Origin of the sequence: Camelimonas abortus (assembly GCF_042432745.1) — a bacterium.
Lineage (GTDB): Bacteria > Pseudomonadota > Alphaproteobacteria > Rhizobiales > Beijerinckiaceae > Camelimonas > Camelimonas abortus.
The window spans coordinates 2,282,776-2,339,268 of record NZ_JBHLWR010000006.1 but is presented as its reverse complement, the minus strand read 5'-3'; the positions used below and the strand labels follow the sequence as shown (position 1 = coordinate 2,339,268).

The following is a 56,493-nucleotide window of genomic DNA, read 5'->3' as shown; positions in this document are numbered from 1 at the left end:
CGAGCCCGAGATCGGCGAGGCGCACGATCTCGTTCTGGCTCATCGGGATGCCGCCGAAAATCTGCGCCGTGTACTCGCCCACGGCGATCAGCAGCAGCAGATGCTCGACCTCGCCGAACTTGCCCTCGTCCGCAAGGCGCTGCGCCCAGCCGGCGGCCTCGCGCACGCCGGTGACATAGGTGGCGAGCCACGACAGGCCGTGGGCGGCGTGCTGTTCGGCGTCAACAAGCGCGGCGGACGGCTTGCCGTTCTCCGAGACGCGCTCCCGCACGGCGGCGGTCGCTGCGGCGAGCAGCGTCTCCAGGTCGCCGGCGACGCGGCTGACGAGCGCGATCGTATCTGACGCGGCGGGAAGGGTGGCGGTCGCCACTTGGCTCATAACGCAGTATCCTCTTTGCGCGTCCGCCCTTGCGGCGGCGCGGACAGTCAGCTCGGGAAAGGCGCGCGCCTTCCGGGGCGACGACGCCCGCCAGCGGCGCGGGCGACGGACCGGGGGCGCAGGGAAGCGCCTGACGTGGAGGCGACAATTCGGCGACCGCCGCGTCGCCGCGGGCGGCGTGCGCGGCGCGGGCGCCGATTGTTGTTGGCACAATAACCAACGCGGGCACCCAGGCAATCTCGATATCAGTCGATATCGCGCGCTCATGGTCGCGTCCCGCGGGCCGGCGGTCCGGCGACCGGCCGCGCCTGCCCCAGGCTGGTCAGCCATACGCCCGCCACCGCGACCGCCATGCCAAGGATCTGCACTGGCGCCAGGCGCTCGTCAAAGGCCAGCCATGTCATGGCCGCGGCCACCACCGGGATGAGATAAAACAGCGATGACATGGCCGACACCGGCATGCGGCGCAGCAGCCACAGCATCAGCAGGATGCCGGCGGCGGATGTGCCCAGCACCGACCAGGACATCGCCAGCCAGAGTTCGCCCGAGCCGTCAAACGTCAGGTCCTCCAGCAGCAGCGCCAGCGGCGCGGTGAACAGGAAGGCGGCGAGGAACTGGACGGCGACGCTCACCCGCAGGTCGCCGGTCTGGCCGGTGCGCTTCTGCCACACGGTGCCGAGCGAAATGGCGACCAGCCCCAGAAAGGCGGCGGCGACCGGCGCGGGCGGCAGCGCGTCCTCGCCGGAGACACGCGGCGCCAGCACCAGCGCCGCCCCGGCGAGGCCGGCCAGCAGGCCAAGCCACATGCGCGCCGTCACCCGTTCGCCGAGCAACGGGCCCGCGAGCATGCCGGTCAGCAGCGGCTGCAGCGCCAGAACCAGCGAACATACCCCCGCCGGCAGGCCCTGGCGCACGCTCCAGAACACCGTCGCCAGCATCACCCCCTGCAGCAGCACGCCGGCGACGGCGATGTTGAGCCACTCGCGCAGGCTCGATGGCCACGGCGCCTGCGCCAGCCAGGCGATGGCCGCCATCACTCCGGCGGTGGCCGCGAAGCGCACGGTGAGAAAGGTGAGCGGTTCGGCGTGGGGCGCGACGTAACGGGCTACAAGATAGCCGCTCGCCAGGATAACGATGAGAGCGGCGGCGGCGACGCGGGTCGCCAGGGCGGCGTTGGGCATCAATGGGGTTTCCTGCCTTGACGTGTTATTGCCGGACCGGGCCGGGAGCGCCTATTGGTCTGACGTTTCGCCGGCGATTGCAATCGTGACGGCGGGCGTCGCCTTCCGGCGCGGCCGGCGCCATGATGGGGCGTCTCTGGCCGCCGCGCCGCGAGACGCGCATGCAGGAAAGGAGGAGCGCCATCGCTGCGATCATCCGCATATCCGCCGCCACTGTGAAACGCTTCCTGGACCACGACGGCTGGGCGCTGGCCAGCCATATCGCCATGTCCATCCTTATGGCGCTGTTTCCCTTCATCATCGTGGTGGCGTCGCTGGCCAGCATGATCGGCGCCGCGGATCTGGGAGACCGCGCCGCCGGGCTGCTGTTCGATGTGTGGCCGGCGGACATCGCCGCGCCGCTGGCGCGCGAGATCCGTACGGTGCTCTCGGGCGCGCGCAGCAGCACGCTGACGCTGGGCGCGCTGTTCGCGCTCTATTTCGCCTCCAACGGCATCGAGGCGCTGCGGGTCGGGCTGAACCGGGCCTATGGCGCCTATGAGTGGCGGGCGTGGTACTGGACGCGGCTGGAATCGATCATGTACGTGCTGCTCGGCGCCGCCGGCCTGATGATCTTCGCCGTGCTGGTGGTGCTCTGGCCCGCGCTGTGGAACGCCGTCATGGCCTGGTTCCCGGCGGTGAAGGAGCAGCTGCAGCCGCTGCGTTTCCTCGTCAGCGTCGTCCGTTACGGCGTCGCCGGCGTGGTGATCTTCGTGGTGCTGCTGGCGGCCCACCTGCTGGTCGCGGCCGGACGGCGCAGCTTCCGCCAGGTCCTGCCCGGCATCCTGCTCACCATCGTCGCCTGGTTCGTCGGCGGCGCGGTGTTCGGAGCCTATATCGCCGATTTTGGCCAGCGCGGTTACGTCACCACCTATGCGGGTCTCGCCTCGGTGGCCATCGCCCTGGTGTTTCTCTACGTGCTGGGCGCGATTTTCCTGATCGGCGGAGAGTTCAACGCCGTCCTGCTGGATGAAGCTGAAAAGGCGTAGCCGGAAACAGTGACGGCGGCGCGCCCTCTGCGCGCCGCCGTCCCGCGGAGCCAGGTTTCAGGCCCGTTTGGCGAGCCTCAGCCGCCGCGGCTCGCCTCAATGACGTCATGCAGGTTGCGCAGGCCCGGGCGCGGCGAATTCACCAGCACGGCCATGTTGCCCGGCTTGTGCCGGTTCTGCCACATCTTCATGTGGGCTTCCGGGATGTCGCTCCACGGGAATACCTCGGACATGCACGGATCAATGCGGCGGTCGAGCACGAACTGGTTGGCCGCCGACGCCTGCTTGAGGTGGGCGAAGTGCGAGCCCTGGATGCGCTTCTGCCGCATCCAGACGTAGCGGGCGTCGAAGGTGAGGTTGTAGCCCGAGGTGCCGGCGCAGAACACCACCATGCCGCCGCGCCTGGCCACCAGCGCCGAGACCGGGAAGGTGGCCTCGCCCGGATGCTCGAAGACAATGTCCACGTCCTTCTTGCCCGTGATGTCCCAGATCGCCTTGCCGAAGGCGCGGGCGTTCTTGAGCCACGCGTTGTACTCCGGCGTGTTGACCTTGGGCATCTGGCCCCAGCAGTCGAAATCCTTGCGGTTGATCACGCCCTTGGCGCCGAGCTGCATGACGTAGTCGCGCTTGGACTCGTCCGAGATGACGCCGATGGCGTTGGCGCCTGAGGCGGCGCACAGCTGCACGCCGAACACGCCGAGACCGCCGGACGCGCCCCACACCAGCACGTTGTCGCCCGGCTTCACCGTGTGCGGCGGATGGCCGAACAGCATGCGGTAGGCGGTGGCGAGCGTCAGGGTGTAGCAGGCCGACTCCTCCCAGGTGAGGTGGCGCGGCTTCTCCATCAGCTGGCGGGACTGGACGCGGCAGAACTGGGCGAAGGAGCCGTCCGGCGTCTCGTAGCCCCAGATGCGCTGGGAGGGCGAGAACATCGGGTCGCCGCCGTTGCACTCCTCGTCGTCGCCGTCGTCCTGGTTGCAGTGCACCACGACCTCGTCGCCGACCTTCCAGCGCTTCACCTTGCTGCCGACGGCCCAGACGACGCCGGCGGCGTCCGAGCCGGCGATGTGATAGGGGTGCTTGTGCGCGTCGAGCACCGAGATCGGCTCGCCCAGCGCCGCCCAGACGCCGTTGTAGTTCACGCCGGCGGCCATGACGTAGATCAGCACCTCGTCCTCGCCGATCGTCCAGGTGGGCACGGTCTCCAGCTGCATCGCCTTGTCAGGCGGGCCATGCCGGTCCTTGCGCACCACCCACGCCGGCATTTCCGCGGGAACGTGTCCGAGAGGCGGCACCTCGCCCATGCGGTACAGATTCTTCTGTTCTCCACTGGAGAGCTGCTGAACGGCGGTCATGATGAAGGTTCCACTCAAGGGCTTCCGGTCGCTCCCGGAAGCGTGACAAAGAAACGCGGCGCGCGGCGACCGGGCCGGCGGCGCCTGACAAGGGGTGCTGCAGACAGCAGGCGGCGCGTGCTCCTGGAGATATAGACGTGCGGCAGGGGGGCAGGAAGTTGGCCAAAAGTTTGATGACATCGCCTCCCGTCACGGAAGACGTTCCGGTCCGTTGCGAGTAAATTGGCGCCCGTCACATGTGCCCCGGTCATGCGCCGGGGCGTCGGTTATGTCCGCGGCGCGCCGGGCCGGCAGGCTCCCGCGCCGGGACTGGCAGAACGGGCGGCTTGATGAACGCACAGGACACGCACGCCACGACAGGCGAAGGGACAGGCGCGGACGCCGGCAGGACGGCGTCGCGGGACAAACCCTGGATTTTCCGCACCTACGCCGGCCATTCGACGGCGGCGGAATCGAACAGGCTTTACCGCAGCAATCTGGCCAGGGGACAGACCGGCCTTTCCGTTGCGTTCGACCTGCCGACCCAGACCGGTTATGACCCGGACCACGAGCTGGCGCGCGGCGAGGTCGGCAAGGTCGGCGTGACCATTTCGCACATCGGCGACATGCGCGCCCTGTTCGACGGCATTCCGCTGGCGACGATGAACACCTCGATGACCATCAACGCCACGGCCGCCTGGCTGCTGGCGCTGTATGTCGCCGTGGCGGAGGAGCAGGGCGCCTCCCGCGTGTCGCTGACGGGCACCACCCAGAACGACATCATCAAGGAATACCTGTCCCGCGGCACCTATATCTTCCCGCCGGCGCCCTCGATGCGGCTGATCAAGGACGTGGCGCTGTTCACCACGCGGGAGATGCCGAAGTGGAACCCGATGAACGTCTGCTCCTATCACCTGCAGGAGGCGGGAGCGACGCCGGTCCAGGAGCTCTCCTACGCGCTGGCCACCGCCATCGCCGTGCTGGACACGGTGAAAGCCTCGGGCGAGGTCGATGAGGAAGGCTTTGGCAAGGTGGTCGGCCGCATCTCGTTCTTCGTCAACGCGGGCCTGCGCTTCATCACCGAGATGTGCAAGATGCGGGCCTTCGTCGAGCTGTGGGACGAGATCTGCACCGGGCGTTACGGCATTACCGACCCGCGCCAGAAACTGTTCCGCTACGGCGTGCAGGTGAATTCGCTCGGGCTCACCGAGCCGCAGCCGGAGAACAACGTCTACCGCATTCTCATCGAGATGCTGGCGGTGGTGCTCTCCAAAAAGGCCCGCGCCCGCGCCGTGCAGCTGCCTGCCTGGAACGAGGCGCTCGGCCTGCCGCGCGCCTGGGACCAGCAGTGGTCGATCCGCATGCAGCAGATCATGGCCTATGAGACCGACCTGCTGGAGTATGGCGACATTTTCGACGGCTCCGTCGAGATCACCCGCAAGGTGGAGGAGCTGAAGGCCGCCGCCCGCGAGGAGCTGGCGCGCATCGACGCCATGGGCGGCGCCATCGCCGCCGTCGAGAACGGCTTCATGAAGCAGGCGCTGGTGGAGGCCAACGCCCGCCGTCTCGCCGCCATCGAGGACGGCTCGCTGGTGGTGGTGGGCGTCAACCGCTGGACGGAGAGCGAGCCCTCGCCGCTGCTCTCGGGCGAAGGCGCCATCCTCACCGTGCCGGAGACGGTGGAGATGGAGGCGGTGGCCAGCATCCGGACCTGGCGGGCGAAGCGCGACCAGGCGGCGGTGGACGCCGCGCTCGCCGCGCTGGCCAGCGCGGCGCGCGAAGGCCGCAACATCATGGAGCCCTCCATCGCCTGCGCCAGGGCGGGCGTCACTACCGGCGAATGGGGCCAGACGCTGCGCGAGATTTTCGGCGAGTACCGGGCGCCGACCGGCGTCTCGGTCGAAACGAAGTCGCCGCAGACCGGCCGCGAGGTGCGGCTGCTGGTGGCCGACCTGGCCGAAAAGCTTGGCGGTCCGCCCCGGCTGGTCGTCGGCAAGCCCGGCCTTGACGGTCACTCCAACGGCGCCGAGCAGGTGGCCCTGCGCGCCCGCGACGTCGGCATGGACGTCACTTACAACGGCATCCGCCAGACGCCGGCGGACATCGTGCGCCAGGCGCGGGAGAAGGACGCCCACGTCATCGGCCTGTCGATTCTCTCCGGCTCGCACGTGCCGCTGGTGCGGGAGGTGATGGCGCAGCTGCGGGCGGAGGGGCTCGATCACATTCCCGTGGTGGTCGGCGGCATCATTCCGCCGGAGGACGCGCTGGTGCTGAAGAACATCGGCGTGCGCGAGATCTATACGCCGAAAGACTACGCCCTTGACGAGGTGATGAAGGGCATCGTCCGCGTGGTGGAGCGCTCCCTGCAGGCGCGCGCCTCCGCGTGAACGGCGCGGCTTCGCCGGGCAGCGCGCGGTGAAAGAGAAAAGCGCCCGGGCGCGGGCGCTTTTCCTGTCTTGCGGGTCAGCCGCCGGCGCCGGCGTTCCGCTCAGCCCTGCTTTTCGCGGGCGGCGCGGGCGATGGCGTCGGCGATGTACTGGCGGGCCTCGTCGGCGTCGCCCCAGCCCTTCAGCTTCACCCACTTGCCGGCTTCGAGGTCCTTGTAGTGGAGGAAGAAGTGCTCGATCTGCCGCAGCGTGATCTCGGGCAGGTCGGTGTAGGTCTCGACCTTCTCGTAACGGCGGGTCAGCTTGGTGGAGGGCACCGCGATGATCTTCTCGTCGCCGCCGCCGTCATCCTCCATTTTCAGCACGCCGATCGGGCGGCAGTTCATCATGGCGCCGGGAACGATCGGGCGGGTGTTGGCGATGAGCACGTCGATCGGATCGCCGTCCTCCGAGAGCGTGTGAGGCACGAAGCCGTAGTTCCCCGGATAGCGCATCGGCGTGTAAAGGAAGCGGTCGACCTTCAGGATCTGCGCATCCTTGTCCATTTCGTACTTGATCGGCTCGCCGCCAAGCGGAACCTCGATGATCACATTGATGTCGTGAGGCGGGTTCTTGCCGATCGGGATCGCGTCAAGGCGCATGCTGTTTTCCGCTAAATGCCGTGGGAGAAAACCGGACCGCTCGGGTCCAGGACGCCGCCTGTTTAGGTCCGATCTGGTCTAACCACAAGTCGCGCGCACAAAATTCCTTGCCGGCGGCGCCGGCGCGTCCGCGCGTCGCCGCGGGCCGGGACCGGCGCTCAGCTGAACGCATAGGCGGTGCTGTCATAGGCGACGCCGCCGACATGCAGCGCCGAACGCGTCAGGGGCGTTCCGCCCATGCTGGCGTAAAAGGACCGTCCGCGTTCGTTGGCGTCGAGGCACCACACGACGGCGCCGCGCAGCTTGCGGCTGGCGAGGTCGTTGCGGGCGGCGCGAAACAGCTTGCGACCGAGGCCGAGCCCATGAAACACCGGCGCGAGATAGATGGCGTCGATCTCGCCCTGATACGGCAGCGAGGGATTGCGGTTCGCCCCGTAGATCACGTAGCCGCCCACCTCCTCGCCCACGTCGAGCACCAGCATGCGCCTGGCGCCTTCCCGCCGGCTGCGGATGGCGAATTCGCTCCACCACCGTGGTCCGCGGCGGCTGATGAGGCGCTCGAGGGTCACGCCCGGCAGAATGCCCTGGTAGGCTTCGCGCCATGAAGCGTCATGCACGCGCGTCAGGGCGACTGCGTCATCGGGGCGCGCGCGGCGAATGCTGACCACAAGTTCTCGCATGGCGACCATCCGGGGGCTGTCATATGGCTGCGCCAGCCACGATGATACGCGTCTCACCGTAAATGACCTATCGCACGCCCGCCTGGAAATATTGTCAATTGCGGGCGGCGATTGCGGCGCGGCGCGTCCCGCGGCCGGCCGCGCCGCCGGCAGGGGAGCGTCCTTGGGCGCGCCATTTGGGAATATGACGCCGGTCTGCTAGAGAGCACGCTCTGTGTTCGCCCTGCGGATCAATCAGGAAAACAGATGGGTTTCTGGCGTCGGCCGGATGAGGTCCGGTATGCGCGGCGTATGGCGCGGATTGCGCGGTGGGACCGGCCTCTGCAGGGGCGGGGCGACCGCCTGCGCGCCTGGGCCAACATGCTGCTGGCGGACCATGGCGTCTTCCGCGTCGCCTATCTCAACCTGTTTCAGGTGACGCCGCAGTTCTGGCGCTCCGCCCAGCCGACGCCCAACCAGATCGACCGGCTGGCGCGGCGCGGCCTGCGCACCGTCATCAACCTGCGCGGCGGGCGGGAGCATGGCGCCTGGCCGCTTGAGCGCGAAGCCTGCGAGCGCAATGGCGTGAAACTGGTGGAGTTCGTGGTGCGCTCCCGCGAGGCCCCTTCGCGCGAGACCATTCACGAGGCGCGGGAATTCTTCCGGCAGCTGGAATATCCGGCGCTCGCCCACTGCAAGTCCGGCGCCGACCGGGCGGGCATGATGTCCGCCCTCTATCTGATCCTGCACGAAAACCGCCCGGTGCGGGAGGCGATGCGCCAGCTGTCCTGGCGTTACGGCCACTTCCGCTTCGCCCGCACCGGCGTGCTCGACGCCTTCTTCGAGGCCTATCTGCGCGAGGGCGAGGCGAACGGGCTCGACTTCCTCACCTGGGTCGACACCGTCTATGATCCGGAGGCGGTGAAGCGCAATTTCCGGCCGGGCTTCCTGTCAGACCTGCTTGTCGACCGCATTATCCGCCGCGAGTAGCGCGCCGGCGTCCGGCCGCGCCGCCGGCGCGCCGTCGTCCGCCAGCTGCATGCGGCACAGCCGGGCGTAAAGGCCGCCGCGCTCCAGCAGCGCGGCGTGCACGCCGGTTTCGACGACACGCCCGCCGTCCATGACCACGATCTGGTCCGCGTCGCGGACGGTGGCGAGGCGGTGGGCGATCACCAGCGTGGTGCGCCCCTTCATCAGCCGGGCCAGGGCCGTCTGCACGATCTGTTCGCTTTCGGCGTCAAGCGCGCTGGTGGCTTCATCCAGCAGCAGGATCGGCGCGTCCTTGAGGATGGCGCGGGCCAGCGACACGCGCTGGCGTTCGCCGCCGGAAAGACGCGAGCCGCCATGGCCGACGCGGGTGTCGTAGCCCTCCGGCAGGCGCATGATGAAGTCATGGGCGGCTGCGGCCCTGGCCGCCTCGCGGATTTCCCCGTCCGTGGCGCCGGGGCGGCCAAAGGCGATATTGGCGCGCACGGTGTCGTCGAACAGCACCACCTCCTGGCTCACCACGGCGATCTGGCGGCGCAGTGAATCCAGCGTCGCCTCCCGCACGTCCATGCCGTCGACGCGCACCGCTCCGCTGGTGACGTCATAGAGACGCGGCGCCAGCGCCAGCAGCGTCGACTTGCCGGAGCCTGAGCGGCCCACCAAAGCCGTCACCGAGCCCGGCGCCGCGCGCAGGCTGACGTCGTCCAGCGCCGCCGTCTTGCCGTCATAGCTGAAGCTGACGTGGTCAAAGACGATCTCGCCTTTCGTCACCACCAGCGGCTTTGCGTCCGGCCGGTCGACGATGGTCGGGGCGCGGTCGAGAATGCGGTAATAGCGGGTGAGGGCGGCCATGGCCTCCTGGATGATGGCGTTCAGGTTGCCGAGCGAGCGCATGGGCTGGGCCGCCAGCAGCAGCGCGGTGACGAAGCCGGTGAACTCGCCGACCGAGCTCTCGCCGCTGGCGATGCGCAGGCCGATCAGCACCAGCACGCCCGCCACGGCGACGCCGCCGCCCACTTCCAGCAGCGGGTCAAGCCGGCCCCGGGCGTTGGCGGCCTTCATCTTCAGCCGGCGCACTTCGTCAAAGGCTTTCCACGCCCGCTCCTTCAGATAGCTCTCCAGACGGAAGGTCTTGGCGACCCGCGCGCCGCCAAGGCTTTCCGACACCAGCCCGGCCATGGCGCCGATCTGCTCCTGGGTGGAGTTGGCGACCCGGCGCAGCTTCTTGCCGATGCGCCCGATGGGGATGGCGGCGAACGGCGCCACCACGCCGGCGACGATGGTCAGCACCGGGTCGATCCACAGCATCGCCACCACCAGGGCGATGATCTGCGCGAGGTCGCGCAGGAACACCGTGGAGATGCGGGTGAGCGCCTCCTTGATGAAGGCGAAGTCGGTGGTGAATCGCTGGGTCAGGGCCGCGGGGCTTTCCTCGTCCAGCTGGGCGAGGTCGGCGTCGATGAGATGGGCGTAGAGCTCCGTCTGCATGTCCGCCTCGATCTGCGTCACCACCCGGTTGGTGAGAACGGTCTGGGCGAGCAGGGCGAAGCCGCGCGCCGAGGTGACGGCGATGACGAACAGCGGCGCATACAGGATGACCTGCGTGTCCCGGCTGGCGAAGGCGTCGAAGGCGTGCTTGATCAGCACCGGGTAGAGGCCTGTGGCGCCGGCCACCAGCGCGATGCAGGCCAGCACCACGGCGAGCGTGCGCCAGTGCTGGCGCATCTGCGTGCGCCACAGCCGTTTCAGCGCCGGCGCGGTGTCGCCGCCGACCGGCAGGCGCACGAGGTCTTTGAGGTTCTTGCTCATCGGCTGTGGTCGCTAGCACGGCGCGGGACGCCCGGCAAACCGTCGCCCGCGCCGCTGTTCAGGAGGCTTCGCCGCCCAGCGGCGTCGCGACCTGCTCCAGCGGCTTGCGCTCGGCGTCGAGCGCCATGGCCCAGGCGACGACGCCCGCGCCGATCATCAGGCCGGAGCCGAGCATGTAGCCCTGCAGCACGGCGAGGCGCGAGCCGGTCTCGATCAGCCAGCCGAACAGCCATGGCGCGGCGAGGCCGCCCAGCGCCGTTCCCAGCGCGTAGAAAATGGCGATGGCCAGCGCCCGCACTTCCAGCGGAAAGCTTTCGCTCACCGTCAGATAGGCGGAGCTTGCGGCGCAGGAGGCGAAGAAGAAGGTTACGGACCAGCAGACGGTCTGCGTCGTCGCCGTCAGCAGCCCGAGGTAGAACAGATATCCGGAGCCAAGCAGCAGCACGCCGGAGGCGACGTAAGTGGCGGTGATCATCACGCGCCGGCCAAGCGTGTCGAACAGCCGCCCCAGCAGCAGCGGCCCGGCGAAATTGCCGAGGGCGAACGGGAAAATGTACCAGCCGATGCTCCCGGACGGCGCGCCGTAGAATTTCATCAGCACCAGCGCGTAGGTGAAGAAAATGGCGTTGTAGAAAAACGCCTGCGCCGCCATGAGCGTGAGGCCGAGAACCGACTGGCGGCGGTGGCGGACGAACATCGCCCGGAAGGCGGCGCGCAGCGGCGTATGATCGCCCGTATGAAGGCGCAGCGGTTTTCCGGCGGGCGGAGGCAGGGGGGCGCCGTTGCTGCTGACCCGGTCCTCGATGGCGGCGACGATGCGCTCCGCTTCGTCAGAACGGCCGTGGGTTATGAGCCAGCGCGGGCTTTCCGGCAGCCACGCGCGCATGAACAGGACAAGAAGCCCGAGAGCCGCTCCCGAGAAAAACGCCAGCCGCCAGCCCAGCTCCGGATTGACGAACGCGGGATCCAGAAGCGCCAGCGACGCCGCCGCGCCAAGCGTGGCGCCGACCCAGAAACTGCCGTTGATCGCCAGGTCCACCCAGCCGCGCACCCGCGCCGGGACCAGCTCCTGGATGGTGGCGTTGATGGCGGCGTATTCTCCGCCGATGCCGGCTCCCGTCAGGAAGCGAAACAGCATGAAGCTCCACGCGTTCCACGAGAACGCCGTGGCGGCCGTGGCGAGGATGTAGACGGCGAGCGTGACGAAGAACAGCCGCCGCCGACCCAGCCGGTCCGTCAGCCAGCCGAAAAACAGGGCGCCGGCGATGGCGCCGGCCAGATAGAAACTGGCGGACAGCCCGATCAGGCTTTCCGTGAGGCCAAGGGCGGAGCTCTCGTGAATGGCGCCGGCGAGCGACCCCGCGAGCGTGACCTCAAGGCCGTCGAGTATCCAGGTGATCCCGAGCGCCGCGACGACATGCGTATGGAAGCGGGCCCATGGCAGCCGGTCCAGACGCTGCGGTATGTCCGTAACCACCTGGCCGGGGTTGCGCGACGTTTTTTCAGGAGACGCAACGGTCTGCTGCGAGGCGGCGCTCATGTCGTCCCTCCTTTCCGGTTGAGGGACAGTAGTGATGGCGTGGGTTCGCGTCACAATCGCCGTTTGGCGCCTGGGCCGGCGCGCATGACGGGGCGACCGGCGGCGTCCGTGCGCGGCGCGGTCCTGCGCGTCGCTACGGGAAAATGGCCTCCCGGAAGGGATTCGAACCCCTGACCTACGGTTTAGGAAACCGTTGCTCTATCCTGCTGAGCTACCGGGAGGCGCGGCGCCCGTATGTACGGTCCGCGTCTGCGCGACGCGACCGACAGCGCGCCCGCACATATAACCCGACTGGAGCGGCGCGTCACGTCTCAAGACGGCGTTTTCCAGTGACGGAGCCTTGCGCTATGACCGCAAGGCCGGCCGGCCCGGAATCGCCGCCGGCGGCCGGACGGAGCGACGCATGTTTGCCCGCGCCGCCAGCGACGGAAAACCCCTTCTCGCCGGCCGGGCCATTCTGGCGTAAATTCGGGGGGCCGGCCGTATTGGGGGGAACATGCGGCCGCCTGCGCCGGCGGGAGCGCCGGCGACGCAGCCTCGACAGGGAGCTGGCTGCGGCGGCGAAAATGTGGATTGGGAGCGCGAGCAGGATCTTGGCGTTGATTGCTCCAGCAACTGGGCGCCGTCCCCCCCTTGTCCGGTATCTGGCGCCGCTTGCGGCGACGCTGGCGCTGGCCGCCTGCGCGACGCAGGCCACTGACAGCATGCCGCCGTTGCGAGCGCCGGACGCTGCCCCGCAGCTGGTCGGGGTGGAGCAGCCGTCGGCGCGGGAGCGGCAGCGGCTGGCGGCGGCTTATGGCGGCGTGTACCGCTGGCCGCCGATGGAGGCGCTGCTGCGCCGCGTCGTCGGGCGCATCGCGCGCGTCACCGGCAAGCCGGCCGACGCCTATGAGGTCGCCATTCTCAATTCGCCGGCCATCAACGCCTTCGCCCTGCCGGATGGCCGCGTATACGTCACCCGCGGCCTGCTGGCCCTGGCGCGGGATGAGGCCGAGGTCGCGGCCGTTCTCGCCCACGAAATCGCGCATGTGACGCTGGATCACGCCCGGGCGCGGGCGGAGCTCGCGCGGCGCTCGGCGCTGGTGTCGCGCATCGCCGCGGACGTGCTGGACAATCCCGCCGCCAGTCGCGCCGTGCGGGCGGAAGGGCGCATGACGCTGGCGCGGTTTTCCCGCGACCAAGAGCTCGAGGCGGACCGGATCGGCGTGAACGTCATCTTCCGCGCCGGTTATGACCCGTTTGCGGCCGCCCGTTTCCTTGAGGCGCTGGACCGTCAGCGGCGCATGTACAGGGCGAGCGGCGAGGGCGGGGTCGACATGCTCTCCACCCATCCGTCCACGCCGCACCGCATCGCCGCCGTCATCGCCATCGCCCGGGAGAACGGGGCCCGCGCCCCGGCGACAGCGCCCGATGCGGCATACGCCGCCGCCATCAACGGCATGCTGTATGGCGAGGATCCCGCCCGCGGGATCATCCGCGGCGCCGTTTTCGCCAGTCCCCGGCTGGGGCTGACGTTCACCGCGCCCGCCGGTTTCACCCTGGAGAGCACCGCTGACGCGGTGATCGGTGTGGCGCGCGGCGGCGTGGCGGCGCTGCGGATCGACCATGCCAGCGGCGTGGGCGAGGCTTCGCTCGAGGCGTTCGTCGCCGGGGACTGGATCGAAGGCGTCCGGCCCGAGGGCGTCCGCGTCCTGGCGGACGCGCCGTTTCCCACCGTCATGGCCCAGGGGGCAGGACGCGGCCTCCATTTCCTGCTGGCGGCGGTGCGCCTCGACGACCGCATTTTCCGGGTGATTTACGCCCTTCGCGGCGATCCGGGGGCGCAACAGCAGGCGGCGTTTGAGGCGATGCTGCGCAGCTTCCGCAAGCTCGGTCCCGACGAGGCGCGGTCCATCGCGCCGCTCACGGTGCGGCTGGCGCAGGCTGGTCCGGATGATACGGTCCAGAGCCTCGCCGCGCGCATGCAGGGCGTGGACGATCCCGTCGGGCGCTTCGCCATCATGAACGGCCTGCGAGAGGGCGACCGGCTGACGCCCGGCGCCTGGTACAAGATCGTCGAATGAGCCCGGCGCGGACGCCGCACCGCAGCAGGCGGCGTCTCACGTCAGGGAAATGCGGCCGCCGCGGCGGGGCCGCCGCGGCCGTTGCGCGCCGCTTCCGCATCGCCCGGACAAAAAAAGCGACGCCTGCTGGCGTCGCTTTTCTAGGATATCGGTCAGGATATCGCGACTGTCGCGGAGCGGCGCGGTCAGGCAGCCTCTTCCTGGACGTTGTCCTCGCCGGCGGCGCCGGACTTGGCGGCCGGACGGGGGCTCTTGGCGAGGGCCTCCTCCACGAGCTTGCGGGCTTCGGTGTCGGTGATGCGGTTGACCGCCGCCAGCTCCGAAATCACGCGCTCGAGGGCCGCCTCGTACAGCTGGCGCTCGCTGTAGGACTGCTCCGGCTGGGCGTCAGAACGGTGCAGGTCGCGCACCACTTCGGCGATGCTGACCAGATCGCCGGAATTGATCTTCGCCTCATACTCCTGGGCGCGGCGCGACCACATGGTGCGCTTGACCCGGGCGCGGCCGGAAAGGGTGACCAGGGCCTTGGACACGATGTCCGTGTCCGCGAGCTTGCGCATGCCGACGCTCGCCGCCTTGGACGTCGGGACACGGAGGGTCATCTTGTCCTTTTCAAAGGTGATGACAAACAGCTCCAGCTTGAAACCGGCGACCTCCTGCTCCTCAATGGCCTGGATGTGACCAACCCCGTGGGAGGGGTAAACGATGGCCTCGCCGGTCTTGAAACCAAGCTTGCTAGCTGTTTTCTTTGCAGTCATGATTCGGAAAGCCTCCTGATCACGGTCCCGGGGACGTGGTCGTCGACGTCAGGGCGGACAATCGCCTTTGACACACAGGCGCATGTGGCTGCGTGCTTTACGTGGTCGCAAACTGGCCCTGTCCGCAAATTCAGCCGGACTGAACACGCAAACAGGGGAATGTGTCGGAAATCTTGACACCAGATCGCTATCCGTGTCCGGATAGCCGCCGCTCATACACGTTCCATATCACAAATTTGCAAAGAATCAAAGCGATCGACCGGCCGCTCCTGTCGCTGGCGCATGCATGACGCGCCGCCAGGGCAGGTCCCTGCGTCAGGCGCGAGGCCGCGCCAGGTCACCGAATCAGGGCGGCGGCGCTGTCCGGGCGCGCCGCAACGCGCCAGTCCCGGCGGCGGACAGCCACAAAAGCGGCGCCGGCGGGTCGTGCCGGCGTCGCGGCGCATCCGTCGGCAGGGAACGGGAGCGCGGCCTGCGTCGGAACGTCGCTGCCGGTCCGGATCAGTCGCCCTCGCCAGGCGCCGTGGAGAGATACTTCAGCTTGTCCGGCTTGCCGTCCCATTCTTTGGCGTCCGGCAGCGGGTCGCGTTTGCGGGTGATGTTGGGCCAGGTCGCAGCCAGATCGGCGTTCAGCTTGAGCCAGTCCTCAAGGCCCGGCTCGGTGTCGGGCTTGATGGCTTCCGCGGGGCATTCAGGCTCACATACGCCGCAGTCGATGCACTCGTCCGGATTGATGACCAGGAAGTTTTCGCCCTCGTAGAAGCAGTCCACGGGGCAGACCTCAACGCAGTCGGTGTATTTGCACTTGATGCAGTTTTCCGTGACGACGTATGTCATCGTGACCTCGCATGCCCCTGGACGCGCGACCGGCTGCGCGCCGGTCATTCAGGGCGATTCATGAAAATTGCGGCCCCCGGCGCGACGGCCGCAGCGCTCCGCCTTGCGTCTGTTGAGGAAAACCGCCCGCTGGTCGCCGCGGGGGCTCGCGGCGGCCATTCCCAGATAGTCCGGCGCGGCGGCATTCTCAACCGGGAATCTGGCTGAGGGTTTTCACGGCGTCCGCAGGTCGTCGCCCGGGCGCGGCGCTGACAGGTCCTCCCAGAACAGCGCCGCCTCGGCCACCGGGCGGCGTCGCGCCGGCAGGCCCAGCACCCGGGCCACCCGCACGCCCTGCGGCAGGTTCAGCGTCAGCACGTCGCCCACCTTCACCGCCTTGCCCGGCGCGTCGATGCGCGCGCCGTTGAGCCGCACCATGCCGCCGGTCACCAGCGCCGCGGCCAGCGGGCGCGTTCTGACCATGCGGGTGAACCAGAGCCACTTGTCGATGCGGAGGCGTTCAGGCGCTTCGTTCATCGGTCAGGTCGCCGGGCGCGGGGCGTGGCGGGCGGACGGCTCCGCCCGCGCCGCCGGCGCCGCAGGGCGGCCGGCGCGGAACCGTGCGGACCCTCTCCTGAAAGACGGCGCGCCGACGTCCGTCGCGCGGGCCGCCGCCGGTCAGGAGGTCTTGTCGCCGTTCTGCAGCCGCTCTTTCAGCTGCAGCAGCTTGGCGAACGGTGAATCAGGATCCGGCAGTTTTTCGGCGCGCTGCGGCCTGCGGTCGCCGCGCTGCTCCGGACGCGCGCCGCGCTCCGGGCGGGGGCGCTGCTGGTTGCGCTGCTCGCCGCCGCGGCCCGCGTCAGGGCCGGGCGTCCAGCCGCCGCGGGCCTTGCGCCGGTTTTCGCCGGCCTGGGCGTCCTGCCCGCTTTCGGCGGCGCGCCGTCCTTCCGGCCGGCGACCCTCCGGCCGCGGCCCGCGCCCGCGGCCCTGGCCGTCGCGACGGCCATGACGCTGGTGCCCATGGCGCTGCGGACGCCAGATCTCGAGCAGCGCCGGCCCTTCCGGAGCGGCGTCGTCGCCAGCGTTCTCGCCGGCGGTTTCGGCAGCGGTCTCGCCCGCGTCGCCGGTCTGCTCCGCCGCCGTTTCGTCCGCGGCCGCCCCGGCGGCGACCGAACCGGCCGCAGGCTCCCCAGCCTCCGCGCCGGCGGCCGGGACCTCGCCGTCATCCGGCGCGGCCGCGGTTTCGCCGTCCGTCGCAGGCGTCTCCCCGCCGGCGGCCGGAGCCGCTTCGCCGGTGTCCGCGGGCGCGGCGGCCTGATCCGGACGCGGCGCCAGCGGAACGGTGATGGCCGGACCCTCCCGCTGCTCGCTGACATAGTTCAGCGACCGCAGGATGGAGGCGAAGTCGTCGCCGGCGCAACCGACCAGCGAGGTCATGGCCACGGTGACGACGAAGCCGTCGCCGTCGGCGGCTCCGGGCGGCGGATCGCCCGGGGTGACGCCCGGCCTGTAGGTCACGGCCGGCCGGATGAGGTCGGCGAGACGCTCCAGAATGTCCACGCGCACGGCGCGCGAGCCGCAGACGCGGTAGCCGGCGGCGCGGTAAAGATCACGGCTGATCGCAGGATCGTGCACGATCGAGGTGCGGCCCGAGGCGGCCAGATGCGGCAGCTCCTCAAGCGCCCTGGCCACGACCTCCGGATCGCCGCCATGTTTCAGCGCCCACAGCTGCACCGCCAGGGTGCGCGGGGCGGGCTTCAGCAGGGCCGGGACGTAGATGTGGTAGGCGCCGAAGCGCAGGCCATACTTGCGCAGCTGGGCGCGCCCGGTCTGGTCCAGCGCCTTCACGTCCTGCGCGACGCGGGAGCGCTCCAGCACGCCCAGCGACTCCGCCACCTGGAAGGCGATCCCGCGGGCGAGGCCCTCGATGTCCGGGGCTTCCTCAAGGGTTTTCAGCGGACCAAGCAGTCTGGCGATGTGGGAGCTGACCCACTGCTCGACGCGGGCCTGGGCCTTGTCGCGCGCTTCGCCGGCAAGGATGTCGTCGGCGAGCAGGATCACCCGCGGCGCCATGAGCAGGTCGCCCGGCGCCAGCTTCGCCACCGGCTCGCCAAGCCAGCGCAGCGTGCCGTCGTTGGAGAGGACGAAGGCCTCGTCCACGGCCATGGAGATTCGCTCGGCGCGCGCCGCCAGCTCCGGGCCAAGCGATTTCTGCGCGGCCGCGCGCAGCGCGCGGGCCTCCGAACCATCCGCCTGCGGGTCGGGGACGAAGACCAGGCCGTGGAGGGCGCCCACGTGCTGCCCTTCGACGCTGACTTCGCCCGTGGGCGTGACTGTAGCTTCCATATGCGCGTTCTCTCTGAGGCGCCGCATGAGCACGCTGGTGCGCCGGTCCACGAAACGGCTTGCCAGCCGCTCGTGCAATGCATCCGAAAGCCTGTCCTCTACCTGACGGGCGCGTTCCTGCCAATGCTCAGGATCAGCCAGCCAGTCAGGACGGTTGGCCACGTATGTCCAGGTGCGGACCTGGGCGATGCGCGCGGAAAGGACGTCAATGTCCCCGTCCGTGCGGTCGACCATCGTTATTTGCCGGGCGAACCACGTTTCATCAAGCTTTCCTTCGTGCATGAGAGCACGAAATATCGTCCTGACAAGCTCGGCGTGGGCATGCGGGGAAATCTTGCGATAGTCAGGCGTCTGGCACACGTCCCACAGCAGGGCGATGTCGTGCGGACGCCGGGCGAGACGGGTCACGGATTCGTCGCCGGCCAGGGCCTCGAGGGCGAGCACGTCGTCGGCCGGCTGGGCGCGGGTGAGGCCGGTCTCCTTCGGCGTGGCGTACAGCGAGGCGAGCAGGCCGCGGATGGAGCGGAAATTGAGGTCGGCGTTGCGCCACTGCAGCACGCGTGCCGGCTCGAACGCATGCTCCTCGATCGCCCGCACCAGCTCGGGCTCGAAAGCCGGGCAGCGGCCTGTGACGCCAAAGGTGCCGTCGCGCAGGTAGCGGCCGGCGCGGCCGGCGATCTGGCCGAACTCGGCCGGATTCAGCCGGCGGAAGCCGAAGCCGTCGAACTTGCGGTCGCTGGCGAAGGCCACATGGTTCAGGTCAAGGTTCAGCCCCATGCCGATGGCGTCGGTGGCCACGAGATAGTCCACCTCGCCGGACTGGAACATCTCCACCTGGGCGTTGCGGGTGCGGGGCGACAGCGCCCCCAGCACCACCGCCGCGCCGCCCTTCTGGCGACGGATCAGCTCGGCGACGGCGTAAACTTCCTCCACCGAGAAGGCGACGATGGCCGAACGCGGCGGCAGGCGGGTGATTTTCTTTCCGCCGGCGAAGGAGAGGGTGGAGAGGCGCGGCCGGGTCACCACCTGTACGCCCGGCAGCAGCTTCTCGATCAGCGGACGCATGGTGAGCGCGCCGATGACCAGCGTCTCCTCGCGGCCGCGCATGTTGAGCAGCCGGTCGGTGAACACGTGGCCGCGGCCGAAGTCCGCCGCCAGCTGGATCTCGTCGATGGCGCAGAAGGCGACGCTGACGTCGCGCGGCATGGCCTCGATGGTGCAGATCCAGTAGCGCGGCCGCGCCGGCTTGATCTTTTCCTCGCCAGTGATCAGGGCCACGTGCCGCGGCCCCACCTTTTCGACGACGCGCTGGTACACCTCGCGCGCCAGCAGGCGCAGCGGCAGGCCGATCATGCCCTCGCCGTGCGCCACGAGGCGCTCGATGGCGAGGTGCGTCTTGCCGGTGTTGGTGGGGCCCAGGATCGCCGTGACGCCGCGGGAGCGTTCGGCGACCGGCAGGGTTCTCTTGCTCATTGGCGCGGCGGGCGCCGGATGTTCCGGCGCCGTCCTGTAGGTCCGGGCCCCGGGGCGCTCCGGAGGCTGGCGCCGGAGGCGGCTTCAGGGCGCCGGGATCATGCGCTGCCCCGGACGGCGCCGCGCGCCGTCCGGGACGGGGCGCGGGGGATCAGGCCTGACGGGCGGCGATGGCGTCGGCGACGGCCACCACGCGCCTGCCGATTTCCGCGTGCAGGATCTCGACCATCTTGCCGTCCACCGAGATAACGCCCTTGCCGGCGTTTTCGGGCAGTTCGAAGGCGGCGATGATCTTGCGGGCCCATTCGACCTCGGCCGCCGGCGGGGCGAAGATCTCGTTGGCCGGCTCGATCTGGGTCGGATGGATCAGCGTCTTGCCGTCAAAGCCCATGTCGCGGCCCTGCTCGCACTCGGCGCGGAAGCCATCCATGTCCTGGATGTTGTTGTAGACGCCGTCCAGGATGTCGAGGCCTTCGGCGCGGGCGGCGGTGAGCGCCAGCGACAGCCACGGCAGCATGGGCTGGCGGCCCGGCACGAAGCGGGCGCGGGTTTCCTTCGCCAGGTCGTTGGTGCCCATCACGAAGCAGGCGAGGCGCGTGCTGCGCTCGCGCGCCGCGGCGGCGATGCGGGCGATGTCCAGAATGGCGGCGGGCGTCTCCACCATGGCCCAGACGCGGATCTTCGCGGGCGCGTCGGCCAGCAGGCGGCCCACCTCGAGCAGGGTCTCCGGGCTGGAGACCTTGGGAATGAGGATGCCGTCCGGCCCCGCCGCGGCGGCGGCGCGGATGTCGTCGCGGCCCCAGGGCGTGTCGAGGCCGTTGGCGCGGATGATCACTTCACGCGGGCCGTAGCCGCCCGCCTTCACCGCGGCGCAGACCTGTTCGCGCGCGGCGGGTTTGGCGTCAGGGGCGACGGCGTCCTCAAGGTCAAGAATCAGGGCGTCGGCGGGAAGGGTCTTCGCCTTCTCCAGGGCGCGGGCGTTGGAGCCCGGCATGTAAAGGACGCTGCGGCGCGGCCGGATGGCGGTCATCAGGAGCTCCTGGAATCTCGTGAAAAGTCTCTCGACGTGCGGAACATGTCCTGTCCGGAACGGTTGTGCCGGTTTTGCGCAATTTCGCAAGACCGTCGCGCGTCGCCGCGTGGCGCGCGGGACGGCGCGCAGGGCGGAAATCTACATCCGGCCCCGGTGCATAAAATGATTGCGCGCCGCCTGATCCGGCGGCAAACGGGGCGCGGATCCATATTCCGGGCGCGTCCAGCGCCAGTTGGTCCCCCGCGGCGCCTGCCTCCGCTCCTCCGGCGCGGACGACGGCGCCGCCGCACGCCGCAAGGAACGCGCATGGCCAGAGATGCTGTCTCCCAGGAATTTCCGCTGCGTCTGCGGGAAGGATACCGGTCGTTTCTCAGCGACCGCTTCCCCAGCGAGCGCAGCCGTTATGAAACGCTGGCGCGCCGCGGCCAGAGCCCCGAGGTGCTGATCATCAGCTGCTGCGACAGCCGCGTGTCGCCGGAGGTGATCTTCGACGCCAACCCCGGCGAGCTGTTCGTCGTGCGCAACGTCGCCAATCTGGTGCCGCCCTATGAAACCGGCGGCGACTATCACGGCACCTCCGCGGCGCTGGAGTTTGCGGTGCAGGCGCTGAAGGTGAAGCACATCGTGGTGCTGGGCCACCAGATGTGCGGCGGCATCAAGGCGTTCGCCAACGAGGCCGAGCCGTTGTCGCCCGGCGATTTTATCGGCAAGTGGATGTCGCAGATCCGGCCCGCCGCCGAGGCGCTGGGGCCGGAGGCGCGCAAGGCGCCGGATTACGTCTCCCGCCTTGAGCTCGCCGCCATTGAGCTCTCGCTGCAGAACCTGATGACCTTCCCCTGCGTACGCATTCTCGCCGAACGCGGCCAGATCGCCCTGCACGGCGCCTATTTCGGCGTGGCCGACGGCGTGCTGCGGGTGCGGGATCCGGAAACCGGCGCCTTCGTGCCGGCGGTGGACGGCCTCGACGTTCCTGCGCGCCTGTCGCCGCGCTGCGACTGAACCGGGCCGCGCCGCCATGCGGCGGGCGCCTGCGCGCGGCTTCCGGCGCACACAGAAAGACGCCGCCCCGGCGGGGGCGGCGTCGCCGTTTCAGGCCCCGGCCCGCGCGGGGCCGCGGAGGCGCGCGCCTCAGGCGGCCGTCTTCTTCGGCGTCAGCAGCTTGCGGTTGATGAGCGCCTCGGCGATCTGCACCGCGTTGAGCGCCGCGCCCTTGCGCAGGTTGTCGGAGACCACCCACATGGCGAGGCCGTTCTCGACCGTGGGGTCCTCGCGGATGCGCGAGATATAGGTGGCGTCCTCGCCCGCCGCCTCATGGGGCGTGATGTAGCCGCCGGGCTCGCGCCTGTCGACGACGAGGCAGCCGGGGGCGTTGCGCAGGATCTCGCGCGCCTCGTCGGCGGTGACCGGCTTCTCGAACTCGATGTTCACCGACTCCGAGTGGGAGATGAACACCGGCACGCGCACCGCCGTGGCGGTCAGCCGGATCTTCGGGTCGAGGATCTTCTTGGTCTCGACCACCATCTTCCATTCCTCCTTGGTGTAGCCGTCCTCCATGAAGACGTCGATGTGAGGAATGAGGTTGAAGGCGATGCGCTTGGGGAACTTGCCGGGCTTCAGCTCGCCGGCGGTGAAGATGGAGCGGGTCTGGTCGAACAGCTCGTCCATGCCCGCCTTGCCCGCGCCGGAGACCGACTGGTAGGTGGAGACGACGACGCGCCGGATGACGGCGTGGTCATGCAGCGGCTTGAGCGCCACCACGAGCTGGGCGGTGGAGCAGTTCGGGTTGGCGATGATGTTCTTCTTGCGGAAATCGCGGACGGCGTCGCCGTTCACCTCCGGCACCACCAGCGGCACGTCCGGATCCATGCGGAAGGCGGAGGAGTTGTCGATCACCACCACGCCCTGCGCGCCAAGCCTGGGGGACCATTCCTTCGACACGTCGCCGCCGGCGGACATCAGGCAGATGTCCACGTCCGAGAAGTCATAGGTCGCCAGATCTTTCACGCGGAGCGTGCGGTCACCGAAGGAGACTTCCTGGCCAATGCTCCGGCGCGAGGCGAGCGCGACGACCTCATCGGCCGGGAACGCCCGCTCCGCCAGGATCTGCAGCATTTCGCGGCCCACATTGCCCGTGGCGCCTGCGACAGCGACCTTGTAACCCATGCCAAGTTCCTTTCCGCATTGAGCGCCTTTCCCTCGCCGGCGATCCGGGAGCGGAAAACGCTCCATTGCGACACAGTGTTCCTGCGCCGGCGCGCTCCGGTCACGGCGGGTGCGCGCAAACGCCTGCAAGAGACCGGATGCGCGCCGCGTTCGCGGCCGGGCCCCGGCGGCCGACGCCTTCTGCATGCATATGGTGTCTGGATCCGGCTGCAGACAGAACCGCGTCATTTCCTCCGCATGGCGACAGCGGCGCCGCGCGCCGCCCGTCCTCCCCCGGCGGAGGACGCGGGGAGGGCGCGATTCAGGATTTCGCCGGTTTTATGCGGACCACGGCCACCGGCGCGGCGGCGCGCCGCGCGCTTCTCGCAAATGTCTGCGTGATGCTGGCCGGATGCATGGTCATCAGGTCCTGATAGTCGCGCCTGTCGCAACGGCGATCCACAAGCACCGGTTCATCGCCAATGTCAATATCCGCGCGCGCGGGGCGCGGATATCCGGCGCGGGCGCGCCGTTCCGCCGCGGCCGCGGGCGGCGGAAGGCGCCGTTAACCAGCCGTGGAAAAATGTGTTCCCGCTAACGGTCTGCTCACCATCGCCCGCCAGGATGCCGCCTCGCCAGACGTAACGGGAGGCGCGGGCCGAACCGCGCTCCAGGGGTTTCTTGTCAATGAAGGGTATCGGGAAGCCGTCGCGCAGGCGCGTCCGCGACTGCGCCGATCTTCCGTCGCGCCGGCGGAGCCAGTCGTCCCGCGCGGCGCATGTCGCCGCCGCCGCTCTCGCCGCGCTGCTGACGGGCGGCCTTTACGCGGTGTTCGCGACCGCGCCGCAGCAGCAGGCCCAGGACGCCGCGCGCACGGCGGAGCGCGCCGGCGCCGCCGCGGCCGGAGCGCCGGAAACGCCGGGCGCCGTCGCCGCCGCGGCGGAGACGGCCGGCGAAGCGGAGCAGGCGTCCGCCGGAGGCTGGGTCGCCGTGCAGGAAGATGATCCCGCCTTCACCCTCGCGCCGCTGCCGCAGCTGCCGGAGACCCTGGCGCTGCGCGGGCTGCTGGCCAAACCGGCCGTCATGGAGGCGGTGCGCCACGTCAGCGGCGGCGGCCGCGACGACGCGCTGACTGTTGGCGAGCCGGACGAGGCCGGCCCGCTGTTGCGCCTGTCGCTGTACCGTCCGGGTTCGGAGCCGCAGCCGGGCGGCAGCTTTTTCGTCGAGGTCGCCCGCCGCGCCGGCGAGCGCGGCATGTCGGTGGAGCGCTTCGTGCCGCTGCCGCCGGTGGCGACGCGCATGGGGCCGCTGGAGACCGCGCTGGCGCGCATGGACAGCCCCGGCGGCGCGCGCAACTGCGTGACGTTCCGTCAGGGTGAGACCGCGCCGGACCTGCGCGTCAGCGGCTGGATTTGTCTGCCCGACGGCGAGGCGCCCTCGCCGGAGGCGGCCGCCTGCGTCGTCGACGCCATTCGCTGGCGGCGGGTGGAGGACGAGCCCGCCGTCGCGCGGCGCATCGCCGCCGTCCGGGGTGAAAGCGCCTGCGCCGCGCCCGCCGCGGCCGATCTCACCAGCTCCATCCGGCGGTGACGGAGCCGCGCCGGCCCGCCATTCTGGCGGCCTGATCGCCGGGGGCGGTGCTTTCGCCGGCGGTTTCCGGTAAAATGGCGAAGAATCCCCGGGCGGTGACGCGCGCGACGGGCCCGCCGCCGGTTGCTGGCCCCGCGCTCCCTCCCGGACGCATGGGAGAGGTGATGGACCGGCGCACGCTTCTGCTCGCATCCCTTGGGACGGTGATCGCCGGCTCCGCGCTGGCCGAGCCGGCGTCAGCGCGCCGTCGCCAGACGGCGCGGCGGACGCCGGCGCGCCCGCCAGCGGCGCCTGAAGGCGTGGCCGCGCTGGCGGAGACATTCCCGGGCGTCGATCTGGGTCCCGACGGCGCCGCCAGCGCCGTGATCATCGCCGAGGATCCCCGTCCCGAGGCGGCGCAGCCCGGCGCCCAGGCGGTCCTGTGGCGGGCGGCGCGCCGGCCAGATGCGCCGATGTTCGCTGGCGGCGCGCTCAACGGCGTGATCCTCGCCGGGTTTCTGCGCCAGGTGGAGCAGGGCGGGGCGGCGCTCGCCGACGAGGCGGTGATCGACGACAGCGTGCGCTCGTTGCCGAGCCCGGTGTTCGGGCGGCTGACCGGGCGCGCGCCCTGTTTCAGCGTGCTCGAGGCCATGATCGCCCACGGCGACAACACCGCCGCCGACGTGGCGCTGGCCGTGGCCGGCCCCGCGGCGATCAGGAAGTTTCTGCAGTCCGCAGGCTTCCGGCAAACGCACGTTCCCGCCTCGACACGCGAAATGCTCAGCTGGATGGCGGGGGGCGCCGCGGGCGTCAATCCGGGCTGGGAAGGGCTGCAGGCGGCGTGCGCCGCGCCCGTGTCGCCGGTGCGTTCGCCTCTGGGCGAGGGGCCGGCCGCGCGCTCCACGGCGGCGGAGCTGGCGGAGTGGAGCCGCAACGCCTTCGCCGGACGTTATTTCGGCGCTTCCGCCAGCCTTGCGGAATTTGCGCGCATCATGGCCATGGGCGCGCCGGCGCGGCGCATCGCGCCGGCCGATGTTCCCGCCTGGGGGACAGGCGGCGGTTTCAGCCTCGGCGATTTCCACGGTTACGCCGTCGCCGGCCGCATGCTCGCCGGGGGCGTTCCGGTGACGTTCAGCCTGCTGGCCAGCTGGCGCGGCGGGCCGGAGGAAGGCAGGCGCGTCGCCGCCGCCTGCGAAACGGCGGCGCGCGACCTGCTGGCGGAGACACGGCGCGCGCTGGCGCGCGCCTGAACCGGACGCGTCAGGGGGGCGATGTTGTAACGGTCACTCTGGCGCGTTATTCAACCAAGATGGACCAGGGTGGGCAGGGCGCGGCTCCACCGCGACGTCCCTTGCATGGGCGCGACGCGAGGACGCTTGCGCCGGCGTAACAAGATCAGGCCGGACAGGTCATCAGGCCAGGGGCCGGCGACAGGGAGATGGTCATGCGCGAGTACACGAAATTCTACATTGACGGGAAATGGGTTGAGCCCTCCGCGGGCGCGAAGACCCTCGACGTCATCAACCCGGCCGACGAGTCGGTGGCTGGCCGGATTTCGCTCGGCACGGCCGCTGACGTCGACGCCGCCGCGAAGGCCGCGGCGCGCGCGTTCACGACCTTCTCGCGCACCACGCGCGAGGAGCGCATCGCCCTGCTCGAGCGCATCATCGAAGAGTACAAGAAGCGCTTCGATGACATGGCGAAGGCGATCACCGAGGAGATGGGCGCGCCCGTGTGGCTGGCGCAGCGCGCCCAGGCGCCGATGGGCACGGCCCACCTGCAGACCGCGCTGAACGTCCTCAAGAACTACAAGTTTGAGGAAGACCGCGGCAGCACCGTCATCGTCCGCGAGCCGATCGGCGTGTGCGGCTTCATCACGCCCTGGAACTGGCCGGTCAACCAGATCGCCTGCAAGGTGGCGCCGGCGATCGCCACCGGCTGCACCATGGTGCTGAAGCCGTCGGAAATCGCCCCGTTCTCGGGCCACATCTTCGCCGAGATCATGGACGCCGCGGGCGTACCGCCGGGCGTGTTCAACCTGGTGCATGGCGACGGCCCCACCGTCGGCGCGGCCATCAGCTCGCATCCGCTGATCGACATGGTGTCGTTCACCGGCTCCACCCGCGCCGGCATTGAGGTGGCGCGCAACGCCGCGCCCACCGTCAAGCGCGTCCATCAGGAGCTGGGCGGCAAGAGCCCGAACATCATCCTCGACGACGCCGACTTCGAGCGCGCCGTCTCCGGCGGCGTGCGCGCCGTGATGAACAACTCCGGCCAGTCCTGCAACGCCCCCACCCGCATGCTGGTGCCGGCGAACCGCATGGACGAGGCCATCGCCATCGCCAGGGCGGCGGCCGAGGCCACCGTCGTGGGCCGGCCCGAGGACAAGGTGACCATCGGCCCGGTGGTCTCCGAAGCCCAGTTCAACAAGATCCAGAGCCTGATCCAGAAGGGCATCGAGGAGGGCGCCACCCTCGTCGCTGGCGGTCCTGGCCGTCCGGAGGGGCTCGGGAAGGGCTATTACGTCAGGCCGACGGTGTTCGCCAACGTCACCAACGACATGACCATCGCCCGCGAGGAGATCTTCGGTCCGGTGCTGTGCATCCTCGGCTACCGCGACCTGGACGAGGCGGTGGAGATCGCCAACGACACTCCGTACGGCCTCGCCGCCTACATCTCCGGCTCCGATCCGGTGAAGCTCCGCGAGGTCGCCGCGCGCCTGCGCGCCGGCCAGGTGAACCTGAACGGCGCCGCTCCGGACCTGATGGCGCCGTTCGGCGGTTACAAGATGTCCGGCAACGGCCGCGAGTGGGGCGATCACGCCTTCGCCGAGTTCCTCGAGACCAAGGCCGTGCTGGGCGTGCCGAAGCAGGCCGAGCAGAAGCAGGCCGCGGAGTAAGGCGGGCTTCGTCACGAAATGCGAAAGGCCGGGCGCGCGCCCGGCCTTTTTCGTTCCGGCCCCGCGGCCGCGTGGTCCGGCGGCGGAGCGGGCCGCCAGCGCGGGCCTGACGCAGGCCCGCCGCCGGCTCACACGGCCGCGCCGGCCTCCGGAGCGTCCTTCGGCTGCTCGCGGATAAACTGCGGCCGCCAGCGCCGGTGCATCCACAGCCACTGTTCGGGATGCTCCAGCACCCAGCCGGCCACCACGTCGGTCATCGCCTGCATGGCGCCGGCCACGTCGATCTCGCCGTTTTCGTCGCGCGGCATCTCGACGGGCGGCGTCAGTTCGATGAGGAAGCGCGCGCCGTTGAGGCGGATGACGCGCGCGCCATGCACCGGGCAGTCAAAGCGCCGGGCGAACTTGCCCATGACCGGATTGGTGAGGGCGGGCCGGCCAAGAAATTGCGTGACCACCCCGCGGGTGAAGTGCTGGTCGATGAGCATGCCGAGATGGCCGCCCCGTTCCAGCGCCTCCATCATGGCGAAGGCGGCGCCGGGGCGGGCGGCTTCCAGGCCGCCCATGGTCTGGCTGCGAATTTCCTGCACCGCCCGCGCCACGGCCGGGTCATTGGGCGCGCGGAACACCGCCGTCAGGTCCAGTCCGTACCGGGCGGCGCAGATCGCCGGCAGCTCCCAGTTGGCGCAGTGGGCCGAGAACAGGATGGCCGGCTTGCCGTCGTCCCGCAGGGCGATGAAGTGCTCGATGCCCCGCACCTGGATGCGGCCGTGCGGATCGGGATTGTCGTAATTGTAGTCGAAGATCTCCGCGAGGTGCGGATATTCGGCGGCGGTGCGCCCGAGGTTTTCCCACGCCTTGCGGGCGATGGCCTTCAGCTCCGCTTCCGGCCTGTCCGGGAAGGTCTCGCGCAGGTTGCGCATGGCCACCTTGTGGACGCCGAGCAGCGGGCCGACAGTGCGCGCGACGGCGCCGCCGAGGGCGCTGGCGCGGTCTGGCCCGAGCAGACGCAGGAAACCGAAGACCGCCCGGACAAGGCCGAGCATGACGACGCCAGAAACCCTGCTGGCGAGACGGCGGATAAACGACTGGCGACGCAACAGTTTTCACCCGGTGCAGAATTCTCCGGCGGGCAGATAGCCCGCCGGCCGCGCCGGGGGCAAGGGCGTTTCGGCCAGCCGGGTGAAAAGCGCGGGCCTTTGTGGCCCCGGCGCGCCGGTCTGCGGCGCTCCGCATGTTCCGTCCCGCTTCCCTCGGAGCGTCGCCGGGCCTAGTGTCGCCGGTGACAGTTCGCCGATGAGACAGGGGATTCCGGTTTTGCAGTCTGACAGGCGCCCTCCGTCCGCTCCCCATGCCGATCCGGCCGAGGTGGCGCATTTCGACGCCCTCGCGCGCCGCTGGTGGGATCCTGACGGTCCGATGAAGCCGCTGCACCGGCTCAACCCGGTGCGGCTGTCCTATATTCGCGACGTGGTCTGCGGCCACTTCGGCCGGGATCCGCGCGCGCCGGCGCCGTTCGCCGGGCTGTCCGCGCTGGATGTCGGCTGCGGCGCCGGCATGCTGTGCGAGCCGCTGGCGCGCCTCGGCGCGCAGGTCACCGGCCTCGATCCGGCGCCGGAGAATATCGCCGTGGCGCGGGCCCATGCGGCGGCGGGCGGCCTGGAGATCGCCTATCGCGGCGAGCTGGTGGAGAACGTGGCCGCGGCCGGCGAACGCTTCGACATCGTCACCGCCATGGAGGTGATCGAGCACGTGCCGGACCCGCCCGGCTTCGTCGCCGCCTGCTGCGCCGCGGTGAAGCCGGACGGCGTGCTGGTGATGGCCACGCTGAACCGCACGCGCAAGGCGTGGGCGCTGGCGATCATCGGCGCCGAATATGTGCTGGGCTGGCTGCCGCGCGGCACCCACGACTGGAACAGGTTCGTGACCCCGGAGGAGCTCGCCGCCTACGTCGCCAGCGGCGGCATGACGGTGCGCGGAACCGAGGGCGTGGTTTACGAACCGTGGCGGAACGCCTGGATCCGGTCGTCCGACACGGACGTGAACTACATGCTTTACGCCACCCGGTCCGGGCGCTGAGAAAAGCTCCGGCGCGGCGGCGCCGGAGCCTGCGGGCCCTTCCGGGATCTCGCTTGCGGTCCCTTCCCCAGCGTCAGCCCATGTGGAACACGGCGACCTTGTTGCCGTCGGGATCGCGGAAATAGGCGCCGTAGAAGGTCGGCATGCGCTCGCCAGGCGCGCCCTCGTCTTTGGCGCCGTTGGCCAGCGCCACCTTGTAGGCCTTGTCCACCGCCTCACGGCTGGGCGCGACGAGAGCCGGCATGACGCCGTTGCCCACGGTTGCGGGCTGGCCGTCATAGGGCTTGCACACCATCAGGCTGGCGGCGCCTTTCCTGCCCCAGCCGATCATGCGGTCGTTCTGCATGATGCGGCTGGCGCCGAGCTCGGCGGCGATGGCGTCATAGAACTTGCCGGCGGCCTCAAGATTGTTGGTGCCGAGGGTCATGTAACCCAGCATGTTTTCCTCCCGGGTAGCCGCGCCAGGGCGCGGTCATCTCTTGCGCTGTCAGGGATTGCGGCGCGGATCCGGACGACGCGACAGCATGGGCGACGTCGCGTTCTGGCTGCGCCCCGCGCCTTGACCGCCATGGGGCGCCAGAGCCGCTGCGCCGTCAAGAGGCCGGGCCGGGGCCTGCTCCCGCATGGAGGAAATTTTTTCACACCTTCCTGACCGGCGGCGGCGACGGGCCGGCGGGCAGCGGCGCGGACGGCCGCCGGACTTCCGTGGCGCCGGGGCCCCGCCGCCCCGGCCGTGGGAAGTGGCGGGCGCCGGCGGCTGCGGTCCGCAGGCGGTTACGCGCGAGGCAACGGGGCGGGCGGCGCGACCATTACCTCGCGCGTAATCGCCCGCGACGCCTCCGCCTGGCAGCATGGGTCCGTCACGCAGCGATGGCTCCGGCGAACGGAGTCGAAAGGAGGACGCCATGCACGATCCCACGACCGCCCGCGCCGATCCGGCCGTCGCGCTCGTCGAGCGCTACATCGACATGTGGAACGAGACTGACGCCGGCCGGCGGGGCGCCATCGCCGCGGCGATCCTGACCCCGGACGCCCTCTATCTCGATCCGGTGATGTCCGGCGAGGGGCCGGAAGGCGTCAGCGCCATGGTCGGCGCGGCGCAGCAGCAGTTCGCCGGTCTGGTCTTCGCCCTGCGGGGCGCGCCCCAGGCCACCGGAGACTTCTTGCGCTTTTCGTGGACGCTTGGTCCCGCCGGCGGCCCCCCGGTCGTCGCCGGCGCCGATTTCGCCGAACTGCGCGACGGCCGTTTCGCCCGCATAACCGGCTTCATCGACCAGGCGCCCGGCGAGCCGCCGGTGAGCTGAGCCCCGCCGCCATTTTCGCCAGCGCGTGTTCCGGAGGGCCGCCCGCAGGGCCTCTCCCCGGATCTCCCCTACAGCCAGTCCACCGCAAGGGAGCAACGTCATGACCCGTTTTCATCCCGGCCCCATGCTTCGCAACATCCTGATGCTCGACGGCGTGTCGTGCCTCGCCGCCGGCGCGCTGATGGCGCTGGGCGGCGGCTATCTCGCCGGTCTCCTCGAACTGCCGGAGGCGCTGCTGCGCGGCGCCGGCGCCTTCCTGCTGATATTTGGCGGCGCGGTGCTTCTGGCCGTGCGTCCGGCCGTCGTCGCCCGGGCGGCGGTGATCGCCGTCATCGCCTGCAATGTGGTGTGGGCGGTGGAATCGGTGGCGCTGCTGCTGGCCGGCTGGCTGGCGCCGAACGCTGCCGGCGTGGCCTTCGTGCTGGCGCAGGCGGCGTGGGTGGCGGCGCTCGCCGTGGTCCAGACCGTGCTGCTGAAGCGCGCCGCCGCCAGCCGCGCCGCCGCCTGAGCCGGCGCCGCGCACGAAAGGGCCCGTCCGGCCGTCGCCGGGCGGGCCCTCCGTCATCTTGCTGAAAAAGCGGACGCCGCGCCGGCGCGGGACGCCGGGAAGGCCAGCGCGCGCAGGGCGTCAGTTCAGGTCGTCCGGCAGCGACGGCACCGGCATGATGCTGACGCCTTCCTCAACCAGCGCCTTCACTTCCTCAGGGTCGGCCTCGCCGCGGATGGCGCGCGGCTCCACCTCGCCGGCGTGGATGCGCCGCGCCTCCGCCGGGAAATCGCGTCCGACGTCGTCGGTATTTTCGATGACGTACTGGCGCAGCGCCCGCATCAGGGCGCGGATGCGCCGCGCCGCTTCGTCATCCACCAGCGGACCGCCTTCCCGGCGGCCGGCGTCGGCGCGGTCATGCGAGGCCGAGCGGGCGAGCGCCGGCGCCATGACGGTCTTGCCGACCTTGGTCGATCCGCACGTCGGACACGAGACGAAGCCGGCGGCGGCCTGCCTGTCGTAGGCCTCGCTGTCAGCAAACCAGCTTTCGAACTCATGGCCCTGGTCACAGGCCAGCGTGTAGCGGATCATCTGGGCGGCGACCCCCTCACCGGGAACAGTCTTACCGAATCACGTCACAGATAAGGCGTTCCTTGCGCCATTACCACAGGACGGGCAAGTCCGGGCGGCGGCGCCGGCTTCCCGCGCCAGCCGCTCAGTCGCCGGCGCGGCCCGCCCTGCGCACGGTGAATGGCCGCGTGTGGGTCAGCGAAGGGATGCGCTGGCGCGCCTGCGCCACGGCGGCGAGGTCGATCTGCGCCAGAAGCACGCCGGGCTCCTCGCCTGCTTCCGCCAGCACCTGTCCCCACGGATCGACGATGATGGAATGGCCGTAGGTGACGCGCCCGTCCTCATGTTCGCCGCCCTGCGCGGCGGAGATGACGAAGGCGCCGTTTTCGATGGCGCGCGCCCGCTGCAGCACGCTCCAGTGCGCCGCGCCGGTCTGGCGGGTGAAACAGGCCGGCGCGGTGAGGATGGTGGCCCCGGCCCCGGCCAGCGCCCGGTACAGATAGGGGAAGCGCAGGTCGTAACAGATGGTGACGCCGATAGCGCCCACCGGCGTGGCGACCACCGGAGCCACGTCTCCGCCGGAATAGGTGCGCGATTCCCGCCAGCTCTCGCCGTTTGGCAGGTCCACGTCGAACAGGTGGATCTTGTCGTAGGTGGCGAGGATCTCGCCGTCGTCGCCGATCACCACCGCCCGGTTGGCGACCCGCTCGCCGTTACGGACGGCGAGCGATCCAAGATGTACGGTCACCCTGCGCCGGCGCGCCAGCTCCTGGGCGGCGGCGATCAGCGGATCCTCATCCTGGGTGAAGATCTTTTCCATCAGGCTGTCGCGCCGGCGCTCCACCAGCCCGGTCATTTCCGGGGTCTGGATGTAGGTCGCGCCGGCGTCGGCCGCCTCGGCGATCATGCGCAGGGCGGCGTCGCGGTTGGCGGCCGGGTCGCGGCCCGAGCGCATCTGCACGCAGGCGACGGTCACCGTTCCCGCCCTGGCGCCGCCGGCGACGCCAGCCTCCGCATCAGTCATGGCCTGTCTCCCGAACGCCGCCGGCTCCGCCGGCGGCCCCTCGACCCTTCCGGACGGTCACCCCGCCAGCAGCGGATCAAGCTTGCCCGTCGCGTCCAGCGCATACAGGTCGTCACAGCCGCCGACATGGCGGTCGCCGATGAAGACCTGCGGCACGGTGGTGCGTCCGCCGGCGCGTTCGATCATCGTGGCGCGCTCTTCCGGCCGCTGGATGATCTCGATTTCCTCGTATGTCACCCCTTTTGAATCCAGCAGCTGCTTCGCGCGCTGGCAGTAGGGGCAGGTTGATTTGGTATAGATGGTGACGTGCGGCAACGGAAAGCTCCCTTGTTGCCCGCCAGTATAGGCGTTTCCGCCGCTGCGGGCGACAGCCGGCCGCGCCTCAGTCGCGCACGACCATGGCGAAGGCGAGCACGTCGACCCGGGCCGCGCCGGCGCGCAGCAGCGCCCGGGTCGCGGCGGCGGCGGTGGAGCCGGTGGTGAGCACGTCGTCAACCAGCAGCAGCCTTTTTCCGGCGACGCGGGCTTTTGCGTCCGGCGCCACGGCGAACGCTCCGCGCAGGTTGCGCGTGCGCGCAAGGCGCGACAGCCCGGTCTGTGGCCGCGTGAGGCGCGTGCGGCGCAGCGCCAGCGGATCGCACGGCCTGCCGCTGACGCCGGCAAGGGCTGCCGCCAGCGCGGCGGCCTGGTTATGGCGGCGCCGCCACAGCCTGAGCCGGTGCAGGGGAACGGGAACGATCAGGTCCGCCTCCGCCAGCAGCGGCGCGCCGGCGATGGCCATGAGCCGGGCCATGACGAGGGCGAGGTCCGGACGGTCGCCGAACTTGAGCGCGTGCGCCAGCGTCCTGGCGGTGTGTTCGAAGCGCGTCGCCGCCCGGGCGCGCTCCCACGGCGGCGGCCGCGCGATCGCCGCGGGCGAAACCGCCCCGGGGCCGGGATCGACGCTGAACGGCGCGCCCAGACGCTCGCAGCAGGGGCTGGTGATGAAGCGAAGCCCCCGCCAGCAGGCGGCGCACAGCCCGTGATGCGCCGCCACCGGCTGGCGGCAGCAGGGGCAGGCTGGCGGAAACAGCAGGTCGATGAGCTGGCGGCGCAGGCTGTCCCACGCCCGCCGCGTCAGCTCGCGGGCGGCGTCATCCGCTTCGGCCGCCGGGTCGAACACGCCGCGGCGGCTCGGGCCATGAAGGACGCCAGTGTTTCCGGGCACGCGCATCTCCCGCCGGCCGGGATCCGGCCGGCGCCATTGTAGCGCGCGGCGCGGCCGACGTGAAAAAGTCATGCGTCAGGAGTATATGGCGGCCTGAAGGCGGGACGCTCCCCGGGGAGGCTTCCCGGGGCGCTTTCCGGAGGGACGCCTGGGGCGCCGCGCTCGCGGCGTCGCGCTCTTGGCGTCAGGAGGCCCCGCGCGTGTATCCGGACGTTTCCGGACATGCGGATTGCGTCAGGAGACATGCATGGCCCACCTGGTTTTTGACCGTCCGCTGCTGCGCCGGCGCATCACCCGCGCCGCCAGGGCGGGACTCGCCGATTTTCTGGTCGACCAGGCGGCGGAGGAGCTGGCGCTGCGCCTGTCGGCCGTCAACCGGCGCTTCGACTGCGCCCTTGACCTTGGCGGCCCCGGGGAGCAGGTCCGCCGGACCCTGTTCGACCATGGCGTCGGGCGGGTCGTGCGCGCCCCGGTCGCCTGTGGCCTTGGCGGCGACGTGGTGGTGGACGAGGAGGCGCTGCCGTTCGCCCCTGAATCATTTGATCTTGTCGTCGGCGTGATGTCGCTGCAGGGCGTGAACGACCTTCCCGGCGCCCTTGCGCAGATCCGCCGCATCCTGAAGCCGGACGGGCTGTTCATCGGCTGTCTGCCCGGCGGCGCGACGCTGTCCGAACTGCGCCAGGCGTTCACCAGGGCCGAGGCGGAGACCACCGGCGGCGTCAGCCCGCGGGTGGCCCCGTTCGCCGACGTGCGCGACATGGGCGCGCTGCTGCAGCGGGCGGGTTTCGCCCTTCCGGTGGCCGATCTCGAAACGCTGACGGTGCGTTACGCCCATCCGCTGCGCCTGCTGGCGGACCTGCGCGCCATGGGCGTGGCCAACGCCCTCGCCGACCGGCGCCGCGCCCCCCTGCGCCGCGACACCCTGCTGCGCATGTGCGAGGCCTATGTGGAGCGGTTTTCTGATCCGGACGGCCGCGTCCGCGCCACCTTCGACATGGTGTGGCTGTCCGGCTGGGCTCCGCACGCCAGCCAGCAGCAGCCGTTGCGGCCGGGGTCGGCGAAGATGCGTATGATTGACGCGCTGCGCGTTGACGCGGCGATCATGGCGAAAGCGGACGGCGGGGGGCGTTAGGGCGCCGTCCGGGCGCAGGCGCGCAGGCGTTTTCGCCCTGTTCCGCGGGGGCGGAGGGATCGCGCCGCCCTTTCGTCAGGCGACGCCTGTTCGACGATGGCGCCATGACCGGACCCGCCTCGCGCGTGGTCAGCGTGCTTGCGATTAAGGCTGCCTCTCCCTTATAGAACACTGGTAGAACGGGCGGCGGGGGGCGCCGCTTCCGATCCACTCCGCGGCGCGGAAAACGCCGGCACGCCGGCTGATCGAGGTGATGGCTGATGCGAGGCGCTCTAGGCGGCCCACGCGTGCTCCTGCGTCGTCTCCGGGAGGTGATGGCGGAGCCCGTCAGCGCTCAGGAGAAGCTGGATCGCATCGTCGTCCTCATCGCCAACAACATGGTGGCCGAGGTCTGCTCGGTCTACGTGCTGCGCGCCGACGGCAATCTTGAGCTTTACGCCACAGAGGGCCTGAAGCCGGAGGCGGTGCACCGCACCGTCATCGGCTCCAACGAGGGCCTCGTCGGCCTCATCGCCTCCAGCGCCGAGCCGCTGGCGCTCTCCGACGCCCAGAGTCACGAGGCCTTCTCCTACAAGCCCGAGACGGGCGAGGAAATCTACCACTCCTTCCTCGGCGTGCCGATTCTGCGCGCCGGCCAGACGCTGGGCGTTCTGGTGGTGCAGAACCGCGCCTACCGCGTCTATACCGAGGAGGAAATCGAGGCGCTGCAGACCACCACCATGGTCATCGCCGAGATGGTGGCTTCCGGCGACCTGCAGACCCTCGCCCCGCCCGGCCAGGACATCGCCATCCGCCGGCCCATGGCGCAGCGCGGCGTCGCCCTCTCCGAGGGCATCGGCCTCGGCTATGTGGTGCTGCACGAGCCCCGCGTGGTGGTGCAGAAGCTGATCGCCGACGACGTCTCGGTCGAGCTGAAGCGCATCGACGACGCCATCGCCGCCCTGCGCGCCCGCATTGACAGCCTGCTGGCGCGCGGCGACGTCTCGCACAGCGGCGAGCACCGCGACGTGCTGGAGACGGTGCGGATGTTCGCCCACGACCAGGGCTGGCTGCGCCGTATCCGCGAGGCCATCATGACCGGCCTGACGGCGGAAGGCGCGGTGGAGCGCGTGCAGTCCGACACCCGCGCCCGCATCCTGCGCCAGACCGATCCCTATCTGCGCGAGCGGCTGCACGACCTCGACGAGCTGGCCAACCGGCTGCTGCACGAGCTCTCCGGCGCGGCCTTCGCCGCGCCGCGCGAGGAGTTGCCGGACAACGCCATTCTGGTGGCGCGCACCATGGGTCCGGCGGCGCTGCTCGACTATGACCGCTCGAAGCTGCGCGGCCTTGTGCTGGAGGAGGGCGGCAAGACCAGCCACATCGCCATCGTGGCGCGCGCGCTCGGCATTCCCGCCGTCGGCGAGATCGAGGGCGTGGTGTCGCTGGTGGAGCCTGGCGACGCCATCATCGTCGACGGCCTCGCCGGCGAGGTGCAGATCCGTCCGCAGCCGGACGTCGAGGCGGCCTACGCCGAAAAGGCCCGTCTGCGCGCCCGCGCCCAGGCCAAGTACAAGCGCCTGCGCAAGACGCCCTCCGTCACGAAGGACGGGGTGGAGGTGACGCTGAACATGAACGCCGGCCTGCTGGTGGACATTCCGCACCTGGCGGAGTCCGGCGCCAGCGGCATCGGCCTGTTCCGCACCGAGCTGCAGTTCATGGTGGCGGACAAGCTGCCTTCCGCCAGCGAGCAGCAGGCGCTTTATGAGGAAGTGCTGCGCGGCGCCGGCGGCGCGCCGGTCACCTTCCGCACCCTCGACATCGGCGGCGACAAGGTGCTCCCCTACATGGAGCAGATGGAGGAGGAGAATCCGGCGCTGGGCTGGCGGGCCATCCGCATCGCCCTCGACCGGCCGGCGCTGCTGCGTTCGCAGGTCCGGGCGCTGCTCAAGGCGGCGGCGGGCGCCTCGCTGCGCATGATGTTTCCCATGGTCGCCACGGTGGACGAGTTCCTGCGCGCCCGCGCGCTCGTCGAGCGCGAACGCTCCTATCTGCGCCGGCACGGCTATCGCGAGCCGGAGAAGGTGGAGCTGGGGGTGATGGTGGAGGTGCCGTCGCTGCTGTTCCAGCTCGACGAGATCTGCGCGAAGGCGGACTTCATCTCCGTCGGCTCCAACGACCTGATGCAGTTCCTGTTCGCGGCGGACCGCGAGAACCGCCGCGTCTCCGGGCGCTTCGACACGCTCAGCCCCGGTTCGCTGCGCGCCCTGCGCCACATCGTCCGCACCGCTGGCCGGCACGGATGTCCGGCCACGGTGTGCGGAGAGATGTCCGGACGGCCGCTCGACGCCATGGCGCTCATCGGGCTCGGTTTCCGCGCCCTGTCGATGCCGCCGGCGGCGGTCGGGCCGGTGAAGCAGATGCTGCTGGGCCTGGAGGCGGCGCCGCTCGCCGGCGCGCTGGAGGAGATGCTTGCGGACGCTTCCGCCGCCACCCTGCGGCCGAAGCTGGAGGAATGGGCCGCCGCCCGTTCGGTTCCGCTGGAATAGCCGGCCGGCGGCCCGCCCTGTCCGGAAGCCGGCGCCTTTTCTTGCGCCGACATTTCTGCCATTGCGGAGCCCATGAACGGATTTACGCCTCCTGAAGCGCGGCTGGACGCCATTCTTGCGCGACATGCGGAGCTCAACGCGCAGCTGGCCGGCGGTCTCGACGGCGCCGCCTTCGCGCGCGCGTCGCGGGAGCTGGCCTCGCTCGCCCCCGTGGTCGACGCCATCGTCGCGTACCGCAAGGCGAAGGATGATCTGGACGGCCTCGTCGCCGTGCTGGAGGACGGCCAGTCCGATTCCGAGCTGCGGGCGCTGGCCGGCGAGGAGCTTCCGCTGGCGCGCGAGCGCCTCGCCGCCACCACCCAGGCCATGCGCCTGATGCTGGCGCCGCGCGACGCCGCGGACGACGGCTCCGCCATCCTCGAGATCCGCGCCGGAACCGGCGGCGACGAAGCCGCGCTGTTCGCCGGCGACCTGTTCGCCATGTACAGCCGCTACGCCGCCCTGAAAGGCTGGGCGGTGGAGCCGCTGTCGGTCAGCGAAGGCACGGTGGGCGGCTATAAGGAAATCATCGCCGAGGTGCGCGGGGCCGGCGTGTTCGCCCGCCTGAAGTTTGAATCGGGGGTGCACAGGGTGCAGCGCGTGCCGGCCACGGAGGCCTCCGGCCGCATCCACACCTCGGCCGCCACCGTGGCGGTGTTGCCGGAGGCGGGCGAGGTCGACGTCGAAATCGCCGAGAGCGACCTTCGCATTGAAACCATGCGCGCCGGCGGCGCCGGCGGCCAGCACGTCAACAAGACCGAATCGGCCATCCGCATCACCCACATTCCCACCGGCATGGTGGTGCACGTGCAGGACGAGCGCTCGCAGCACCGCAACCGCGCCCGGGCCATGAGCCTGCTGCGGGCGCGCCTGCTGGACGCCGAGCGCACCCGCAAGGAGGCCGAGCGCGCCGCCGACCGGCGCTCCCAGGTCGGCTCCGGCGACCGCTCGGAGCGCATCCGCACCTACAACTTCCCCCAAGGGCGGGTGACCGACCACCGCATCGGTCTCACCCTCTACAAGCTGGACGACGTGCTGGCCGGCGAAGCGCTGGACGAGCTGGTGGACGCGCTCGCCGCCGCCCGCCAGGCCGAGCTGCTGGCGGCGGAAAGCGGGGAGGCATGAGCCTCGCCGGGGCGGGCGGGCGCTGGCTGGCGCCGGGAACCGGCCGGGCGGCGGCGCTGGCCGCGCTGGCGGCGCGGCTTGCGGCGCGTGATCCCGCCGAAGCCCGCAGCGCCGCGCGCATCCTGTTCGCCGGCGTGCTCGGCGTGTCCCTGGTCGAGGTGATCGCCCGGCCTGACGCGCCGCTGGACGCCGCCGCCGTCCTGCGGCTGGAGGAAGCCGCCCGCCGTTATCTCGCCGGGGAGACGCCGGGGCGCATTCTCGGCGCGCGCGAGTTCTGGGGCATGCCCTTCCGCCTCGGGCCGGATACGCTGGAGCCGCGGCCGGAAACCGAGACCCTGGTCGAGACCGTGCTCGCCCGGCTTGACCGCGCCGGCTGGCGTGACGGACGTCCGCTGAACGTCGTCGACTTCGGCGCGGGAACCGGCTGCGTGCTTGTGGCGTTGCTCGGCGAACTGCCGTCCGCATTCGGCGTCGGCGTCGATCTTGCGCCGGGCGCGGCGGCGGTCGCCGCCGCGAACGCCAGGCTGAACGGCGTCGCCGGCCGCTGCGTTTTCGTCGCCGGGGACTGGGACGCGGCGCTGGGGCCTGCGGCCGCCGGCGCCTTCGATGTGGTGGCGTCCAACCCGCCCTACATAGAGAGCTGGACGCTCCACGGCCTGCCGCCGGCGGTGCGCCTGAACGATCCGGGGCTCGCCCTCGACGGCGGTCCGGACGGACTTGCGCCATACCGGATCCTCGTTCCGGCGGCGGCGCGGCTGCTGAAGCCGGGCGGCGTCGCCGCCTTCGAGGTCGGCGCGGGACAGGCCGCGACGGTGGCGGCGATGCTGCGTGGCGCGGGTTTCGCCGACGTTGGCGTGCGGGAAGATTTCGCCGGCGTCATGCGGGTGGCTTCAGGCCTGCGACAGATGGCGTCAGGACAGGGATTTTGAATTTCTGCTTGGCGTTGGGCGTTGAAGGCGATAAGGTGCGCCCATACGACGTGATTTGCGCCTGCGCATTAGGGCTTTGCAGCAGAAGCCGCCAGGGGCGATATGTCGGTGGGCCGCTGGTATCGGCAAAACCCGTTGGCCGGGCGTGTGGAACCGGCCGGGCTGTTCCGGTTCAGGCGGCCATGAGCCATCCCTTGAACAGGTCACAGACGGTCACTTGCACGACCCCTTGGCCATGCTTGCAGCGATACGTTCTGCGCCCTGCGCCGCCAGCGGCGCAGCGTGGCGGAACGTTTCCGGGCCCGTGCAGTCTGACATCTGGATGCGTTGTGGACCGGCCCCTGTTCGCTAGGGAACAGCGTCGCTCCCAAGCCTGCGCCGGTCCGCGTCGGACCTGGGTCAGGGCCTGGGCGGGCGGCCATAAAAAACCGGATGCAAGTGAACCGGATGTAGATCGCCGTCACCAATACCGGGCAGTCAGGAACGGGACGTGTCTTTCGCCCGCAGGGCGAAGACCTGCGCCCGACCCGGGATCCATGTCCCGGCCGTTCAGCGCACGAAGCCGGCGCGGTGCGGGAGCAAATACCAAACCATGGCTTCACATGAGAGACAGATGAGACCAGGCCAGAACAGGCGCGTGCGGGGACGGATGAACCGCAAGGGCCCGAATCCCCTTACGCGCAGCTATGAGTCCAATGGACCGGATGTGAAGATCAGGGGTACGGCCCAGCATATCGCTGAGAAGTACACGCAGCTGGCCCGTGACGCGCAGGTCGCCGGCGATCCCGTGGCCTGTGAAAACTACCTCCAGCATGCCGAACACTATTTCCGCATCATCGCCGCCGCCCAGGCGCAGATGCAGCAGGCCTACGGCCACCAGTCGCGCGGCTATGACGAGTTCGACGATATCGATCCGGAAGACGATTTCGCCGATCCGCTGCCGACGCCGCGCCTGGCCCAGGCGGTCGCCGGCGACGAGGCCTATCCCGCCGGCGCGCCGCAGCCGCACGCCGTCCAGCGCGAGCGGGCGGAGCGTCAGGACCGCGCCCAGCGTTATCCCGCCTCAGGCGAGCGTCAGGCGCGCCAGGGTGACAATGGCGAGGCCCGGCCGGACGCCCAGCGGCATGAGAACGGCCGCGCCGATGGCGAGCCGCGCGGCCGCCGCGAGCGTTTCCGCCGCCAGCGCGACGTCCGCATGGTGGTGCGTGAGGGCGCCGAGGCCGGCCCCGCCGGGGAAGCTGACGTCAGCGCCCTGCCGGCCTTCCTGACCACGCCGGCGCGTCCGGCCGCTCCCGCTGACGCCGGCCAGTCCCCGCCGGTCGCTGGCGGGGAGGGCGACGCCGGCGACGCGCCGGCCGCCGCTCCGGTCGAGACGGCTGGTGAGGAGAACGGCGAGCGGTTTCCGACCCGCACCCGTCGCCGTGGCCGTGGTCGCGGCCGCGTCGAGACGGCCCCGGAGAATCCTCCGGCCGAGCAGGGGATCGCCAGCTGACGCGGCGCTCCGTTCGTCACGCCGGAACAGGGGGAAGGGCCGGGCGGCGCGCCGCCCGGCCCTTTCTCGTGGGCGTTGAGGCCGTTCAGATGGCGCCTTTTTCGCGCAGGCGGCTGATGTCCTCGCCGGAAAAGCCGGCTTCGCGCAGCACTTCCTCCGTATGTTCGCCGGTGAGCGGCGCGCGGTGGCGAATGGCGCCGGGCGTGCGGGATAGCGTCATCGGCGGCTGGGCCAGCATCGCCGGCTTCTCCATGCCGGGGTAGGCGACGGGCTGGAGATAGCCGGTGGCCTGCACGTGCGGATCGTCCAGCACCTCCTGCGGGGTCAGCACCGGCGCCGCCGGAATCCGGGCCGCCTCCAGCTCGGCGATGGCCTCGGCGGTGGTGCGCCGCGCCAGCCATTCGGCGAGGCGGGCGCTGATCAGCTCCGAGTTTTCGCCGCGCAGCAGGTCGTTGGCGAACTTGGGATCGTTGATCCAGTAGTCCTCATTCCCCATCAGCCGCGCCCAGCGCTCGTAGATCGGCTGGCCGACCACGGCCACGAGCACGTGCCCGTCTTTTGTCGGCAGGATGTCGGAGGGAGCGGAGGTCTGGCTGCGGTTGCCGGTCGGCTTGCGGTTGATCTGCAGCGCCGCCTGTTCAATCAGCGTCGAGGCCATCATGTTGATGGCGGTGCGCAGCAGCGCCCCTTCCACCACCTGGCCCTTGCCGGATTTTTCCCGCTCCATCAGCGCGACCAGCGCGCCAAAGGCCATGCCGAGGGCGGTGCCGAAGTCCACATAGGGCGCGATGGCGCGCACCGGATTGCCGGGCGTGCCGGTCATGTAGGCGGCGCCGGACATGGCCTGGCCGATGGCGTCGAAGCCCACCCGGTTGCGGTAGGGGCCGCTGGAGCCGAACGCCGAGGCGGTCACCAGAATGATGTCAGGCTTCACCGCCGTCAGGCTCTCGTAATCCAGCTTCATGGCGCGCAGGGTGTCGGGCGGCAGGTTGGCCACCACGATGTCCGCCGTCTCCACCAGCTTGCGCACGATGAGCGCGCCGTCCTCGCTCATCGGATCAAGGGTGACGCCCCGCTTGTTCCGGTTGACGTGCATGAACAGCGCGCCGGCGCCGGTGTCGGAGACGGGCGCAATGAAACGGTCCTCGCCGCCGCCGCGTTTCTCGATGCGGATCACGTCCGCGCCGAAGTCGGCGAGGAGCGCCGCGCAATACGGACCGGCGATGAAACGGCCGAAATCAAGCACGCGCACGCCGGACAGCACCTGCGACATCTGTACCTCCCTGCAACAGCATGTGGGCTTTCTCGCCGCCCTGCGGGCGGGACCCTTTGCCGGCGAGTGTAGGGATGCCGCCAGTGCTGTGAAGACGGTTTTTGATTTTTTATAACATTCAGGATGCAATGCTGGAGCCGCGGCAATGACGTCCGCGCATGGCCCGCCCGGGCGCGGGGCTTCCTGGCGGCGCCTGCGGCGAGGCGACGGCCCGCAGGGAATGAATGTCGCAGGCGAAAAAATTCGGCCGGTCCCTCTGGTGTGGCGCATGAGCAACACCCAGATTATCGCCAGGCTGGCGCTCCGGGTTACGCTGGCCACAGTTTCCGGCGGTTGCCTCCACGGGACCGTCACAGCGGGCGCGCCAGTCGGGCGGCCCCGAAGGAGATGCGCATGAATATTGACAAGTACACCGACCGTTCGAAGGGCTTCCTGCAGTCGGCCCAGAGCCTCGCCCTGCGGGAAAATCACCAGCAGTTCATGCCCGAACACCTGCTGAAGGTGCTCCTCGACGACCCGGAGGGCCTTGCTTCCGGCCTGATCGGGCGCGCTGGCGGCGACTCGCGCGTCGCCCTGCAGAAGACCGAACAGGCGCTGGCGAAGCTGCCGAAGGTGCAGGGCGGCGGCGGCCAGGTTTACCTGTCGCCCGCCCTGGCGCGCGTGTTTGAGACCGCCGAGAAGGCAGCTGAGAAGGCGGGCGACAGCTTCGTCACCGTTGAGCGGCTGCTGCTGGCGCTGGCCGTCGAGAAGGAGAGCGAGGCCGGCAGGGCGCTGGCCGCCGCCGGCGTCACCGCCCAGAACCTCAACGCCGCCATCGAGTCGCTGCGCAAGGGGCGCACCGCCGATTCCGCCTCGGCCGAACAGGCCTATGACGCGCTGAAGAAGTACGCCCGCAACCTCACCCAGGCGGCCCGCGAAGGCAAGATCGACCCGGTGATCGGCCGCGACGAGGAGATCCGTCGCGCCATCCAGGTGCTGTCGCGGCGCACCAAGAACAATCCGGTGCTGATCGGCGAGCCGGGCGTCGGCAAGACCGCCATCGTGGAGGGTCTGGCCCGCCGCATTGTCGACGGCGACGTGCCGGAGAGCCTGCGCGACAAGCAGCTGCTGGCCCTTGACATGGGCGCGCTCATCGCAGGCGCGAAGTATCGCGGCGAGTTTGAGGAGCGCCTGAAGAGCGTTCTGCAGGAAGTGCAGGCGGCGGAAGGCGACATCATCCTGTTCATCGACGAGATGCACACCCTCGTCGGCGCCGGCAAGACCGACGGCGCCATGGACGCCTCCAACCTGCTGAAGCCGGCCCTGGCCCGCGGCGAGCTGCACTGCGTCGGCGCCACCACGCTCGACGAGTACCGCAAGCACGTGGAGAAGGACCCCGCCTTGGCGCGGCGCTTCCAGCCGGTTTTCGTCTCCGAGCCGACGGTGGAGGACACCATCTCGATCCTGCGCGGCCTGAAGGAGCGCTACGAGCAGCACCATGGGGTGCGCATCCAGGACGCGGCGCTGGTGGCGGCGGCGACGCTCTCCAACCGCTACATCACCGACCGCTTCCTGCCCGACAAGGCCATCGACCTGATCGACGAGGCGGCCGCGCGGCTGCGCATGCAGGTGGACAGCAAGCCCGAGGAGCTGGACAGCGTCGATCGCGAGATCGTGCGCCTGAAGATCGAGGCCGAGGCGCTGAAGAAGGAGTCTGACGCCGGTTCGAAGGACCGTCTGGCGCGTCTGGAGAAGGAGCTGGCCGGCCTGGAGGAGAAGTCCGCCGCCCTCACCAGCAAGTGGGAGGCGGAGAAGGCCAAGCTCGGCAAGGCCGCGGACCTGAAGCGCCGGCTGGACGAGGCCCGCAACGAGCTCGCCATCGCCCAGCGGCGCGGCGAGTACCAGCGCGCCGGCGAGCTGACCTATGGCGTCATCCCGGCGCTGGAGAAGGAGCTCGCCGAGACCGAGGCCAGCGGCAAGGACATGGTCCAGGAGGCGGTGACGCCCGACAACGTCGCCCAGGTGGTGTCGCGCTGGACCGGCGTGCCCATGGAGCGCATGCTCGAAGGCGAGCGCGACAAGCTGCTGCGCATGGAGCATGAGCTCGCCCGTCGCGTCGTCGGCCAGCATGAGGCCGTGGTCGCCGTCTCCACGGCGGTGCGGCGCGCCCGCGCCGGCCTGCAGGACCCGAACCGGCCGATCGGCTCGTTCATGTTCCTTGGCCCCACGGGCGTCGGCAAGACCGAGCTCACCAAGGCGCTGGCGGCCTTCCTGTTCGACGACGAGAACGCCATGGTCCGCCTCGACATGTCGGAGTACATGGAGAAGCACTCGGTGTCGCGGCTGATCGGCGCGCCTCCCGGCTATGTCGGCTATGAGGAAGGCGGCGCGCTCACCGAGGCCGTGCGGCGCCGGCCCTACCAGGTCGTGCTGTTCGACGAGATCGAGAAGGCGCACCCGGACGTGTTCAACGTGCTGCTGCAGGTGCTCGATGACGGCCGCCTGACCGATGGCCAGGGCCGCACCGTGGACTTCCGCAACACGCTGATCATCATGACCTCGAACCTGGGCGCCGAGTATCTCGTCAACCAGAAGGAGGGCGAGGACACCGAAGCGGTGCGCGACGAGGTGATGAGCGTCGTGCGCAGCCACTTCCGGCCCGAGTTTCTCAACCGCGTCGACGAGATCATCCTGTTCCACAGGCTGCAGCGCGACCAGATGGGCCAGATCGTCGACATCCAGCTGCGCCGTCTGGCCCGGCTGCTGGAGGATCGCAAGATCACGCTCGACGTCTCGGAGGAGGCGCGCGAGTGGCTCGCCGCCCGCGGTTACGATCCGGCCTATGGCGCGCGTCCGCTGAAGCGCGTCATCCAGAAGAACGTCCAGGACCCGCTGGCCGGGCTCATTCTCGCCGGCAAGGTCAGGGACGGCGACACGGTGCCGGTCACGGTCGGCCCGCTGGGGCTGATGGTGGGCGACGTGCCGGTGGAGGCCGGCGTGGCCCGTCCCGCCGACGCTCCGCTGAACTGAACTGGCGGCGACATCGTCATCACCTGGAGACGCCGGCCCGCGGGCCGGCGTTTTTATTGCAATTACTGAATATTGTTCAGATCATTTTATGATTTCTCATTATGTCGCGCATCGCTCCAAAGTATTTTCCTTGTATTTGTACAAATTCACGCGAATATGTTTCCCGGCTGGGGAGCGACGCCTTGCGACGGAGACGGAACGGCGACGCGTCGTCGGCCGTGCCGTGGCTGCCGCGGGCGCGATGACATGGGCATTTCATGGCCAGCCAGAACAGGAACCCTGCCGCCGCCTCCGCCGGCGCGCCGCCGTCCGCAACCGGCGCCACGCGGCGCGAGCACGACCTCCTGGGCGAGGTCGACATCCCCGCCGACGCCTATTGGGGCGTGCACAGCTTGCGGGCCCGCGACAACTTTCCCATCACCGGCGTCGCCGTCGGCTCCTGTCCGGAGCTGGTGCGGGCGCTTGCGCTGGTGAAGCACGCCGCGGCCCTGGCCAACCGGCGCCTTGGCGCGCTTCCGCCGGAAAAGGCGGAGGCGATCGCCCGCGCCTGCGCCGAGATCCATGAGGAAGGAAAGCTGCACGACCAGTTCGTGGTCGACGTCATTCAGGGCGGCGCCGGCACCTCCACCAACATGAACGCCAATGAGGTGATCGCCAACCGCGCGCTGGAGCTGATGGGCCGGCGCAAGGGCGATTACGCCGCCCTGCATCCCAATGACGACGTCAACATGGCGCAGTCCACCAACGACGCCTATCCGACGGCGGTGCGCCTTGCGCTGATCCTCGCGGCGCGGCCGCTGCTGCGGGCGCTGGACGACCTGTGCTACGCGCTGAAAGGCAAGGCGGCCGAGTTCGCCGGCGCGCTGAAAATCGGCCGCACCCAGCTGCAGGACGCGGTGCCCATGACCTTCGGCCAGGAATTCGGCGGCTGGTGTGTCACCCTGCGCGAGGACATCAGCCGGCTGAACGAGGCGCTGGCCCTGTTCCGCGAGGTCAATCTCGGCGCGACGGCGATCGGCACCGGCGTCACCGCCGACGCCAGCTATGCGACGCTGGCGGTGGAGGAGCTGTCGCGGCTGTCGGGCGTTCCGCTGGTTCCGGCGGCGCATCTGGTCGAGGCCACCTCGGACATGGGCGCCTTCGTGCTGTTTTCCGGCGTGCTGAAGCGGCTGGCGGTGAAGCTGTCCAAGATCTGCAACGACCTGCGCCTGCTGTCGAGCGGGCCGCGCGCCGGCCTTGGCGAGATCAGCCTGCCGGCCGTGCAGGCGGGGTCGTCGATCATGCCCGGCAAGGTCAATCCGGTCATTCCGGAGGTGGTCAACCAGGTCGCGTTTCTGGTGATCGGCGCCGATCTCACCGTCACCATGTGCGCCGAGGGCGGCCAGCTGCAGCTCAACGCCTTCGAGCCCGCCATCGCCAGCTGTCTGCTGGATTCCCTGCGCCGGCTGGCGGCGGCTGTCGACGTGCTGCGCGCGCGCTGCATAGAGGGCATGACCGTCAATCGCGAGCGCTGCCGCGACATGGTGGAGAGCTCCATTGGCCTGGTGACGGCGCTGGGCCCGGCGCTCGGCTATGAGGCGGCCTCGCGCATCGCGCGCCGGGCGCTGCAGGAGAACCGCCGCGTCGCCGATCTCGTGCTGGAGGAGGGGCTGATGGACCCGGCCGCCCTCGCCGAAGCGCTGCGCGTTGAGGCGATGACCGGCCCGATGCGCCTCGATCCGCGCCGCGGCGCGGAAAAATCCTGAAGCGGGCGCAGGCGCTCAGGTGGCGTCGCCGGGGGCCTGCGCAAATCCGCAGCGGGCGAGCAGCGTCGCCATGTGCGGCGGCGGCGGCGCGACCACATGCACCGCGGGCTTCGCCGGATACAGCGGAATGGTGACCGAGCGCGCGTGCAGGTGCAGGCCTGGCCCGCCGAAGCGCGGCGCGTCGCCATAAATGGCGTCGCCGACGATCGGCCAGCCCATGGCGGCGCAGTGCACGCGCAGCTGGTGGGTGCGGCCGGTCACCGGCGTCAGCTCCATCAGGGTCAGCGGTCCGCCGTCTTCGCTTCCGGCCTCACCCAGCGCGCGCCACAGGGTGACGGAGGGCAGGCCGTCCGGATCCACCTTCATCCACCAGCCGCGCGCCGGGTCGCGCCGCGCCAGCGGCAGGCTGATTTCGCCGCGTCCGGCCGGCGGCCGGCCCCTAACCACGGCCAGATAGGTCTTGTCGATCGCGCCGTCGCGGAACATCCGCCCCAGCTTCTCCAGCGCCTTGCGGTGGCGGCCCAGCACCAGGCAGCCCGAGGTGTCGCGGTCGAGGCGGTGCGCCAGAGAGGGAACGCGCGGCAGGCCGAAGCGCAGGGCGTCGAAGGCGCTCTCCAGGTCCGGCGCGTTTCGCTGGCCGGCGGCGGCCGGGCCGCGATGCACCGGCACGCCCGGCGGCTTGTTGAGCACCAGCATCATGCCGTCGCGATAGAGCACGCGCTGCTCAATCGTTTCGCGCAGCTGTTCAAGGGTAAGGGCCGGCTGGTTCATGGGCGCGGTTGCGGCTGGTGCGGACGGCGGCGTTGATAAACCATCCCGGCGCCGGCGGAAACCGCCCCTGCGGAGCAGGCCATGCGGCGGCGCGCCCGCCAGCAAACAGTTGCCAAGCGGGCCTCACCCTGTAAGACCTCTCCTGCGTGCTTTGAGGCTGCCGCCGCAGCGCATCGACCACCGGGACGGATATGAGCGACAACGAACGCAAGGGTTTCTTCTCGCGGCTGTTCGGCCGGAAACAGGACCGCTCCGCGGCAACGCCCGCCTCGCAGGAGGCGCCGGCGGCGCCGGAGCCCGCCGGCGCGGAGCGGCCCGTCCCGCAGCCGGAGCCTGCGGAGGCCGCCGCTCCGCCGGCCGCGGACAGCGCGCCCCACGCGCCGCAAGACGCCGTCGCGCCAGAGCCGGAGGCGGCCGCCGCCCCGGATCCGGAAGCCGCGCCGCAGGCGCCTGGACCCGTCGCCGGAACGCAGCCCGTCGCCGCGCCCGGAGCCCCGCGCGCGCCTGAGCCCGCGCCGGAGCCAGAACCGCCTGCGCCGAAGCCGAGCTGGTGGCAGCGGCTGAAAGGCGGCCTCGCCCGCACCTCGTCGTCGATCAGCAACAGCCTCGCCGACCTGTTCGTGCGGCGCAAGCTCGACGCCGCGGCGCTGGAGGATCTCGAGGACATCCTCATCCAGGCCGACCTCGGCGTTGACACCACCGAACGCATCGTCAGGGCGGTCAGCGCCGGCCGCTTCGACCGTGAGGTGTCGGCGGACGAGATCCGCGCCGTGCTGGCGCGCGAGGTGGAGGCCACCCTCGCGCCGGTGGCGAAGCCGCTGGAGATCGACGCCGCGCGCAAGCCGTTCATCATCCTCATGGTCGGGGTGAACGGCGCCGGCAAGACCACCACCATCGGCAAGCTGGCGCAGAAATTCCGGGCCGAGGGCCGCTCGGTGATGCTGGCGGCGGGCGACACCTTCCGCGCCGCCGCCATCGAGCAGCTGAAGGTCTGGGGCGAGCGCACAGGCGCGACCGTGATCTCGCGGCCCCAGGGCGCGGATGCGGCCGGCCTCGCCTTTGACGCGGTGAAGGAGGCGAAGGAGCGCGGCGTCGACGTGCTGATGATCGACACCGCCGGCCGCCTGCAGAACAAGGCCGGCCTGATGGCCGAGCTGGAGAAGATCGTGCGCGTGGTGAAGAAGCTCGACCCGGAGGCGCCGCACGCCGCGCTGCTGGTGCTCGACGCCACTACCGGCCAGAACGCGGTGAGCCAGGTCGAGATTTTCGGCAAGACCGCCGGCGTCACCGGCCTGATCATGACCAAGCTGGACGGCACCGCCCGCGGCGGCATTCTGGTCTCCATCGCGGCCAGGACCGGCCTGCCCGTGCACTTCATCGGCGTCGGCGAGGGGGTGGACGATCTGGAGCCCTTCGCCGCCCGCGATTTCGCGCGGGCCATCGCAGGCCTGCCGGAGAAAGACTGACCGGCGCCGGCAGGCGGCGCCCGGCGGCGGTTCCGTTCGCCGCAGGAGGCGAGGGCCGCGTCGGCGGCGCGGCGCGCCAGTGGCCGCCAGGGCGTGATATCGGGACCACGGAGGGCGATGGTTCTGATGACGCGCAAAGGCGGAAGCACGGCGGCCAGCCGCCGCGCCGCTCCGCGCGCCGGGCCTCGTTCCGGTGAATGGAGAGCCGCCTGCAGTCGCACGCGGCCGGGCGCCAGGGCGGCGGGGGCAAGGCTGATCCTGCGCATGAAACGCCGTTCAGGAGAGCAGGCGCCGCAAGCGACGCGCCGGCGTTCACGGCTGGCGGCGGTGACTTGACAGGCATCGGCGGGATTTTTGTTTCCTGCTCCGGACGTGCGCGCGCCGCCGGGAAGCCCGCCGGAAAGCGAAAGGCGGCGCGACCGCCAGCGCGCCGCCTTTCGTCCGCTCCCCATGACGGGCCGGAGCGGCCCGTTTACTTGCGCCGGTTCTGGCGGTTGCTGATCAGCTCGTCCACCACGGCCGGATCGGCGAGGGTGGAGGTGTCGCCCAGCGAGCCGAAATCGTCTTCGGCGATCTTGCGCAGGATGCGGCGCATGATCTTGCCGGAACGGGTCTTGGGCAGGTTCGGCGCGAACTGGATCAGGTCCGGCGTGGCGATGGGGCCGATCTCCTGGCGTACCCACGACACCAGTTCCTTGCGCAGCGCGTCGCTGGGCTCCGCGCCGGACATCAGCGTGACATAGGCGTAGATGCCCTGGCCCTTGATGTCATGGGGATAGCCGACCACGGCGGCCTCGGAGACGGCCGGGTGCGCCACCAGGGCGGATTCGATCTCTGCCGTGCCCATGCGGTGGCCGGAGACGTTGATGACGTCGTCGACGCGGCCGGTGATCCAGTAATAGCCGTCGGCGTCGCGGCGGCAGCCGTCGCCGCTGAAGTACTTGCCGGGATAGGTGGAGAAATAGGTCTCTTCGAAGCGTTTGTGGTCGCCGTAGACGGTGCGCATCTGGCCGGGCCAGGAGTCGGTCAGCACGAGGTTGCCCTCCGCCGGGCCTTCAAGCACCTTGCCGGAGGCGTCCACCACCTGCGGCTGCACGCCGAACAGCGGCAGCGTCGCCGAGCCGGGCTTCAGCGTGGTGGCGCCGGGCAGCGGGCTGATCAGGATGCCGCCGGTTTCCGTCTGCCACCAGGTGTCGACGACAGGGCAGCGGCCGTCGCCGACCACGCGGTGATACCACTCCCAGGCTTCCGGATTGATCGGCTCGCCCACCGAGCCGAGCAGCCGCAGCGACGCGCGCGAGCACGCCTTCACCGGGCCGTCGCCGGCCTGCATGAGCGAGCGGATGGCGGTGGGGGCGGTGTAGAAGATGTTGACCTTGTGCCGGTCCACCACCTGCCAGAAGCGGGACATGTCCGGATAGTTCGGCACGCCCTCGAACATCACCGTGGTGGCGCCGTTGGCCAGCGGGCCGTAGAGCAGGTAGCTGTGGCCCGTCACCCAGCCGACGTCGGCGGTGCACCAGTAGATGTCGCCGTCGTGATAGTCGAAAACATGCTGGTGGGTGAGGGAGACGTAAACCAGATAACCGCCGGTGGTGTGCAGCACGCCCTTGGGTTTGCCGGTGGAGCCAGAGGTGTAGAGGATGAACAGCGGGTGCTCGGCCTCCACATGCTCGCACGGGCACTCGGCGGTCACCTGCTCGCGGGCGGCGTGGTACCAGACGTCGCGCAGCGGATCCATCGGCACGTCGGCGCCGGTGCGGCGCACCACGACGACGTGCTCCACCTCCAGCCCTTCGGGCAGGCGGGCGATGGCGGCGTCGACATTGGTCTTCAGGGGCACCTTGCGGCCCCCGCGCACGCCCTCGTCGGCGGTGACGACCACTTTCGAGCCGCAGTCGGCGATGCGGCCGGCGAGGGAGTCCGGCGAGAAGCCGCCGAACACCACCGAATGGATGGCGCCGAGGCGGGCGCAGGCCAGCATGGCGTAGGCCGCTTCCGGAATCATCGGCATGTAGATGGTGACCCGGTCGCCTTTCTTGACGCCACGGTTGCGCAGCACGTTGGCGAAGCGGCAGACCTCGTCATGCAGCTCCTGATAGGTGATGTGCTTCGATTCCGAGGGGTCGTCGCCTTCCCAGATGATGGCGGTCTGGCTGGCGCGGGTTTTCAGGTGGCGGTCAACGCAGTTGTAGGCGACGTTGGTGACGCCGTCTTCATACCAGCGGATCGAGACGGCGCCCGGGGCGAAGCTGGTGTTCTTCACCTTCGTGTAGGGCCGGAACCAGTCGATGCGCTTGCCGTGCTCGCCCCAGAACGCCTCCGGATCGGCGATCGAGGCCGCGTACATTTTCTGGTAAGAGCTGGCGTCGACCCAGGCGCGCTTCCGCCACTCCTCAGAGGGTGGCCAGGTCCTGCCATGGGCATGGTCGGTCATGTTGCTCTCCCCGAAACTCTCGCGCAGCCCTGGCGTCGCCGTGTGCCTGCGCGGGCTGATGCTTGTGGTGAAGTTAGCCGCGCGCCTGGCCGGAGCGCAAGGCGACGAAAGGGGAGGACTGGGGACGCCTGCGCCTTCGCCAGCGCTTGCGCGGGCGGCGCGGGGAAGGCCGTCCGGCCGCGCGCGCGGGCGATGAGACCGCCTGCCCCCGTGGCGGCGCGGCGGGCCGCGGAACAGGCGTGGACGCGCAATAAAGCGTAGCGCGGGCGACAGGTTATGCGGGCGCCGGCCGGAGCGCCCGCGGCGCGACCGGCGATGCGGCCGCCGCCCGCCGGCGGGAGGGTTGACGCAATGGTGATGCGCGCGCGCCGCCAGTTGCGCCGGCCGGCCGGTTTGGCGGCCCTCAGCGGCGGCGCCGCCTTCGGCGCCGGCGGCGTCAGTCCAGCCCGCCCAGCTCGCGCACCACGCGCCACTCGTCTGCGGTCACCGGCTGGACGGAGAGCCGCGAATTGTTGGCCAGCACCATGTCCTTCAGGCGCGGCTCCCGTTTGACCATCTCCAGGGTGACCGGGCGCGGCAGCGGCTCCACGGCGCGGATGTCGACCATGCCGAAGCGGCCGGTGGGGTCGGTGTGGTCCGGATAGTACGGCCGGATGACCTCGACGACGCCGACGATCTTCTTGCCCTTGTTGGAGTGGTAGAAGAAGCCGAGATCGCCCACCTTCATGGCCATCATGTTGCGCCTGGCCACGTGGTTGCGCACGCCGTTCCACGGTTCGCCGGCGTCGCCGCGCGCGACCTGCTGCTCCCACGACCAGGTGTCCGGCTCGGACTTGAACAGCCAGTAGGCCATTTCCTGCACCTCCGCCCCCGCGTCGCCGGCGGGGATCAGCCTTCGCGCCGCAGCGGGCGCATCATCAGTTCGCCGATGGCGTCGTCAATGCCCATGCGGCCGTCGAGAATGGCCGCCACCGCGGCGGACACCGGCATGTCGACGCCGGCGTCTGCGGCGCGCCGCAGCATCACCGCCGCCGTGGCCGCGCCCTCGGTGAGCTTGCCGCCGCTGGCCTCGGCGACAGGCGCGCCGCGGCCCAGCGCCTCGCCGAAAGCGAAGTTTCGGGACTGGCGCGAGCCGCAGGTGAGCACGATGTCGCCCAGGCCGGAGAGTCCCATGAGCGTGTCGCGGCGGGCGCCGTAAGCCTCTGCGAAACGGGTGATTTCGGCGAAACCGCGCGCCACCAGCGCGGCGCGGGCGCTTTCGCCGAGGCCCCGCCCCATGACGATGCCGCAGGCGATGGCCAGCACGTTCTTGGCGGCCCCGCCGATCTCGACGCCCCGCATGTCGGTGGTGTGATAGATGCGCAGCGCCGGCCCGGACAGCCGCCGCGCCAGTCGCGCCGCCAGCGCCTCGTCGTCAGCCGCCAGCGAGACGGCCGTCGGCAGCCCGCGCGCCACGTCGGCGGCGAAGCTGGGGCCGGAGAGCACGGCGGGCGCAGCCTCCGGCAGCATCTCGCGCACCACGTCGGACATGAAGAGGCCGCTGGCGCGCTCGATGCCCTTGGCGCAGATGACCACGGGCAGGCCCTTGCGGCCGAGCCACGGGCGCAGACGGGCGAGGGCGTCGCGGATCTGCTGGGCGGGGATCACCAGCAGCACCGCGTCGGCGTTGGCCAGCGGCGCCGGGTCAGCGGCGGGCGCGACGCCGTCCTCCAGGCGCACGCCGGGCAGCCGCGATCCAGCCTCCCGCGTCGCCGCCATGGCGGCCACGGCCGCGCCGTCGCGGCCCCACAGCGGCACCGGCGCGCCGCCGGCGCGCGCCGCCGCATTGGCCAGCGCCACGCCCCAGGCGCCCGCCCCGATCACCGCGATCACCCCGCCGCCTGCGTCCACGGTCATGGCTCAGGCCTTGGCTCCGGCGCGGGTGTCCTTGCTGGCGTCGAGCGGCCAGCGCGGACGGGCCGCGACGGTCAGGTCGTCATGGATGCCCATGCGCAGGCGTTCCAGCCCGGCCCAGGCGATGATGGCTCCGTTGTCGGTGCACAGCTGCAGCGGCGGCGCGACGAGCCGCACGCCGGCCTCGGCCGCGAGCCGCTCGAGGCCGCGGCGGATGGCCATGTTGGCGGCGACTCCGCCGGCCACCACCAGCGCGGCGGGATGACCGGCGATGTCCCGGAAGCCGCGCAGCGCCACGCGGGTGCGGTCCGCCACCATGTCGACCACCGCCGCCTGGAACGAGGCGCACAGGTCGGCCACGTCGATGGGCCGCAGCGGCAGGATTTTCTGCGCCTGCTGGCGCACGGCCGTCTTCAGGCCGGAGAGCGAGAAATCGGCCGTCGGGCGGCCCACCATCGGCCGCGGAAAGGCGAAGCGCTCCGGATTGCCCTTCGCCGCCTCGCGCTCAACATGCGGCCCGCCCGGATAGGGCAGTCCCAGCATCTTGGCCACCTTGTCGAAGGCCTCGCCGATGGCGTCGTCGACGGTGGTGCCGAGGCGCACGTAGTCGCCCACGCCTTTCACGGCGATGAGCTGCGTGTGTCCGCCGGAGGCCAGCAGCAGCAGGTACGGGAACTGCACCGGCTCGATCAGCCGCGGCGTCAGCGCGTGGCCCTCCAGATGGTTCACCGCCACCAGCGGCTTGCCGGTGACCAGCGCCAGCGCCTTGGCGGCGGTGAGGCCGATCATCACGCCGCCGATCAGCCCGGGGCCGGCGGCGGCGGCGAAGCCGTCGATATCCTGCAGCTCGACGCCGGCGGTCTCCAGGGCGCGGGCGATGAGGTGATCGAGCGCCTCCACATGGGCGCGCGCGGCGATCTCCGGCACCACGCCGCCATAAGCGGCGTGGGCGGCGATCTGGCTCAGCACCTCATTGGAGCGGATGATCGGACGCCCGGCGCCGTCGGTTTCCACCACCGCAGCCGCCGTTTCGTCGCAGGTCGTTTCGATACCGAGCACACGCATGCGTCTGGATCACCTCGAGCTGGTCTGCGCTCCGGGGCGGGAGCCGTCGCCGCCGCCGGCCCGCGCCGCGCGCGCGACGGGGCCTGCGCCCGCGCCGATGACGCAGGCTCTAGAGCATGTCGCGTCCAAAGGAAATGCGCGACAGCGCCCGCCGCGGCGGCGCGGGCGTCGCGACCGTCGCCATGATATCCCCAATGCAGCGGGCTGTCTGGCCTGTCATGACGCCGTTCTCAGGCGGGATTGCGGCGAACTGTCCCGAAATCGGTTCCCACTTTTGCGAAGCATGCTCTATAGAGAGCGCGTCGGCAGGTTTCCCCCGGGGCTACGGCCGCGCGCTTCATTCTGGTTTGCAGTCGGGCTGCAGCAGGCCTTGCTGGCAGGCGTTGCCGGCGTCAGCCTTTGGAGTGAGACCCACCCATGTCCATTTCACGCCTCGTCGTCGGCACGCGCGGAAGCCCGCTCGCCCTCGCCCAGGCGAACATCGTGCGCGACAGGCTCGTGGCCGCCCTCGGACTTGATCCGGCCCAGGCGACGCTCCAGGTCATCCGCACCACTGGCGACATGATCCAGGACCGCGCCCTGGCCGAGGCCGGCGGCAAGGGGCTGTTCACCAAGGAGCTGGATTCGGCCCTGCTCGCCGGCGACATCGACCTCGCCGTCCATTCCGCCAAGGATCTGCCTACCTGGCTGCCCGATGAGCTGGTGATCGCCGGCTATCTGGAGCGCGAGGACGTGCGCGACGTGCTCATCGCGCCCGGGGCGCGCGGCGGCGTCGCCGCCCTGCCGGCGGGCGCGGTGGTGGGCACCGCCTCGCTGCGCCGCGCCGCCCAGATCCGCCGCCTGCGGCCGGATGTCTCCACCGGCCTGCTGCGCGGCAACGTCCACACCCGTCTCGCCCGGCTGCACGAGGGACGTTTTGACGCGACCCTGCTGGCGCTGGCCGGCCTGCGCCGCCTGGGCGTCGAGGAGCCGGCGGCCACCGTGCTGGGGCTGGACGAAATGCTGCCCGCCGTCGGCCAGGGCGCCATCGCCATCACCGCCCGCGCCGCCGATGAGGCCGTGCGCGAGGCGCTGGCGCGGATCATCCACGCCGACACCGGCTACGCCCTCGCCGCCGAGCGCGCCTTCCTCACCGTTCTGGACGGCTCCTGCCGCACGCCCATCGCCGGTCTCGCCCAGGTGGACGGCGACCGGCTGCGCCTGCGCGGCCTGCTGCTCTCCGTGGACGGGCAGGAATGGGTGGAGAGCGTGCGCGAAGGCCATGTGAGCGACGCTGCGGCGCTGGGCGAAGACGCCGGCCGCGAGATCCAGCGCCGCGCCAGCCCTGCGCTGCTGCAGCAGGCCGGCCGCTAGCGGCGCTGGCCGCCGCTTCTTCATGATTTCGCCGCCGGCGCGCGGTTAGCTGGCCGCGTCATCCGGCGCGCGGGCGAGGGCGGGGCAGGGCGCGGCTGTCGCTTTCAGGCGCAGGTGGAGGCAAACTGGGGACGGCGGCAAGGGAGGCGGCCATGCGAATCCTGCTCACACGTCCGGCCTCGCGCAGCGGCGCCACGGCCCGCCGCCTGCGCGGCATGGGGCTCGAGGTGGTGGAGTCGCCGGTGCTGGCCATCCGCCCCAGCGGCGCGCCCATGCCGTCTGGCCGTTTTGACGCCGTCATTCTCACCAGTCCCGGTTCGCTGCTTGGTTTTCCCGAGCCGCCGGCGCATCTGCCGGTGCTGGCGGTGGGCGACCGCACCGCCGAAGACGCCCGCCACGCCGGTTTCCTGCACGTTCTGTCCGCCTCCGGCGACCGCCACGACCTTGCGGCGCTGGCGCGCGAGACGTTGCCGCCCGGCAGCCGCCTGCTGCTCGCCGCCGGCCGCGAGCGCAAGGAAGATCTC

46 protein-coding genes and 1 tRNA gene (2 of these 47 cut by a window edge) are annotated in these 56,493 nt (G+C 70.6%); 21 read left to right on the top strand and 26 right to left on the bottom strand.

Annotated features, from left to right (window positions below):
- Both ACFFJB_RS12390 and ACFFJB_RS12385 read right to left on the bottom strand, forming a co-directional pair.
- Positions 1-379 carry the 5' end (the start) of an acyl-CoA dehydrogenase family protein gene (locus ACFFJB_RS12390; protein ID WP_376831645.1) on the bottom strand. 1,316 nt of this gene lie to the left of the window's left edge, so the window shows 379 of its 1,695 coding nt (coding positions 1-379); it begins with the start codon at positions 377-379; its stop codon lies beyond the left edge, outside the window.
- Positions 380-642: 263 nt separating this feature from the next.
- Positions 643-1,560, bottom strand: coding sequence for a DMT family transporter (locus tag ACFFJB_RS12385; protein WP_376831644.1), 918 nt, complete (start codon positions 1,558-1,560; stop codon positions 643-645).
- Positions 1,561-1,721: 161 nt separating this feature from the next.
- Between ACFFJB_RS12385 and ACFFJB_RS12380 the strand changes: the two genes are divergently transcribed.
- A complete protein-coding gene (locus tag ACFFJB_RS12380) occupies positions 1,722-2,588 on the top strand; it encodes a YihY/virulence factor BrkB family protein (RefSeq protein ID WP_376831643.1) in 867 nt (288 codons plus the stop codon).
- A 77-nt stretch (positions 2,589-2,665) separates the two neighbouring features.
- Here ACFFJB_RS12380 and ccrA read toward each other — a convergent pair whose 3' ends face one another.
- Positions 2,666-3,943 (bottom strand): crotonyl-CoA carboxylase/reductase, encoded by a 1,278-nt coding sequence (gene ccrA / locus ACFFJB_RS12375; protein WP_376831642.1) that lies wholly within the window; start codon positions 3,941-3,943, stop codon positions 2,666-2,668.
- Positions 3,944-4,272: 329 nt separating this feature from the next.
- On the opposite strand from ccrA, the gene ACFFJB_RS12370 reads away from it, so the two are divergent.
- Complete coding sequence (locus ACFFJB_RS12370) at positions 4,273-6,309, top strand: ethylmalonyl-CoA mutase (RefSeq protein WP_376831641.1); 2,037 nt, start codon at positions 4,273-4,275, stop codon at positions 6,307-6,309.
- Positions 6,310-6,410: 101 nt separating this feature from the next.
- Here the strand turns inward: ACFFJB_RS12370 and ppa are convergent, their stop codons facing one another.
- A complete protein-coding gene (ppa, locus tag ACFFJB_RS12365) occupies positions 6,411-6,950 on the bottom strand; it encodes an inorganic diphosphatase (RefSeq protein WP_376831640.1) in 540 nt (179 codons plus the stop codon).
- A gap of 158 nt (positions 6,951-7,108) precedes the next feature.
- Positions 7,109-7,630, bottom strand: a complete 522-nt coding sequence (locus ACFFJB_RS12360; RefSeq protein WP_376831639.1) for a GNAT family N-acetyltransferase — start codon at positions 7,628-7,630, stop codon at positions 7,109-7,111.
- A 246-nt stretch (positions 7,631-7,876) separates the two neighbouring features.
- On the opposite strand from ACFFJB_RS12360, the gene ACFFJB_RS12355 reads away from it, so the two are divergent.
- Entirely contained in the window at positions 7,877-8,599 is a 723-nt protein-coding gene (locus ACFFJB_RS12355) for a protein tyrosine phosphatase family protein (RefSeq protein WP_376831638.1), read from the top strand.
- Here ACFFJB_RS12355 and ACFFJB_RS12350 read toward each other — a convergent pair.
- From ACFFJB_RS12350 to ACFFJB_RS12340, 3 genes are all read right to left on the bottom strand, one after another.
- On the bottom strand, positions 8,561-10,405 hold the full coding sequence (locus ACFFJB_RS12350; protein WP_376831637.1) for an ABC transporter ATP-binding protein: 1,845 nt from the start codon (positions 10,403-10,405) through the stop codon (positions 8,561-8,563). The genes ACFFJB_RS12355 and ACFFJB_RS12350 overlap by 39 nt on opposite strands.
- Positions 10,406-10,463: 58 nt before the next feature.
- Positions 10,464-11,945, bottom strand: a complete 1,482-nt coding sequence (locus ACFFJB_RS12345) for an MFS transporter (RefSeq protein WP_376831636.1) — start codon at positions 11,943-11,945, stop codon at positions 10,464-10,466.
- 144 nt (positions 11,946-12,089) lie between these two features.
- Positions 12,090-12,166, bottom strand: a tRNA-Arg gene (locus tag ACFFJB_RS12340).
- 372 nt (positions 12,167-12,538) lie between these two features.
- Between ACFFJB_RS12340 and ACFFJB_RS12335 the strand changes: the two genes are divergently transcribed.
- Positions 12,539-14,008, top strand: coding sequence for a M48 family metalloprotease (locus ACFFJB_RS12335; RefSeq protein WP_376831635.1), 1,470 nt, complete (start codon positions 12,539-12,541; stop codon positions 14,006-14,008).
- 185 nt (positions 14,009-14,193) lie between these two features.
- Here the strand turns inward: ACFFJB_RS12335 and ACFFJB_RS12330 are convergent, their stop codons facing one another.
- From ACFFJB_RS12330 to ACFFJB_RS12310, 5 genes are all read right to left on the bottom strand, one after another.
- Complete coding sequence (locus ACFFJB_RS12330; protein WP_376832687.1) at positions 14,194-14,769, bottom strand: CarD family transcriptional regulator; 576 nt, start codon at positions 14,767-14,769, stop codon at positions 14,194-14,196.
- 498 nt (positions 14,770-15,267) lie between these two features.
- Positions 15,268-15,603 carry a ferredoxin FdxA gene (gene fdxA, locus ACFFJB_RS12325; protein WP_376831634.1) on the bottom strand — a complete coding sequence of 112 codons (336 nt, stop codon included), beginning with the start codon at positions 15,601-15,603 and terminating at the stop codon, positions 15,268-15,270.
- Between the two features lie 213 nt (positions 15,604-15,816).
- Positions 15,817-16,119 carry an RNA-binding S4 domain-containing protein gene (locus ACFFJB_RS12320; RefSeq protein ID WP_376831633.1) on the bottom strand — a complete coding sequence of 101 codons (303 nt, stop codon included), beginning with the start codon at positions 16,117-16,119 and terminating at the stop codon, positions 15,817-15,819.
- Positions 16,120-16,260: 141 nt separating this feature from the next.
- Positions 16,261-19,401 carry a helicase-related protein gene (locus tag ACFFJB_RS12315; protein WP_376831632.1) on the bottom strand — a complete coding sequence of 1,047 codons (3,141 nt, stop codon included), beginning with the start codon at positions 19,399-19,401 and terminating at the stop codon, positions 16,261-16,263.
- Positions 19,402-19,552: 151 nt separating this feature from the next.
- Positions 19,553-20,431 (bottom strand): HpcH/HpaI aldolase/citrate lyase family protein, encoded by an 879-nt coding sequence (locus ACFFJB_RS12310; protein ID WP_376831631.1) that lies wholly within the window; start codon positions 20,429-20,431, stop codon positions 19,553-19,555.
- A 309-nt stretch (positions 20,432-20,740) separates the two neighbouring features.
- On the opposite strand from ACFFJB_RS12310, the gene ACFFJB_RS12305 reads away from it, so the two are divergent.
- On the top strand, positions 20,741-21,433 hold the full coding sequence (locus tag ACFFJB_RS12305) for a carbonic anhydrase (protein ID WP_376831630.1): 693 nt from the start codon (positions 20,741-20,743) through the stop codon (positions 21,431-21,433).
- Between the two features lie 129 nt (positions 21,434-21,562).
- Here ACFFJB_RS12305 and ACFFJB_RS12300 read toward each other — a convergent pair whose 3' ends face one another.
- Positions 21,563-22,597: an aspartate-semialdehyde dehydrogenase gene (locus tag ACFFJB_RS12300; RefSeq protein ID WP_376831629.1), complete on the bottom strand. Its 1,035-nt coding sequence runs from the start codon at positions 22,595-22,597 to the stop codon at positions 21,563-21,565.
- A 666-nt stretch (positions 22,598-23,263) separates the two neighbouring features.
- Between ACFFJB_RS12300 and ACFFJB_RS12295 the strand changes: the two genes are divergently transcribed.
- The 3 genes from ACFFJB_RS12295 to ACFFJB_RS12285 all read left to right on the top strand — a co-directional run bounded on the left by ACFFJB_RS12295 (position 23,264) and on the right by ACFFJB_RS12285 (position 27,044).
- Positions 23,264-24,166, top strand: a complete 903-nt coding sequence (locus ACFFJB_RS12295; protein ID WP_376831628.1) for a hypothetical protein — start codon at positions 23,264-23,266, stop codon at positions 24,164-24,166.
- A gap of 164 nt (positions 24,167-24,330) precedes the next feature.
- The gene (locus ACFFJB_RS12290) at positions 24,331-25,395 is read left to right on the top strand and encodes a serine hydrolase (RefSeq protein ID WP_376831627.1); all 1,065 of its coding nucleotides are present in this window, start codon (positions 24,331-24,333) and stop codon (positions 25,393-25,395) included.
- Positions 25,396-25,589: 194 nt separating this feature from the next.
- Positions 25,590-27,044 carry an aldehyde dehydrogenase family protein gene (locus tag ACFFJB_RS12285; RefSeq protein WP_376831626.1) on the top strand — a complete coding sequence of 485 codons (1,455 nt, stop codon included), beginning with the start codon at positions 25,590-25,592 and terminating at the stop codon, positions 27,042-27,044.
- Between the two features lie 128 nt (positions 27,045-27,172).
- Here ACFFJB_RS12285 and ACFFJB_RS12280 read toward each other — a convergent pair whose 3' ends face one another.
- On the bottom strand, positions 27,173-28,144 hold the full coding sequence (locus ACFFJB_RS12280; RefSeq protein WP_376832685.1) for a lipid A biosynthesis lauroyl acyltransferase: 972 nt from the start codon (positions 28,142-28,144) through the stop codon (positions 27,173-27,175).
- Between the two features lie 193 nt (positions 28,145-28,337).
- On the opposite strand from ACFFJB_RS12280, the gene ubiG reads away from it, so the two are divergent.
- Positions 28,338-29,120 (top strand): bifunctional 2-polyprenyl-6-hydroxyphenol methylase/3-demethylubiquinol 3-O-methyltransferase UbiG, encoded by a 783-nt coding sequence (gene ubiG, locus ACFFJB_RS12275; RefSeq protein ID WP_376831625.1) that lies wholly within the window; start codon positions 28,338-28,340, stop codon positions 29,118-29,120.
- Between the two features lie 73 nt (positions 29,121-29,193).
- Here the strand turns inward: ubiG and ACFFJB_RS12270 are convergent, their stop codons facing one another.
- Entirely contained in the window at positions 29,194-29,559 is a 366-nt protein-coding gene (locus ACFFJB_RS12270; protein WP_376831624.1) for a VOC family protein, read from the bottom strand.
- 466 nt (positions 29,560-30,025) lie between these two features.
- Between ACFFJB_RS12270 and ACFFJB_RS12265 the strand changes: the two genes are divergently transcribed.
- Both ACFFJB_RS12265 and ACFFJB_RS12260 read left to right on the top strand, forming a co-directional pair.
- A complete protein-coding gene (locus tag ACFFJB_RS12265; RefSeq protein WP_376831623.1) occupies positions 30,026-30,424 on the top strand; it encodes a nuclear transport factor 2 family protein in 399 nt (132 codons plus the stop codon).
- A 100-nt stretch (positions 30,425-30,524) separates the two neighbouring features.
- The gene (locus tag ACFFJB_RS12260) at positions 30,525-30,932 is read left to right on the top strand and encodes a hypothetical protein (RefSeq protein ID WP_376831622.1); all 408 of its coding nucleotides are present in this window, start codon (positions 30,525-30,527) and stop codon (positions 30,930-30,932) included.
- A 120-nt stretch (positions 30,933-31,052) separates the two neighbouring features.
- On the opposite strand, the gene ACFFJB_RS12255 is transcribed toward ACFFJB_RS12260, so the two are convergent.
- The 4 genes from ACFFJB_RS12255 to ACFFJB_RS12240 all read right to left on the bottom strand — a co-directional run bounded on the left by ACFFJB_RS12255 (position 31,053) and on the right by ACFFJB_RS12240 (position 33,625).
- Entirely contained in the window at positions 31,053-31,502 is a 450-nt protein-coding gene (locus ACFFJB_RS12255) for a DUF1178 family protein (protein WP_376831621.1), read from the bottom strand.
- Positions 31,503-31,626: 124 nt separating this feature from the next.
- Complete coding sequence (locus ACFFJB_RS12250) at positions 31,627-32,505, bottom strand: carbon-nitrogen hydrolase family protein (protein WP_376831620.1); 879 nt, start codon at positions 32,503-32,505, stop codon at positions 31,627-31,629.
- A gap of 57 nt (positions 32,506-32,562) precedes the next feature.
- Complete coding sequence (grxC, locus tag ACFFJB_RS12245; RefSeq protein WP_376831619.1) at positions 32,563-32,820, bottom strand: glutaredoxin 3; 258 nt, start codon at positions 32,818-32,820, stop codon at positions 32,563-32,565.
- Between the two features lie 67 nt (positions 32,821-32,887).
- On the bottom strand, positions 32,888-33,625 hold the full coding sequence (locus ACFFJB_RS12240; RefSeq protein ID WP_376832684.1) for a ComF family protein: 738 nt from the start codon (positions 33,623-33,625) through the stop codon (positions 32,888-32,890).
- A gap of 334 nt (positions 33,626-33,959) precedes the next feature.
- Between ACFFJB_RS12240 and ACFFJB_RS12235 the strand changes: the two genes are divergently transcribed.
- The 5 genes from ACFFJB_RS12235 to ACFFJB_RS12215 all read left to right on the top strand — a co-directional run bounded on the left by ACFFJB_RS12235 (position 33,960) and on the right by ACFFJB_RS12215 (position 40,957).
- Positions 33,960-34,844 carry a methyltransferase domain-containing protein gene (locus ACFFJB_RS12235; protein WP_376831618.1) on the top strand — a complete coding sequence of 295 codons (885 nt, stop codon included), beginning with the start codon at positions 33,960-33,962 and terminating at the stop codon, positions 34,842-34,844.
- 260 nt (positions 34,845-35,104) lie between these two features.
- Positions 35,105-37,372 carry a phosphoenolpyruvate--protein phosphotransferase gene (ptsP, locus tag ACFFJB_RS12230; RefSeq protein WP_376831617.1) on the top strand — a complete coding sequence of 756 codons (2,268 nt, stop codon included), beginning with the start codon at positions 35,105-35,107 and terminating at the stop codon, positions 37,370-37,372.
- Positions 37,373-37,444: 72 nt separating this feature from the next.
- Positions 37,445-38,536, top strand: a complete 1,092-nt coding sequence (gene prfA, locus ACFFJB_RS12225) for a peptide chain release factor 1 (protein ID WP_376831616.1) — start codon at positions 37,445-37,447, stop codon at positions 38,534-38,536.
- Positions 38,533-39,465, top strand: coding sequence for a peptide chain release factor N(5)-glutamine methyltransferase (gene prmC, locus ACFFJB_RS12220; protein WP_376831615.1), 933 nt, complete (start codon positions 38,533-38,535; stop codon positions 39,463-39,465). Before prfA ends, prmC begins: the two co-directional genes overlap by 4 nt.
- A gap of 592 nt (positions 39,466-40,057) precedes the next feature.
- Positions 40,058-40,957, top strand: coding sequence for a DUF4167 domain-containing protein (locus ACFFJB_RS12215; RefSeq protein WP_376831614.1), 900 nt, complete (start codon positions 40,058-40,060; stop codon positions 40,955-40,957).
- Between the two features lie 85 nt (positions 40,958-41,042).
- Here the strand turns inward: ACFFJB_RS12215 and ACFFJB_RS12210 are convergent, their stop codons facing one another.
- Positions 41,043-42,230: a CaiB/BaiF CoA transferase family protein gene (locus ACFFJB_RS12210; protein ID WP_376831613.1), complete on the bottom strand. Its 1,188-nt coding sequence runs from the start codon at positions 42,228-42,230 to the stop codon at positions 41,043-41,045.
- A gap of 393 nt (positions 42,231-42,623) precedes the next feature.
- On the opposite strand from ACFFJB_RS12210, the gene clpB reads away from it, so the two are divergent.
- Entirely contained in the window at positions 42,624-45,239 is a 2,616-nt protein-coding gene (gene clpB / locus ACFFJB_RS12205) for an ATP-dependent chaperone ClpB (protein ID WP_376831612.1), read from the top strand.
- A 257-nt stretch (positions 45,240-45,496) separates the two neighbouring features.
- Complete coding sequence (locus tag ACFFJB_RS12200; RefSeq protein ID WP_376831611.1) at positions 45,497-46,984, top strand: aspartate ammonia-lyase; 1,488 nt, start codon at positions 45,497-45,499, stop codon at positions 46,982-46,984.
- Positions 46,985-46,999: 15 nt separating this feature from the next.
- On the opposite strand, the gene ACFFJB_RS12195 is transcribed toward ACFFJB_RS12200, so the two are convergent.
- Complete coding sequence (locus tag ACFFJB_RS12195) at positions 47,000-47,755, bottom strand: RluA family pseudouridine synthase (protein WP_376831610.1); 756 nt, start codon at positions 47,753-47,755, stop codon at positions 47,000-47,002.
- Positions 47,756-47,946: 191 nt separating this feature from the next.
- On the opposite strand from ACFFJB_RS12195, the gene ftsY reads away from it, so the two are divergent.
- On the top strand, positions 47,947-49,221 hold the full coding sequence (ftsY, locus tag ACFFJB_RS12190; RefSeq protein WP_376831609.1) for a signal recognition particle-docking protein FtsY: 1,275 nt from the start codon (positions 47,947-47,949) through the stop codon (positions 49,219-49,221).
- 472 nt (positions 49,222-49,693) lie between these two features.
- Here the strand turns inward: ftsY and acs are convergent, their stop codons facing one another.
- The 4 genes from acs to tsaD form a co-directional block, all read right to left on the bottom strand.
- Entirely contained in the window at positions 49,694-51,658 is a 1,965-nt protein-coding gene (gene acs, locus ACFFJB_RS12185; RefSeq protein ID WP_376831608.1) for an acetate--CoA ligase, read from the bottom strand.
- A gap of 436 nt (positions 51,659-52,094) precedes the next feature.
- Positions 52,095-52,511: an EVE domain-containing protein gene (locus ACFFJB_RS12180; RefSeq protein WP_376831607.1), complete on the bottom strand. Its 417-nt coding sequence runs from the start codon at positions 52,509-52,511 to the stop codon at positions 52,095-52,097.
- A 35-nt stretch (positions 52,512-52,546) separates the two neighbouring features.
- Positions 52,547-53,554, bottom strand: coding sequence for an NAD(P)H-dependent glycerol-3-phosphate dehydrogenase (locus ACFFJB_RS12175; RefSeq protein WP_376831606.1), 1,008 nt, complete (start codon positions 53,552-53,554; stop codon positions 52,547-52,549).
- Positions 53,555-53,557: 3 nt separating this feature from the next.
- Entirely contained in the window at positions 53,558-54,616 is a 1,059-nt protein-coding gene (gene tsaD, locus ACFFJB_RS12170) for a tRNA (adenosine(37)-N6)-threonylcarbamoyltransferase complex transferase subunit TsaD (RefSeq protein ID WP_376831605.1), read from the bottom strand.
- A 417-nt stretch (positions 54,617-55,033) separates the two neighbouring features.
- Here tsaD and hemC point away from each other — a divergent pair, with 417 nt between their 5' ends.
- Together hemC and ACFFJB_RS12160 are read left to right on the top strand one after the other, a co-directional pair.
- Positions 55,034-55,969, top strand: a complete 936-nt coding sequence (gene hemC, locus ACFFJB_RS12165) for a hydroxymethylbilane synthase (protein ID WP_376831604.1) — start codon at positions 55,034-55,036, stop codon at positions 55,967-55,969.
- A 152-nt stretch (positions 55,970-56,121) separates the two neighbouring features.
- Positions 56,122-56,493, top strand: the 5' portion of a protein-coding gene (locus ACFFJB_RS12160) for a uroporphyrinogen-III synthase (RefSeq protein WP_376831603.1). Its footprint extends 339 nt past the window's final position; only the first 372 of its 711 coding nucleotides appear in the window; it begins with the start codon at positions 56,122-56,124; its stop codon lies beyond the right edge, outside the window.

What these genes read in the sequence shown, in the direction of transcription:
- prmC (WP_376831615.1), top strand. Translation starts at nt 38,533, where the DNA reads ATGAGCCTCGCCGGGGCGGGCGGGCGCTGGCTGGCGCCGGGAACCGGC.
- ACFFJB_RS12255 (WP_376831621.1), bottom strand. Translation starts at nt 31,502, where the DNA reads ATGATCCGCTACACGCTGGCCTGTGACCAGGGCCATGAGTTCGAAAGC.
- ACFFJB_RS12200 (WP_376831611.1), top strand. Translation starts at nt 45,497, where the DNA reads ATGGCCAGCCAGAACAGGAACCCTGCCGCCGCCTCCGCCGGCGCGCCG.
- ACFFJB_RS12380 (WP_376831643.1), top strand. Translation starts at nt 1,722, where the DNA reads ATGCAGGAAAGGAGGAGCGCCATCGCTGCGATCATCCGCATATCCGCC.
- ACFFJB_RS12180 (WP_376831607.1), bottom strand. Translation starts at nt 52,511, where the DNA reads ATGGCCTACTGGCTGTTCAAGTCCGAGCCGGACACCTGGTCGTGGGAG.
- clpB (WP_376831612.1), top strand. Translation starts at nt 42,624, where the DNA reads ATGAATATTGACAAGTACACCGACCGTTCGAAGGGCTTCCTGCAGTCG.
- ACFFJB_RS12355 (WP_376831638.1), top strand. Translation starts at nt 7,877, where the DNA reads ATGGGTTTCTGGCGTCGGCCGGATGAGGTCCGGTATGCGCGGCGTATG.
- ppa (WP_376831640.1), bottom strand. Translation starts at nt 6,950, where the DNA reads ATGCGCCTTGACGCGATCCCGATCGGCAAGAACCCGCCTCACGACATC.
- ptsP (WP_376831617.1), top strand. Translation starts at nt 35,105, where the DNA reads ATGCGAGGCGCTCTAGGCGGCCCACGCGTGCTCCTGCGTCGTCTCCGG.
- ACFFJB_RS12350 (WP_376831637.1), bottom strand. Translation starts at nt 10,405, where the DNA reads ATGAGCAAGAACCTCAAAGACCTCGTGCGCCTGCCGGTCGGCGGCGAC.
- fdxA (WP_376831634.1), bottom strand. Translation starts at nt 15,603, where the DNA reads ATGACATACGTCGTCACGGAAAACTGCATCAAGTGCAAATACACCGAC.
- ACFFJB_RS12345 (WP_376831636.1), bottom strand. Translation starts at nt 11,945, where the DNA reads ATGAGCGCCGCCTCGCAGCAGACCGTTGCGTCTCCTGAAAAAACGTCG.
- ACFFJB_RS12235 (WP_376831618.1), top strand. Translation starts at nt 33,960, where the DNA reads ATGGCCCACCTGGTTTTTGACCGTCCGCTGCTGCGCCGGCGCATCACC.
- ACFFJB_RS12215 (WP_376831614.1), top strand. Translation starts at nt 40,058, where the DNA reads ATGGCTTCACATGAGAGACAGATGAGACCAGGCCAGAACAGGCGCGTG.
- ACFFJB_RS12305 (WP_376831630.1), top strand. Translation starts at nt 20,741, where the DNA reads ATGGCCAGAGATGCTGTCTCCCAGGAATTTCCGCTGCGTCTGCGGGAA.
- ACFFJB_RS12385 (WP_376831644.1), bottom strand. Translation starts at nt 1,560, where the DNA reads ATGCCCAACGCCGCCCTGGCGACCCGCGTCGCCGCCGCCGCTCTCATC.
- ACFFJB_RS12315 (WP_376831632.1), bottom strand. Translation starts at nt 19,401, where the DNA reads ATGAGCAAGAGAACCCTGCCGGTCGCCGAACGCTCCCGCGGCGTCACG.
- ACFFJB_RS12265 (WP_376831623.1), top strand. Translation starts at nt 30,026, where the DNA reads ATGCACGATCCCACGACCGCCCGCGCCGATCCGGCCGTCGCGCTCGTC.
- acs (WP_376831608.1), bottom strand. Translation starts at nt 51,658, where the DNA reads ATGACCGACCATGCCCATGGCAGGACCTGGCCACCCTCTGAGGAGTGG.
- ccrA (WP_376831642.1), bottom strand. Translation starts at nt 3,943, where the DNA reads ATGACCGCCGTTCAGCAGCTCTCCAGTGGAGAACAGAAGAATCTGTAC.
- prfA (WP_376831616.1), top strand. Translation starts at nt 37,445, where the DNA reads ATGAACGGATTTACGCCTCCTGAAGCGCGGCTGGACGCCATTCTTGCG.
- ACFFJB_RS12250 (WP_376831620.1), bottom strand. Translation starts at nt 32,505, where the DNA reads ATGACTGATGCGGAGGCTGGCGTCGCCGGCGGCGCCAGGGCGGGAACG.
- ACFFJB_RS12320 (WP_376831633.1), bottom strand. Translation starts at nt 16,119, where the DNA reads ATGAACGAAGCGCCTGAACGCCTCCGCATCGACAAGTGGCTCTGGTTC.
- ACFFJB_RS12360 (WP_376831639.1), bottom strand. Translation starts at nt 7,630, where the DNA reads ATGCGAGAACTTGTGGTCAGCATTCGCCGCGCGCGCCCCGATGACGCA.
- ACFFJB_RS12260 (WP_376831622.1), top strand. Translation starts at nt 30,525, where the DNA reads ATGACCCGTTTTCATCCCGGCCCCATGCTTCGCAACATCCTGATGCTC.
- ACFFJB_RS12175 (WP_376831606.1), bottom strand. Translation starts at nt 53,554, where the DNA reads ATGACCGTGGACGCAGGCGGCGGGGTGATCGCGGTGATCGGGGCGGGC.
- ACFFJB_RS12295 (WP_376831628.1), top strand. Translation starts at nt 23,264, where the DNA reads ATGAAGGGTATCGGGAAGCCGTCGCGCAGGCGCGTCCGCGACTGCGCC.
- ftsY (WP_376831609.1), top strand. Translation starts at nt 47,947, where the DNA reads ATGAGCGACAACGAACGCAAGGGTTTCTTCTCGCGGCTGTTCGGCCGG.
- ACFFJB_RS12270 (WP_376831624.1), bottom strand. Translation starts at nt 29,559, where the DNA reads ATGCTGGGTTACATGACCCTCGGCACCAACAATCTTGAGGCCGCCGGC.
- ACFFJB_RS12285 (WP_376831626.1), top strand. Translation starts at nt 25,590, where the DNA reads ATGCGCGAGTACACGAAATTCTACATTGACGGGAAATGGGTTGAGCCC.
- hemC (WP_376831604.1), top strand. Translation starts at nt 55,034, where the DNA reads ATGTCCATTTCACGCCTCGTCGTCGGCACGCGCGGAAGCCCGCTCGCC.
- ubiG (WP_376831625.1), top strand. Translation starts at nt 28,338, where the DNA reads ATGAGACAGGGGATTCCGGTTTTGCAGTCTGACAGGCGCCCTCCGTCC.
- ACFFJB_RS12310 (WP_376831631.1), bottom strand. Translation starts at nt 20,431, where the DNA reads ATGACCGCCATCCGGCCGCGCCGCAGCGTCCTTTACATGCCGGGCTCC.
- ACFFJB_RS12290 (WP_376831627.1), top strand. Translation starts at nt 24,331, where the DNA reads ATGGACCGGCGCACGCTTCTGCTCGCATCCCTTGGGACGGTGATCGCC.
- ACFFJB_RS12300 (WP_376831629.1), bottom strand. Translation starts at nt 22,597, where the DNA reads ATGGGTTACAAGGTCGCTGTCGCAGGCGCCACGGGCAATGTGGGCCGC.
- ACFFJB_RS12195 (WP_376831610.1), bottom strand. Translation starts at nt 47,755, where the DNA reads ATGAACCAGCCGGCCCTTACCCTTGAACAGCTGCGCGAAACGATTGAG.
- ACFFJB_RS12210 (WP_376831613.1), bottom strand. Translation starts at nt 42,230, where the DNA reads ATGTCGCAGGTGCTGTCCGGCGTGCGCGTGCTTGATTTCGGCCGTTTC.
- tsaD (WP_376831605.1), bottom strand. Translation starts at nt 54,616, where the DNA reads ATGCGTGTGCTCGGTATCGAAACGACCTGCGACGAAACGGCGGCTGCG.
- ACFFJB_RS12370 (WP_376831641.1), top strand. Translation starts at nt 4,273, where the DNA reads ATGAACGCACAGGACACGCACGCCACGACAGGCGAAGGGACAGGCGCG.